The sequence below is a fragment of the Dyella silvae genome (genome assembly GCF_026421305.1).
In the GTDB taxonomy this organism is placed as follows: Bacteria; Pseudomonadota; Gammaproteobacteria; order Xanthomonadales; family Rhodanobacteraceae; genus Dyella; species Dyella silvae.
The window spans coordinates 1-56,328 of sequence record NZ_JAPJBQ010000001.1; the positions used below are offsets into that span (position 1 = coordinate 1).

Below are 56,328 nucleotides of genomic sequence, written 5' to 3' on the forward strand. Positions count from 1 at the left end.
GACTAGCTCATCATGGCCCGGCACCGCCTAAGCGGTGCAGCAACGAGAGGCCGGATATACGTGTGCAGTCGACACGGACGCCAGAGCTAGGGGATGCTTGGCAAAGGGGAGGAGTCCATATACGGACATGCAGAGATCAGGGAGATCTATGAATAGGAAGCTTCTTCTTGTCTACCTGGCGTGCTTCGCGGGCACGGCCTTGGCCGATGCTCCCTTGCCGCCGCCGACTAAAACCGTTGTGTGCTCACACTCGGGCGAGTTTTGCGCAGCGTCCGACCCTGGCACTCAGATGACGAGCATTACGCGCCGGGGTGTGCCCGGCCCGCTGTGGGCAATCCCAGGTTGGCAGCGATGGCTAATCGTCACAGACGATGGACAGCGCGTCGTGATTGGCTATGGCGGCCTAAATCTGGTTCCCAAAGAGGCGCCACTGAGCACGCCCGTTCCGCTGTTCTATGGACCGGCAGGCTTAATTAAATCCGTCACGCTGGGTGACCTTTATCGAAGTACAGCCGAGATGACGGAGACGGTCTCCCACTATCAGTGGGAGCAAGCAGTCTACTTGGATGCCGCAGGCCAGCTAGTCGTGGAGCGTGTTGACGGCAGCAGGGTGGCTTTCGATCCCAATAATGGGGCTCGCCTTTAACTTCGGCGGGAGCGAAAAGTCGTTACCGCGTCCGGCAAGTTTAGGTCCGCTTCCGACCCAATGCAGACTTTGCGGCTTAGGGCTAATCGTCGCTAGGAACACGAATGGATACACCATTGAAGATAGCCGGTTCCGTCCTTTCCATTGGCCTGGTGTTGTCGGTCTTCGCCTCACCGGTGGTGGCAGCGGGAAGCAATGTGATCTGTACGCCCGGTGAGTCGCAGGTTGCGATCAGCGCTCTTGGTCAGAGGCAGTTGAGCATTCAAGGGACGAGGCTTCTGTATGCGGAATTTGATCTGTCAAACAGGTCAGGTAAGGCTATCAAGGTGTTTGCAGACCATTACGCAACGAAGTTCTGGGTTGTTCATCCCCATTCTGTTGCGCTTGAACGGAAGGATGGCGGCACTTGGTCGAGGGACGTTCGTAGCTTGTCGGAATACGAGGGGCCAAACAGCAAGTACACCGTATCCCCCAATACGGCGTGGCATTTTTATTATTCTGTCCAGGATTTGATCATCAACGGAGCAAGCCGAACTCAGCAGTATCGGCTGGTCGTTACAGACGCTGATCGATGCCCTTATGCCTCGGAGGCGTTTACTCTGGAGTCGCTTGATAGGCTTGGGCACTGAGGTAGGCGACGTGTTTGTGGCGTAATGGCTAAGGTCCGCTTCCGACCCGAAGCGGGCCTAATGAAAAGTGAGATGTGAATGAAGAAATACACGTTGCCGGCTTTGGTTGTGCTGAATCTTGTTGCCCTGTCTGTCGTAGGAAGCCGCTTCTTCGTGACCTTTGCTGACGTGTCAGTTCAGGGCATTCCGGCATCGTGCTCCCATGCGTATCACCAGGGTATGGCGGACATGCAGAACTACTTGCTGCCATGCTTGCCTTGGTTCATTGGTGCCCTGGTTATAAATTTTGGCGTTGCGGTTGTTCTATCGGTCAGGCCGGGCAAGCCTGAATCGCAATAATGCTAAATGCCCGCTTCCGACCCAAAGCGGACACGATCAAAACTGGGGTAAGAGTGCACTTTTCGAATTCCGGATCGGCCTAAAAAGTGCGCGCTTCCCCCGGCCTACTGAAGAAGTAACCGCATCGACAACCCAACAACTGGCAAGGACGCCATGAAGATTAAAACCCTTCGTCTCGCCGCAGTGATCATTGCCGCGGCTCTCACTGGTTGTGGTACCGCTTGGGACTTGCCGCTCGCAGAGATTGACCGGCCAGAAAACGCCAAGCAGCTGATCAAATCGCTGGCGCCTGCGGATCGGCGAGCCTTGGCCGAATACGTGGCCATGCACTCGAAGTGCGGTGACCTCAACTACAAGATGACCGTTTGGCAAGCGCTCAAGGCCCAACAGAGAGAGGCTTCTAAGGGTGTCACAGCGAAGAACTCCGCCTGCGCGATCCAGTGACCAAACAAAACTGGGGAGTAGGGGACGGAGGTAGTTAAGTCCATCCTCGCGAATTAACTACCTCCGTCCCCTTTTTCGCTTTGATCTTCGGGCCTATCAAGCAGGCACTAACTTCTGTAGTCAGCCAGGATACGGGCTGGTAATGTTAAACGGATGGTGTAATCGGAGCATAAACGATCCACGAGCCGCGGACTGGCTGGCCCATTCGAGGGTGTAAGCATGCGGACAGATCGCTGGATCGTCGTGTTTGCCTTCACGATCCTTTGCCTATTTCTTCAGGCGTGCTCGACACTCCCGCCCAGTGCCGAGAAAGTGGAGACTCGCCACTTGCCGGCAGCCGCCGATACGGCATCGGCGAAGTACGACCATTCGGAGGTGGCCAAGCATCCGAACCAATCAGGCTTTCGGTTGCTGACATTGAGCACGAACGCACTGCTCAGCCGGATAGCGCTTGCCGATCATGCCGCGCACTCGATCGACTTGCAGTACTACATCTTCGCCAATGACATGACCGGGCATCTGATGATGCAGCATCTCCTTGCCGCGGCCGATCGCGGCGTACGTGTCCGGATGCTCATCGACGACAACAATTTTGATGACAAAGATCATCTGTTTGAGGCACTGGACTCGCACCCGAACATTGACGTTCGGCTATTCAATCCGTTCCAGACGCGAAATCCGACCCTGCTGTCCCGTGCCGCTCAGCTCATGCTGGAGTGGCGACGCCTCAATCGGCGCATGCATAACAAGTCATTCATCGTCGACAACAACGTGGCTGTCATCGGCGGTCGCAACATTGGCGACCCCTATTTCGATGCGAGCAGCGACACGCACTTCCGCGATCTCGACGTCGTCGCCATCGGCCCCGTGGTCCAACAGGCATCCGAAGCGTTCGATGCTTACTGGAACTGCGATGCGGCCTATCCACTCAACCAGCTGAAGAAGACGGATAGCTCTGGCCAGCGCCTCGCTGCAGCACGGTTGATTCTTCAGAAGGAGGTGCGGGCATTCGCACAATCGGACTATGCGCAGGCCGTCCTGGAAGAGTTACCCAACGGGCCGACCGCCGATAAGCGAGGCACCTGGTTCTGGGGCGATGCTGAGCTCGTGGCCGATCAGCCTGAAAAGGTCGAGACGACTGGCGATGTGCCGACATTGCGCATCGGCCCCCGGCTCAAGACCATGCTGGACGGCGCCCAACACGAGATACTGGCGACGACGCCCTATTTCATCCCTGGTGATGCCGGCACGAAGCATCTCGTATCGCGGGTACAGGGTGGTGTGTCCATCAAAATACTGACGAACTCACTCGCATCGACAGACGAGACGGCGGCGCACGCGGGCTATGTGCACTATCGCAAGGCGCTGGTCGAAGGCGGCGTGCAGCTGTACGAACTCAAACCCACGTCAGGCCAGAGTCAGCCATCCACATCCATCGGCAAATCGTCAGGTATCAGCCTTCATGCCAAGACCATTGTCGTAGACAACCGCCAAGTCTTCATCGGCTCGCTCAACATGGATCAGCGATCCAAATTGCTCAACACGGAAATGGGCGTCATCGTGGATTCGCCTGGATTGGCCCGCGCCATCAGCGACTTTTTCCATACGGCGACGCAGCCTTCCAATGCGTACAAGGTGACGATCGATCCGGCTTCTCACCACCTCATCTGGCAGGCAGCGGATGATGGCAGGCCGGTGACTTATGAGAGCGATCCCGGTGCAACTACCAAACGACGCGCGGAAGTGACGCTTCTTCGCCTGCTTCCCATCGATGGTTTGCTCTAGTCGTCGCGTTATCGAATAGGGGACGGAGGTAGTTAAGTCCATCGTCGCGAATTAACTACCTCCTTCCCCTTTGTTTCGCTCGTTCTCTGGCACGTCTTTCACCTGAGCCAGACGGGAAAGTCTGGAATTGTCGTTCGTGATCGTGCTCCCAGGGAATGGACCAGAAGGCAGTTGGCCTCAAGCGACCCAGGAGGAGCCGCGGATCACGCTGCAGAAGTTCCCGGCATGGAAGTGCACTTCCTTGTCTCTAAGCACGTCCGCTTTGACATTGCCAAAGGTGGTGTCGGGCTTGTGTTTGATGCCGTCATAGAACGTCTGGATGATCTCTTCCTTGAACTGATTTCCTCGCGGATGGGTGCGCACGACCGCGTCGCGCTCAGCATCGCCGTATTGGTCATAGGCGATTCCAAGCACGTCCATCTCCACGCCGGCAGTAACCAACGCAATCAGGGGATGCATGTGCTTTGGTATCCCAGGTGTGGTGTGGAGCGCGATGGCCGTCCACACGGTGTCAACGTCCTGTTGCTCAATGCCGTGGTTCCTCAGAAAGTCGCGAGCGGCGTTGGCGCCGTCCACCTCGAACCGCTCATTCGGGCTGCTGTGTCGATGAGAAAGCCCCATGTCGTGGAACATGCAGCCGCAATAGAGTAGTTCCGGATCGAATTTCAGACCGCGGCGCTTGCCGGCCAGTGCGGCGAAGTAATACACGCGGCTGGAATGGTGAAAGAGCAGCGGCGAGACGGTATCCCGGACTACATCGGTGATTTCACGGGAAAGCTGGCTGTCGGGAATAGCAATGCCATTGATATTGAGGGACATGGTTGATCTCCATTGGCTGGGCACACTCATTGTCAGAATGGCCAGCGATGGCCTCAATAGGCGCGATACGTCATATACTGCCATTTAGCGCGAAATGCGGACGCGTAGGAGGCTGTAGCCCAATGGCCAAAATTGTTGCCGTCGTCGCCATACCAGGGGTGCAGTTGCTTGATGTCTCCGGACCGCTAGACGTGTTTGCACAGGCGAATGTCGAAGCAGGCAGGGAGTTCTATGCGCTTAAGGTCATCGCATGTCAGCGGGGCCCCATCGTCACCTCGTCCGGCGCACGCCTGCTGCCGGATGAGGTCGCGGGCGAATGCGCTGAGCGCATCGATACCCTGTTGGTGGCCGGAGCCCCGAACGCCGGAAAAATGGCCCTGCCGGCCCATCTGCTGAAGTGGCTGCGAACGACCGCCAAGCGCAGTAGACGCTATGGCTCGATATGCACAGGCGCCTTTTTGCTTGCGGAGACGGGATTGCTGGATGGGCGTCGCGTCACTACCCACTGGGCAGTTGCGGCGGACCTGGCGCGTACTTATCCCACGCTGCAGATCGACGAAGATGCGCTATATGTCCGCGACGGGAAACTGCGCACTGCTGCGGGCGTTACTGCGGGCCTGGATCTGGCGTTGGCGCTCGTGGAGGAAGACCTGGGCCGCCCTATTGCAAAGCGAGTCGCCGGCCAGTTGGTCATGTACTTCAAGCGGCCAGGAGGGCAATTGCAGTTCAGTCGAAAGGGCGAAACGCGCCCCCTGGGGCGCGCGGCGCTACAGGAGGCGCAGCGCTGGGTGGCTGCGAGTCCGGATTTGGACCACAGCATTGCCAGCTTGGCGAAGCGTGCAGGTCTAAGTCCCCGCCACTTCGCGCGTCTCTTCCATGCCGAGGTGGGTATTACACCTGCGGCGTGGGTTGAGACCGCCCGTGTATCGGCAGCTCGCACGCTTCTCGAAAGTGGGCACGATACGCCCAAGCTCGTTGCTTCCAAGTGCGGCTTTGCTAATGCCGACATGCTGCGGCGGTCCTTCAAGAAGCACGTTGGCGTCACCCCGGCGGAGTACCGAAAGCAACATGTGCCGAATAGCGGACGGAGGTAGTTAAGTCCATCGTCGCGAATTAACTACCTCCGTCCCCTTTGTTTCGCGATGTCCATATCGATGCCGCGAAGATGCGATGTCGTATCAGTCGAAGCGGACGACGCCGAAGTGCGTAGGCAGGTTGATGGTGAAGCAGTTGTTCCTGCCGAGTGCGTTTTCGATGTTCGTGAAGTGCCGCTGCCTGAAGGCTTCGCGGCGATCCGGTGGGATGCGGTCGATAAAGCCCCGCAGGCCCGAGTTGTTGGCCAGTAGCCACCACTGTTCGAGGCTGGCCACGCGGTATGGCGGTGCCTCGCTGATGAGCGACGCGCGTCCGCCGAAGCTGCTGAGAAGGTCCATCAGCACGACAGGGTTGGCGAAACGGTGACGAAAATCCGCGATCTCGTCTGGCAACGTGGGGATCTCGGTGGCGAGGTCCTTCAGGAGGATTTCGCCCAGCGGCGGAAAGCCCCGTTCGGCCCAGAACGAAAACGCCCACCTTCCGCGCGGCGCCATCCACTGGCGGAATCTCCACAGGGCGTCTTCCATGTTCGGGAGGAAGAATAGCGAGAAGCCGCCAAGGATGGCGTCGAATCGGCGGTCCGGTATGAAGGTCGCTGCGTCGGCTTCGAGGTAGCGCAAGCCCGGAATACCTGCTTCGCGGGCACGCTGCTGTGCCGTCGTGACCATCGTCGGTGCCATGTCGATGCCCAACACTGACCCTTCGGGATACGCCGCGGCAGCCGCGGCCATCGCGACAGCGCCCGTGCCAGAGCCAACATCGAGCACATGCTGCCCGGGCGAAATATCCGCAAGCGTTACCAGACGTTTGCCGAGTAGCGACCAGAAGTCCAGCGGCGGCCGGTCGAACTGGTTGGCGATGCGACCGAAGAGGATTCGAGTCGTGTCGTTTGCTGATGAATCGATCGGGGATGTTGGATCGAGTGGATTACGTGGTCCGTTCACAGGTTGATACTCAAGGGCGTTCGCTCTTTCAAGATGGGCGCGTGTCGGCTCGTGATGAATCGAGGCGATGTCGCAATGACGCGCATGCATGGCGCGGCCGGTGATGCGGTACCAGCCATCCAGGCTGGCGCCGCTGGGATCGCAAAAAAAAGAGAGCACGTCAGTTGATGAGTCGGGCTCGCGCTATGAAGATCCGTATCTTTAAAGTAGAAAAAAGGGTTCCACACGACGCGAGAACCTGACGATGGCGAACTGCACCGGAAGTTCTACGGTCAAGAACGTATTCTTGCCAAACCATTCCTCAATGCGATGGAAGTGACGTCGCTTGAATCCTGCAAGCTGCTGGGGATCGATGTGTTCGATGAGGAGGCGCATGTCGCTGTGCATGACTAAGTTCCACCACAGGTCGGTGGTTCCGACGGGAAAATGGTGTAGCTCAGATACAACCGAAACGCGGCCACCAAAATCCGAGAACAAGCTCGCCAGCGTCGATTGGTCGGCCGCCCTGTGACGAAATGCCTCGACGTCGGCGGACAGGTGGGGAAACAAAGTGCCAAGATCCTCCAGCAACATATCTCCAAGAGGCGCAAAGGGCAGTCGCGACCAGAACGAGAACGACCAGCTACTGGTGGGCTTCATCCAGTCTTGAAATCGTTTGAGGGTCGCGCGCATGTCCTCGATGAAATACAGCGAAAAGCCCCCCAGAATGGCGTCCAACCGCCGGTGACTGGCAAACGTGTGGGCATCCGCATGATGGAAGCTCAAGCGAGGCGCGCCAGCCTCGCGGGCCCTGCGCCCGGCGACATCGACCATGCGTTGCGCAATGTCGATGCCAAGTACCGATCCGCCCGGATGGACAGCTTGCGCGGCTGGAATCGACACGGCTCCTGTGCCAGAACCGATGTCCAGTACCTGCTGTCCTGGTTTCAGCTCCGTCAATTCGACCAGGCGTTGACCCATGAGCGACCAGAAGCTGAGCGGGTGACGATCAAAGTGATCCGCCATCCGGCTGAAAAGCTCACCGGCACCCTCTGGAATCATGCAGGAAAGGTGGCTGGTGGGTTTGATATGCACGTTCAAGCGAGTGTGTCCTCCGGTGTCTCGCCGGTAACCGAGCATGCCTCGAGGGCTGATAGACGACATCCCCGGGCTGCCGCGGTCCAGCTTGGCTGCAGTGAGAATCTAGTGGTTCTCAACGCGCCGAAAAATCGGACTAAGATGGATTGACTGTGCCACTGCTGAGACAATGGCCATGCTCGATCTGAACGATCTCTACTACTTCTCAGTACTGGCCGAGAAGCGAAGCTTCTCCGCCGCTGCCGAAGCAACCGGCGTGCCGAAAGCTACCTTGAGCCGGCGTCTCCAGGTGCTGGAACAGGAGCTTGGGTTGCGACTGGCCAACCGGACCACGCGCAAGTTCTCGCTGACAGAAGCCGGCGAGGAGTTTCAAGCACACTGTGAACGCGTGATGCAGGAAGTGCGCGCAGCCAGACAAACGGCGCAATTGCGCGTGCGGGAGCCGGCCGGGAGGATTCGCATGACCTGCGCTGCTGGAGTTGTCCGCATGGTGATGGCGGACATCATGCCCATCTTTCTCAAAACGTATCCAAAGATCGATGTGGAGCTGGTGACGACCAGTCGCTATGTGGACATCATCGAGGAAGGCTTCGACATCGCGCTTCGAAGTCACACCGCGCCGTTGCAAAGTTCAACACTCGTCGCGCGTGCTGTCGCCGACACGAGGATGATCCTCGTCGCAAGCCCCAAACTCTTCCCCAAGGGGTTGCCCAATGAGCCGAAGGATATCGAGGGAATGAGCGGCCTGCAGCTGCAACGGCGGGACACTCTGGATGTATGGAAACTAAGCAGAGAGGACGGTCTCTTGGCGAGCGTTCCATTTCATCGTCGCGTTCGTTGTGATGATGCGATGCTTATTCACGCCGCCGTGCTCGCGGGAGTTGGCGTCGCCGCATTGCCTACACCGCTATGCCGCGCCGAGCTTGCGGCTGGACTACTCGTACATGTATTGCCTCGCTGGCATGTGCCGCAAGGCACGTTAAGCCTTGTGCGTCCCTCGAAATCCGGCACGTCACCAGCCGTGCGGGCTATGGTCGACTTCTTGGTGGAGGTGCTACCGAAATACCTCAACGTTTGAATGCTGCGCGTCCAGCACTTGTCCGACTTCCGACCCGAAGCGGACGCCGTAATAGACATGTGCGCCCTTGGCACGCCACCGGCGTAAGCTGTTCTTGCACGTCGGCCAGCCCAGGGGGCGGTGGCGTGGCGATAGCGTGTTGTCAGAGGAGGATCAGGCCATGCGTCCTTGGGTGGTAGGCGGTTTCCTTTGCTGCATGGTGTTGTCCGCGTATGCGGGGGAGCCCGCCTCGGGGTTACTGGATCCTCCCGTCATCAAGTTGTCTTTGGATGGCAAACCGGCGTATTCGCTGGATCGTGCGGCGTTGGCGGCGTTTCCACGAACGACGGTAAAGACCGCTGCCAATGGCGAGCCACAGAGCGCGTGGCAGGGCGTGGCGCTTGAAGATATCGTCGAGCGCGTGTGCGTGGCTTCGGGTGATTCGTTATATGGGCGCGCGCTTGCCAGGTTTGTGCGCGTCACCGCGGCCAATGGTGCTCAGGTCGTTTTCAGTGCAGCCGAACTTGCGCCTGACTATGGGAAAACCGAGGTGATCCTCGCCGATACCAAGGATGGCAAGCCGCTGGAGCAGGGCGCACCCTTCAGGCTGGTCGTGCCTGGGGATAAGCGCACCGATCGCTGGATAAGTCATGTCACGGCGATCGAGGTGGTGGACGCATCCACACCGTAATGACGTTCGCGTACTTTGGGCACGCGCCGGCCCATGCCGAATACGGCGGCTTTCCATAAGAGGGGGCGGCGCGCGCTTCCTGGCCATTCGGCTGCCACCGGGATTCGCGAAGATGGCGTGAAACCGTGGGAATCCGGCCGCCGCTCCCGGCAATTTGTGCTACCTTTTTGACCACGTGGCGGTGTCATTTCCGCCACGGCCACGGAGATTTTCGAGCCACGTCCGCCGCCTAACCACCGGGCGGTATGTCCAGCCAGATTTCCCGGGAGCACGTCGATGGCACTCACGCGCCGCGAGTTCATCAAACTCACCGGCCTGGGCTTGGCAGCATCAAGTCTGGGCATGCTCGGCTTTGGGGCTTCCGGGGTGGCGCAAGCCGCCGCCGTTCGGCCCTTCAAACTCTCCCGAGCCACAGAGACGCGCAACACCTGCACTTATTGCTCGGTCGCCTGCGGCATTCTGATCTACAGCATGGGTGACGGCGCCAAGAATGCGCGCTCCAACATCATTCATATCGAGGGCGACCCGGACCATCCGGTGAATCGCGGCACGCTGTGCCCCAAGGGCTCGGCGCTGCTCGATGTGGTGCATGCGCCCACGCGCCTTAAGGTGCCACGCTATCGGCCGCCGGGCGGAACGGAGTTCAAGGATGTTTCCTGGGACTTCGCGCTCGACCGCATCGCACGGCTGATGAAGGACGATCGCGACAAAAACTTCATCGCCAAGAACGCTGCCGGCACCACCGTCAACCGCTGGACCAGCGTGGGTATGTTGGCGGCGTCGGCATCGTCCAGCGAAACCTCGTACCTCACGTGGAAGGTGGTGCGCTCTCTCGGCATGGTGGTGTTCGACAACCAGGCGCGTGTCTGACACGGACCGACGGTGGCCAGTCTGGCCCCATCATTCGGTCGCGGTGCGATGACCAACACCTGGCAGGACATCAAGAACGCCAATGTCGTGATTGTGATGGGTGGCAACGCCGCCGAAGCACATCCGTGCGGTTTCAAATGGGTGATCGAGGCAAAGATCGAGAACGGCGCCAAGCTCGTCGTGGTCGATCCGCGCTTTACGCGCACGGCGTCGGTGGCCGATTACTACGCGCCCATCCGTCCGGGCACAGACATCGCGTTCCTTAGTGGCGTGATGCGCTACCTGCTGGAGAAGGATGCCATCCAGCACGAATACGTACGCGCATACACCAATGCGAGCCTGATCGTGAAGGATGGATTCACGTTCACGGACGGCCTTTTCAGCGGCTACAACGAGGACACACAAACCTACGACAGGTCGAGCTGGGACTATGAGCTGGACAAGGACGGCTTCGCCAAGGCCGACGACACCTGGCAGGACCCGCGCTGCGTCATCAACCTGCTCAAGCAGCACGTGTCCCGCTACACGCCGGAGATGGTGTCGCGTATCTGCGGCACGCCACAGGACAAGTTCCTGCACGTGTGCGAGCTGATCGCCAGCACGGCCGCGCCAGACAAGGCGATGACGAGCCTGTTTGCGCTGGGTTGGACGCAACACTCGGTGGGCGCGCAGAACATCCGCAGCATGGCGATGGTGCAGTTGCTGCTTGGCAACATCGGCGTCGCGGGCGGTGGCATGAACGCCTTGCGCGGGCACTCCAACATCCAGGGGTTGACCGACGTCGGTTTGCTGTCCAACCAGATGCCGGGCTACATGAACCTGCCCACCGACAAGGAAACCGACTTCGACGTTTACATGTCGACGCGGCAGTTCAAGCCGTTGCGCCCTGGTCAGATCAGCTACTACCAGAACACCCGCAAGCTGTTCGTGAGCTTCATGAAGGCGCTGTATGGCGACGCCGCCACGCAGGAGAGCAACTGGGCTTACGACTGGCTGCCGAAGCTCGACATACCGCTGTACGACATCATCAAGGCGTTCGAGATGATGAACAACGGGCAGATGACCGGTTACATCTGTCAGGGCTTCAATCCGCTGCAGGCGTTTCCTGATCGCGGCAAGATCCGCCGCGGCCTGAGCAAGCTGAAATTCCTGGTCACCATGGATCCGCTGGACACGGAGACTTCGCGCTTCTGGCAGGACTTCGGCCCGCAGAACCCGGCCAACTCCGCTGAAATTCAAACCGAAGTGTTCCAGTTGCCGGTGACGTGTTTTGCCGAGGAAAACGGCTCGCTGGTCAATTCCGCGCGCTGGCTGCAGTGGCACTGGAAGGCGGCCGATGGCCCGGGCAAGTCCATGTCGGACATCTGGATCATGAGCGGCATCTTCCATCGCCTGCGCGAGCTGTATCGCAAGGAAGGTGGTGCATTCCCCGATCCGCTGCTCAACCTGACATGGAAGTACACCGATCCCATCAGTCCCGATCCGGAAGAACTGGCCAAGGAAATGAATGGCCGCGCGCTGGCCGATCTCACCGACCCGGCCAGCGGTGCAGTGACCAAGGCTGGCACGTTGCTGGATGGCTTCGGGCAATTGCGTGACGACGGCACCACGTCGTCCGGCTGCTGGATCTTCTCCGGTTGCTTCACCGAGAAGGGCAACCAGATGGCCAGACGCGACGCCACCGATCCGCGCGAGCAGGGCATTGCGCCGAACTGGGCGTGGGCCTGGCCGGCCAACCGGCGCATTCTCTACAACCGCGCCAGCGCCGATCCGTCAGGTAAGCCGTGGAACCCGGCCAAGCCGGTCATTTCCTGGAACGGCACGCGCTGGGTGGGCATCGACGTGCCCGACTACACACCCACGCTGGATCCATCGAAGGGTGTCAGTCCGTTCATCATGAACGACGAAGGCCTGGGCCGCCTGTTTGCGCGCAAGCTGATGGCGGAAGGGCCGTTCCCCGAGCATTACGAGCCGCTGGAATCGCCGGTGGAAAACCTGCTGCATCCCAAGGTGAAGAACAACCCGGCGGCCCGTGTGTTCCCCGGCGACCGCGCGGCGTTTGGCAGTCCGGACAAGTTCCCGTATGTGGCCACCACCTATCGCCTCACCGAGCACTTCCACTACTGGACCAAGCATGGGCTGATGAACGCGATCCTCCAGCCGGAGGAGTTCATCGAGATCGGCGAGGTGCTGGCCAAGGAGAAGGGCATCGAGCAGGGCGGCTGGGTGAAGGTGACGTCCAAGCGTGGCGTGGTGGTGTGCAAGGCGTATGTGACCAAGCGCATCAAGCCGCTCTCGGTGGATGGCAAGCCCACGCACGTGATCGGCGTGCCGATCCACTGGGGCTTCACCGGACAGGCAAGAAAGGGATACGGCGCCAACACGCTGACGCCGTCGGTAGGTGACGCGAACACGCAGACGCCGGAGTTCAAGGCGTTCCTCGTCAACGTCGAAAAGACCAGCGCACCGGTCGCGGCCTGAGGACATAGCCATGTCAGATCTGCAATCGCAAGACTATGTCCGCCGCTCCGCATCGACGATGACGCCTCCGTCGGCGCGGAGTCACGAGGAGCAGGTGGCCAAGCTGATCGATGTCAGCCGCTGCATTGGCTGCAAGGCGTGCCAGACGGCGTGCATGGAGTGGAATGATCTGCGGCCGGAAATCGGTCACTTCGAAGGGACCTATCAAAACCCTGCGGATCTTGGGCCCAGCGTGTGGACCCTGATGAAGTTCGCCGAGTACGAGAACGAGCAGGGCAACCTTGAGTGGCTGATCCGCAAGGACGGTTGCATGCACTGCGAGGATCCAGGCTGCCTCAAAGCCTGCCCGGCACCCGGTGCCATCGTGCAGTACGCCAATGGCATCGTGGATTTCATCAGCGACAAATGCATCGGCTGCGGCTACTGCGTGAAAGGCTGCCCGTTCGATATTCCGCGCATCAGCAAGACCGACCACAAGTCGTACAAGTGCACCCTTTGCTCAGATCGCGTTACGGTCGGGCTGGAGCCGGCTTGCGTTAAAGCATGCCCCACCGGCGCCATCATGTTCGGCTCCAAGGCCGACATGACGCATCAGGCCGAGGAACGCATCATCGATCTGAAATCGCGCGGCTTTGAAAAAGCTGGCCTGTATGACCCGGCGGAAGTCGGCGGCACGCACGTCATGTACGTGCTGCATCACGCGGACAAACCATCGTTGTACTCAGGGCTGCCCGACAAACCGCAGATCAGCCCGATGGTGACGGTGTGGAAAGGCATCGTGAAGCCACTTGCTATGGTGGGTGTAGCGATGGCCGCGTTGGCGGGCTTGTTCCACTGGGTGGCCGAAGGCCCGAACGAGGTAACCGAAGCAGACGAGGCGGAAGGCGAGCGCGTTCTGCGCGAATCGGAAACGGAGAAGTCATCATGAGCGCGTCGAAGACCGTGATCACCCGGTACACCACGCTCAACCGGGTCAACCACTGGATCAATGCCATCTGCTTTGTGGTGATGGTGCTGTCGGGCTTGTCGATGTTCCATCCGATGTTGTTCTTCCTGTCCGGCCTGTTCGGCGGCGGGCAATGGACGCGGGCGATGCATCCGTGGGTGGGTATCGCGCTGTTGATCAGTTACTCCGGTCTGGTCGTGCAGTTCTGGCGTGAGAATATCTGGCGCAAAGAGGACTTCGCCTGGTTGAAAGCGGCGCAGTTTGTGATGGTCAATGAAGAAGAACATGCGCCGCCGGTCGGTTGTAACAATGCGGGTCAGAAGCTGGTGTTCTGGTCGATGACCTTGCTGATCCCGGTGCTGTTTCTCACCGGCCTGGTGATCTGGGAGGTGTATTTCGGCGAATCCACGCCGATTCCTGTGCAACGCGCCGCCGTGCTGATCCACAGCTTCGCGGCGATCGCGGCGATCATTGTGTGGATCGTCCATGTGTATGCGGCGATCTGGGTGCGCGATTCCATGCGTGCCATGACGCAGGGCTATGTGACGCCGGGATGGGCGTGGCGTCACCATCGCAAATGGCTGGAGGAGCTGGCGTCTGGTCAGCATGGCAAAAACATCATCAGGAAGCGTCCGTGAGGCAGGCCGAAGCTCCACCCGACAGCAAATGGACCGGGCCGTCGCACGCGGGCGTCAAATCACCCGATCCGATTCTTCTCGCCGATCCTGCCAAACGCTTTGCGGCGACCGCGCAACGGCTGGAACAACTGGCTGCCGGGCATCCGCTGGAACCCTGGTTGCGCTTTATGGCCACGTTGGCCTGGGCGCAGCATGCGACGGCCACTACGCTCGCTCCCGCCACGGCGCTCAGTGCAGAGGCGGTAGCGCAAGCCGTCGATGCGCGTTTGCCGCCGCTGGCGGCGGATGGTCATCGCCGCGACGCGTCGTGGCGCGAAGGACTCGCCTTGCTGCTCGAACGCATCGACAGCCACGCGCTACCCCTTGCTGCGCAGGAGGCCGTGGAGCAATTGCGGCGCAGCGATGCTGCGACGCTTGACCAGCTGGCCGATCAGTTTCTGCGTGGAAGCGTGGCGACGCTGGATGCGGGTGCGGCCGTCTTCGTGGCCGCGGCTCTGCAGGTCTATTTCACCTGCGCCGCGGCGCAGTTCAGGGCCGACGACTTGCGGTTGCTCGAAGAGCGCGGGCTCTGCCCTTGTTGTGGCTCGCCTTCTGTAACCGGCGTCATCACGGCCACTGGTGTCACCCCGGGTACCCGCTATCTGTATTGCTCGCTGTGCTCGACGGCGTGGAACCATGTGCGCGCCGTGTGCATCACCTGCGGCGGTACGCGCCAGCTGCTTCTGCAAGGCATCGAAGGCGATGCTGGCCTGATCAAGGCTGAGACCTGCGGCGACTGCCACACCTACGCCAAGCTGCTTTACCCGCTTCGCGACATGCAGGCCGATCCCTATGCGGACGATCTCGCCTCGCTGGGCCTCGACCTGCTGGTTGCCGAGGAGGGTTTCGCTCGCCACGCGCCGAATCCGCTGCTGCTGATGGGTGATAGCGAAGCCGTGGCGGAATAAGACCCGCCAAAACCGGCGCTTGCCTTGACCTTGCGCCGTACACCCAGCAGCATAAGGGCCATCAAGTTTCCATCGCCGAACTCCCAAATTGCCGTCTGGGCGTCCAGCGGTGTCAGTGGATGAGCGCCATGGCCGAACCCGAGGTCAACGTCCTTCGCCATCTGCCTGCGGTTGCTGCCGTGCTGGCGACCCGTGAGGGGGCGTTGCTGGTGGAGCGCTACGGCCACGTCATGGTCACCCACGCCATTCGCCAGGTCATAGACGATGCGCGTGATGTGTTGCGCACGGCGCCTTCTGCCGTACCTGACGTCACCGAGCTGGCGCAACAAGCCCAGCGCCTGCTCGATGCGCAGATGCCGGGCCTGCGTCCGCTGTTCAATCTCACCGGTGTGGTGCTGCATACTAATCTCGGCCGCGCCGTGCTGGCCGAAGCGGCGGTCGACGCCGCGGTGCAGGCGATGCGCCACGCCGTAGCGCTGGAATACGACCTTGCCAACGGCACGCGCGGTGAACGCGACGACCATCTGCGGGCGCTGCTCTGTGAATTGACCGGTGCCGAAGACGCCACCGTGGTCAACAACAACGCCGCGGCCGTGCTGCTCTGCCTCAACACCTTCGCGCTGGGCCGCGAGGCGGTGGTGTCGCGTGGCGAACTGATCGAGATCGGTGGCGCCTTTCGCATGCCGGACATCATGGCGCGGGCTGGCGCACGCATGGTCGAGGTAGGCACCACCAATCGCACGCATGCCGCCGACTACCGCAACGCCTTCAACGAGCACACGGGTCTCGTGCTCAAGGTGCATACGTCGAACTACCGCATCCAGGGATTCACGGCGGACGTCGCCGCGAGCGAGTTGGCGCACATGGCCAGAGCCGCTGGCGTGCCACTGTTGAACGATCTGGGCTCCGGCAGCCTCGTGGATCTCTCCCGCTACGGGCTTGCCAGGGAACCTACGGTGCGAGAGGCCGTGGCCGAAGGCGCGCAGCTGGTCACCTTTTCCGGCGACAAGTTGCTGGGCGGTCCGCAGACAGGATTCATCGTGGGCGATCACGCGTTGATCGAGCAGATCAACCGCAATCCACTGAAACGTGCGCTGCGCGTGGACAAGCTTCGGTTGGCCGCCGTGGAGGCAACGCTCAAACTCTATCGTGACCCTGACCGTCTTGCCGAACGCCTGCCCACGTTGCGTTTTCTGGCGCGCAGCAAGGCCGATATCGAAGCGCAGGCTCGCCGCCTGCAAGCGGGCGTGGCCGAAGCGCTTGGCAGTGCATTCGTGGTTGAGGTGGGGGATTGCCTCAGTCAGATCGGGTCCGGCTCACTGCCGACGGATACACTCGCCAGTACCGCGTTGCTCATCCATCCGCGTGGCAGCCAGCGCAGGCTGGAAGCGTTGGCTGCGTCGTTGCGCACGCTGCCACGACCCATCATCGGACGTATCGCCGATGGCGCCCTGCATCTGGATCTTCGCTGTCTGGCCGAAGCGGACGAGGCTCTCTTTTTGACCACATGGACGCAGCTCGACATCAGTGATCTGGCTGCGCGTCATCCATGATTGTCGGCACCGCGGGCCATATCGATCATGGCAAGACCGCGCTGGTCAAAGCGTTGACCGGCGTTGATGCCGATCGCCTGAAGGAAGAAAAGGCGCGTGGCATCACCATCGATCTGGGGTTCGCGTATCTGCCATTGGACGATGGCTCCGTGCTCGGCTTCGTCGATGTGCCCGGACATGAGCGATTTGTACACACCATGGTGGCCGGTGCCAGTGGCATCGATGTGGCCTTGCTGGTGGTGGCAGCGGACGACGGCGTCATGCCGCAAACGCTCGAACATGTGGCGATTCTGGATCTGTTGCGGATCAGGCGCGGCCTGATCGCGCTGACCAAGGCCGATCTGGCGACACCGTCACGATTGACCGAAGTAACAACGGAGATTCGTCAAGCAATAGCGGGCACCGTGCTCGAGGGCGCCGATATCCTGCCGGTGTCGTCAACCACGGGCTCCGGTATTGACGCATTGCGCGATCGGCTCGCCCGCGAAGCGCATGCATTGGGCGAGCGCGCTGCCGATGGCCGCTTTCGTCTTGCCGTGGATCGCGTGTTCACCCTGACCGGTATTGGCGTGGTGGTGACCGGCACCGTGCTATCCGGCGAAGTGCGCGTGAAGGATGCCGTGCGGCTGAGCCCGTCCGGGCTCACGGCGCGTGTGCGTTCGCTGCATGCACAGAACCGTCCGGTCGAGCGTGGACGGGCAGGGGACCGTTGCGCGCTCAACCTCACCGGCGAAGGCATAGCAAAAGATACGATTCGTCGCGGCGACATGGTGGTCGATGCGCTCCTGCATGCGCCCACTGACCGGATCGATGCTCGTCTGCGCCTTCTTCCGGGTGAATCCCGATCGGTGGGGCAATGGTTTCCGGCCCGGCTGCATCATGGCGCCGCCGAAACCGGTGCTCGTGTCGTCGTGCTCGATGGTGACAAGCTGCTACCGGGCCACACTGCAGATGTGCAACTGGTACTGGATCGGCCGATTGCCACCGCTGCGCTGGATCCTTTCGTATTGCGTGATGTCTCCGCGCGACGCACCATCGGTGGTGGTCAGTTCATCGATCTGCATCCGCCGGCGCGTCAACGCCGTACCGCCGAACGCAAGGCTCAACGTGCCGCACTGGCTATCGCTGATCCGCAAGAGGCGTTTGCCGCCTTACTCGACACGCCGCCATTCGCCTGGAATCTTTCTGCCTTCGCCCGGGATCGCGCGTTGTCCGCAACGAGTAGCGATGACCTGGTATCAGCCCTTGCACCGGTGACCTTCGATCTCGACGAAGGGCGCATGGCTGTCAGCCCAGTGCATTGGCGAAGCTTTGTTGCGGATGTACTTCAGCGCCTCCAGAACTTCCACGCCATCTGCCCCGACCTGCAGGGCATGGGGCGGGAACGATTGCGGCTTGCGTTGTCGCTCCGGCTTCCTTCCGTGGCCTTTGCGTTGGCGCTGCAGCATGCGGACCTTGCGGGCCAGGTGGTACGCGATGGTGCCTTTGTGCGGCTCGCCAGCCATTCGTTGCAACTGAGTCCGGAGCGCGAGGCGTTGTGGCAGACGGTCGCGCCGTTACTAGGTGACGATGTTCGATTCCGCCCGCCACGCGTGCGCGACATCGCCGGGACACTGGCGCGTTCGGAGCAGGACATCAGACAGTTGCTGAAATTCGCGGCTCGTCTGGGGCTGGTCGATGAAGTGGCACACGATCATTACTTTCTTCGCACAACCACGCATGAGATGGTGCTGATTGCTGCGGATATCGCAGTCCATGCCCCCGATGGCCGCTTTACCGCCGCGCAGTTTCGCGACCGTCTCGACAATGGCCGAAAAGTAGCCATCCAGATCCTTGAATTTTTTGATCGGCAGGGTGTTACGCTCAACCGCGGTACCTTGCGCAGCATTCAGGCGCGTTATCTCGATTTGTTCGGTGCTGCTTCCGCTGCATCTGCAGTACATGGAAGAGAATCGTCTCCGGTGGGGCGTCCGGACTTCAAATCCGGGTGAGGCAGATAAGACTGTCTCGGGTGGGTTCGACTCCCATTCTCTTCCGCCACTTTCGCTTGTCATTCCGGCGTAGGCCGGAAGCGCTTCACAACAGCGAAGCTGGTCATCCAGTGGCGGCCACGAGAGATTTTCGCGACGGGACGACACTCTTTAGGTGTGGCCGCGAAAACCAAGCGACACCGCTACTGGATGACCAGCTCCGCTGTTGTGAAGCACCTCCGGCCTACGCCGGAATGACGAGAAAACGGGGGCGCTCTGGTCACACCACTTCAATGCCCGGCGCACCTGTCACCGCTGCACCAATCACACGCGACTGCGGATAGCCCTCATCTTCGATCATCGAGCAGATCGCCTCAGCGCGATCCGCTTTGCACGCAATCAACAGGCCGCCCGAGGTCTGCGGATCGGTCAACAAGGCGCGTCGCCATTCCGGCAGGTCAGAGGGCAGGGCGACGTCATCGCCGTAGCTGAGCCAGTTGCGCCTGGACGCACCCGTCACATAGCCCGCTTCGGCCAACGCTTCGGCCTGAGCAAAAAAAGGAATGCGGGCTTGTTCGATCCTGAGCCGCACACCGCTGCCGCGGGCCATTTCCATGCCGTGACCGAGCAAGCCGAAACCCGTGACATCGGTGATCGCATGCACGTCTTCGCCCTTGGCGAGCGCATGGCCAACGCGGTTGAGCAGCGTGGTTGAAGCCAGCATCTCCGCATAGGCCTCGGCGGAAAGCGCCTGCTTCTTGAAGGCCGCCGAATAGATGCCGACGCCGATGCCCTTGGTCAGTATCAGGGCATCGCCTGCTCGCGCACCCGAGTTGCGGCGCACGTTGTCCGGCGCACATAAACCAATGGCGGCGAGACCGTAAATCGGTTCGGCCGAATCGATGGAGTGGCCCCCCGCAATCGGAATGCCCGCCTGTGCGCAGACGGCCTCGCCGCCGGCAAGAATGGCGCGGACTGTCTCTATCTCCAGTTTGCCCAACGGCATGCCAAGGATGGCTAACGCCATGATCGGCTTGCCGCCCATGGCATACACATCGGACAGCGCGTTGGCAGCAGCGATGCGGCCGAAATCAAAAGGATCATCGACCACCGGCATGAAGAAGTCGGTGGTAGCTATGACGCAAGTGTGCTCATCCACCTGCCATACGGCCGCATCGTCGCTGGATTCGGTACCCACCAGCAGCTGTGCAAACGGCATCGCCCCCGGTTTGTCGGCAAGCAACTGCTGAAGCACGGAAGGCGCGAGCTTGCAGCCGCAGCCGCCACCGTGAGCCAGATCGGTCAAGCGAACGGAGGTCATGGTGATCCTTCGAAAGTCCCGACAGCGTGGCGGCCAGTCTACCCTTGTCTTTGTCGATCGTGCCCGATCCCATGGGACGTCCATACGGCGTCGCAAAATCTTACTTGTGACGAAACTCCGTGACGTTCTTCTGTGCTCCGCAGGCTGAGTTGGCTGCAACGCACTACTCTGATTCCACGTATTGGCCGGGGGAGCAACCGACCGTCTTTCGGAAGTCGTTATTGAAATGCGCTTGATCGAAGTAGCCCATGTTCTGCGCGAGTGTTGCAGCCCCCACGAGCTCGCCCGCCGTGAGCTGAGTGAGTACGTCATACACGCGATAGCGCTTGATGACCCAGCGCGGGGGCGCGCCTACATACCGATGAAACAGCCGCTGGAGTTTGCGTTCTGACAGGCCAAAACGGGCAGTGAGATGCTCCACGCGTGTGATCGATCCATCATTCACTACGGCCTCAACGATACGGCTAGCGATCTCCACGTTTGGGTCACGCACGGGCAGGTGAGTGATCAAGAACTCGGCGGCAGCTGCCACCATGGCGTGATCATCGCCGCATGCCAGCACGCGCTGCTCAGCGGATTTGGCATCAGGGAAGACGTGTTCTGCGATGACGGACGAATTGGCGATCAGGCTGACCGGCTTGCCGAAAAAGGGATAGAACGCGCCCGGCCGGAATTTGATGCCAAGAATGCTGTCCTGATCGCTCAGCTCCCTCGAAAAGCGACGCAACTGAACGCCGTAAACCTTCGAGCGGCCGGGCGCGAACACGAGATGCACGCACGGATGCGGAAGCACGACCCGCGTCTGAGGCGAGCACCCCCGAAGATCCCACTTCTCCAGCCAGAAATGCTCGACCCATCCGGCCAGTTCTTCCGGTGGCGCATGGCGCGTGTGCTGGTAAGTGCCTGGCGTTGGCGAATGGTGCAGTACACCGCAGCCCTGGCCGAACGCCCCCCGATCAGGCGGGCTTTCCGGGGCGCCCTGCTGCGCATTCACATGTCGGGTTTTTCCAATCATCTTCGCGTGACCCGCGATGCAATTAGAGGGTGGAATGCCGAGGGAGGGCGAAAGCATGAGGTTGTTCAGCGAGGCACCCTTCCGTGGTGTTCATCCTACTACCACGCAAACCGAGAGCTCATGCTTATGAAAATAGTCACGAAGAACTTTCTCGCTTGCCTTGTATGCAGTGTCCTGGCGCCAACATGGTCCATGGCCGCAAGTCCGGTTGTGTCAGGCCCCGGCACATCACAGCTTGAGCCAGTAAAGACGGTTCAGTTGAAATTTGAGGCATTCAACCGGCATGACGCCGCCGCTATCGAAACGCTCTATGCCAGCGACGCCATCTTGCGTAGCCCAGACTACCCGGAACTTGTTGGCAACTCGAAAATCGCCGATACCTACCGATGGATTTTCGACGCGATACCTGACGCCAAAGACAGCATCGTTTCCATCGACAGTACGGAAAACCGCGTCTACGTTCAGTTTGTCCTGTCCGGTCATATGAAAGATCCGGGGCATAAACCCATCAGCGTTCGGATCATGTCGGTTTACACGATCAAGGATCACCGGGTAGTGAGTGACTCCACCTACTACGATCGAAAGGCGTCATAGCAATGGCGGCTCCCCACCCCAGCGCAAACAGAAGCGCTGGGGCTGCAGGGCCGAATAGGGAGCGGAGTTAGTTAGCGTGATAGCTTCAGCTATCCCGGCTGCCCGTTTGCCCTGACGGCGGCAGCACCACCGCGGGATCTCCTGCGCCTGTGCATCATTCAGCACCGCCTGACCCTCGCTTCCTGCAAACCGCGTCCTCGGGGTGTTTTGAATGACCCTGTGGGTAGCCTGGATCCCTGCACGGCGCCCTTGACGACCTTCCCCCACGATGAGGGCGTGCTGCCCGCACCGGAGATCGCCCCCTCCTGTAGACATGAGCCTCCAGCGCCGCAGGCGCGCCTTTCACATGGGTGTTGGTAAATGGACCCGGGCGTGACACCGCCTACCGTAAGGGGTGGCTATGGACAATCGTGAGGCGACGGGCAATGGTGGTCAAAAGCGTCTTTTGCAGATTCGTAACGCCATTCAACAGGCGGAGTGGTGTGCGGGCTGCCTCCCGGATACGTTGGAAGCCATCCTGGACCAGTCGACCGTTCGCGAGCTAAAGCGAGGCGAAACGCTTTCCCGCGTTGGCGAACATATCGATCAGCTGACTCTTGTCGTCCATGGTGTCCTTGAAGTCAGTTACACGGCTGGCTCAGGCAGGCGGCATATTGCGGGGTACGTAACGACGGGTGACTTGTACAATCTTGTACCCCTCATGGATAACGTGCCTGCCACGCACGACACGGTCGCTGTGTGCGACTCGTCGACCCTTCAGCTGAGCAAATCCCTTGTCACCACGTTGATCGGTCGCGATGCCGCCTTCAATTCGGCCGTCATCGTATTGCTTTCGCAACGTTCCCGGCGCGTCTACCTCAGCCTGGCAGACAGTCACTTGCTGCCGCTTCGCCAACGCCTGGCCCGCATCCTGCTCCATCTGGTGAATCAATTCGGTGTGCCACGCGATGATGGCATTCATCTGGCCATGAAAATGGCCCAGGACCAACTCGCGGACTATGTGGGGTGCTCACGTCCTGTCCTCAATCGCGAGTTGAAGCTACTGGAGCATGACCGGATCATTCTGATCCGCTACTCCCAGATCATTGTCATGGATGAGCCTTTGCTTACGTCCATTGCGATGGATGGCTAAGGGCACGCGATGGCTTGTGAGCACGATCCACAACGATGGCGCCTTTGACGTTGCGCCATACCGCCGATGTGCCGTAGCCAGGTCCCGGGACGAGACCTGGTTCCTTCTTATTCCATGGCCAGCGCTAGCAGCCGGGGGTGATCGAGAATGCGGATGCGCGAGTAGAAGATCTCGATGAGTCCTTCGCGCTCCAATTCCTTGATTTCCAGATTGAGCTTGGGTCTTGAGCATCCGACGACGTCAGCAAGCTCGCCCTGGGAAACTTTCAGCCCGATAAACTTTCCCTTGCCCGTATCCAGGCCAAACGTGTCGGCGAGGTACAGCAGGGTCATCATGCAGCGCTTTCTCAGTGAAAGCAGCGAATGATCTGGGAGCAGCTGGTAAACCTTTCTGGCCCTGTAGCAAAGCTTGTCGATCAAAAGACGCGTCAGGCCGGGGTCGGTCGCGCGCGCCGTCTCGGCGGTATTGCGCGTTACCGCAAGCAGCAGGCCATCTGTTCTTGCGATTGCGTCATAAGCAACCACGCCTCCGTCCAGATAGGGTACGAGGTTGATGAATTCGCCATGGCTGATGAAGCTGGCAATCTGCTTACGGGCTTCTGGCGAAACAATGCTGACTTCGATCGCTCCACTCAGGACGATCCAGAGGTAATCGAACTTGTCGCCTCGGCGCGTGATCACTTGATCGCGCTCGACAAATTGCAGCTTTCCTTCCCTCAGGAAGAGTTCGATAGTCGATGGGTCTAGGGCGTCAATCCATTCAAAGCGACGAAAGGCTGCTGCAGCCAATTCAAGTTGTTTGGCGCGGCTGGCATTCGGAATACACCTCGGGGTCTCGATCGCCATGCACTCCGACGCCACAGCGCATGATTCGCCACCCGCCAATTCGCATGGGGTCCTGGACTGATGCGTTGGCCTTGCAGTCGGGATCGTCAGGATCGAATTTTCAAAGTAGGTCATGATGGGATTCTTTGCCATGGAGGCACCGTGCCTACGGTGCGGTATCCGTCAAGGCTTCATCCAGGTCCGGTCAAAGACGTGACCGGACAGCGTGACGTAGGCATAGCGTAGGAAATCGCCCCGGCAAACACTGTCATGGTGATGACAGTTCCCTTGCCAAACATGACGTCATCGACGTAAGCGTGCTTGTGATTTGTCACGCAGGAAACAGAATGCCGACAACAGCCCTGCGGTTGGCAATCGCTTAAAGCGCAGATTTTCGATGCAGGAGGCACGTGACTCGATCGTTCGTTCGATGAGATCTTTCCATACGTCCGCGTTTTCACATGGGCTCATGGTGAATGAGCCCATGCTCTACGGCAGCACGCGAGGTGACACTTCGGAGTTATGCCAGTTCTCTATCCAGGTCCTGTCGATGGACACGCTGTGTCCCGTAGTGACGTCTGTGGTGATGCTCAATCGCCTCGCGATCCGGCCAATGCATCGGCCGTTCTGGCAGAAGGATCCTATGGCCCTGCAGCGCAGCGCCGACGAACGTGTCAGCTTGCACGTTGCCATCAGTACGTCCGGAAGGTGGCCGGAATACCACTTCGTGGCCGGTGGTAATGGTCATCCGGCCCTCGGTGAACAGCCGGTGGTGCGTGGCGCATAACAGCAGGCCATTGGCGGGGTTCAGACGCTGTGTCGGTGATGCCTCATCCCAGGGAATCACGTGGGTCGCGCAGCGTTCTTTCAGACGGGCGAGCTTCGCCTCACCGTGCTCGAGGGGCATGTTGGAGCCGTCACGCTCAATAACAGCTCCCGCGTGAATGATGATCGCCTGGCGCGCCTGGCTACGGAGGCACTTTGCCCGGACGGCGTGGGCGATGCATGCCCGCTGACCGCGAAGCATCTGGAACGTGCCCAGTTGTTGCTGCAGGACGAACCTGGCGTTTCGGTGGCGCCTACCGCCCTGAGTCCGGAGGGTGTTGCGGTGGGGCAGACGTCGGTGAATCTGACGACCACCTCCAGCATTCCGTTGGTGTCCGGCTATGCCGGTATCGACAACTACGGCATCCCTGCCAGTGGCATGAATCGCCTGGGTGCAGGCGTCGTACTCACTGACCTGTTGCACGCGGGTGCCACCGGCAATAATCAGATTCTTGTGCCCGTTTGGTCGTTAGCGTAGCTAGAGGCTATCAATTCTCGCGTGCAGATCTCTTGTTGAAAAATTTGGACCTGGCTTACGCCGCTTCAGCCGGGGTTTGTGGAGAGCTGAAGGGGTATCTTATTCGAGCAGACGATCTACGGGCAGCTGAGGGAGCGAGCGTAATTCACAAGCACCATTTGGAAGAGGCCATCTATGGAGCGAAAGAGCTCGATACTCTTCATCGCGATGCGGAAGCCTTTGATGCTTTAAGGGCCTCGGCAGCACCTTCAGCCATAAGGGAGGTGCTGGCCATTGGCGCCTGAATTCTCCTCTGGAATTGATCGAGCGCGCGAGCGATGGACGGTGTTGCCTCCTCTGAAGTTGCGTGGCATAGGCACACCTCTGGTCGAATCATTGCCTAGCTACGTCAGCCGGGTGTTGGCTACCACCGGAATGGGCACCACTCATTTGGCGAATGGCCTCGGTCTTCCATTGCCCGCACAGCTGAAGCGAATTGGATCATTCCTCACCGCAACGGACTTGCCTCAAGCGGAGAGTGCCATGGACCGGCTCGAGCGCCTAACCGGTAGTCGAAACCTTCGCTTGGGAACATTCTGGGCGCTGTCCGGAATCCTTACTTCTGACAATCAATGTGTTCACAAAAGATCTCACCGGAGATGGTGTCCCATGTGCTACGGAGAGTGGGAGAGGAATTCCTACGAGCCGCTTGCCTGGACCGTTGATTTGATGCGGACATGCTCGATTCACGGATGCGTGTTGAGCAGTGCCTGCCCCTCTTGCAGGAGACCTCAGCGATATCATCTAAGTGAAAGACGTCGACGCGTTTGCACTACTTGCGGAGCCGATCTGAGCGGGGCAGTCAAATGGATCAAACTCCACCCATTCCTTCAGTGGGTCGAAGGTCAGGTGCTCAATCTTATCGAGTTCTGCGCTACTCCTCGCGATCAGCCAGTGTCACATGAGGTGTTCAGGGAGTTTATCCATGGATTGCACCGCACCGCAGGTGGTCGTCGTGGGGACGTTTTAGCGAAGCAGATCAAGCAGTGCGCATTCAGTGCGAGGTTGAGGGGGCGTCGAGTGTCTATGCGCTCTCTCATCAACCTCTGTGCGGTTCAAGGCGTAGCAGTAAATGAATTCCTCGCAGCTCCTCGCGAAACCTCAGGTTCCTTTCTATTCGAACGCTGGGGCGGGCTGAACTACATGCCTCTCCCCACTCCCCGACAGGCACAGAAGATCTATGTGGCTCGCCAATGTTTGAAAGAGTTCTTGCGATTGCGGCCTACCTATCTGCCGCCAATATCCTTGTTTCTCCGTCCATTCAACGTTCAGCTGCTCGCAATTCGGGACGTTGATGATGAAGCCTATGATTTCTATGAGGCGGCTCACTTCATACAAGGTGATTCGATCATCCAGAAGAGGTTGCAAGCCGCCTTTCTAAGTGCCAAGAGCTTGATGTCGACAGAAGCATCGGGTTCATTGCCAGCCCTCGATTGGATTGCAGCGAGGGTGGCGGGTCGAGCAGAAGTTGCCTTGGCTCTGGCTGAGCACGCCACTAGGAGTGCAGCTCTCGTACGGCAGGCTCAGGCTGAAGAGATAGTCGAGCGATACGAGAAGGAGATGCCAGCCGACATGGCTGTCGATTGGTTTGTCCAGAACAGGAGGTGCTCCTGGAGTGGAACGAGCTAACTCTTGAACGCCCTGAATGCGCCTTATGCGGCGGTCATTGAGCGAGCAGTTCATTGCTGCGTCCGTGGTGGCCAGGGACACGTCCGCTTCCGGTACATGGCAGCCTTGTCTTGGGCCGCTAGAACGAGGCCAAGCCGGGGCCTTGGACCGGCGTTCGCCAATCAGTCCCTTATGTAGCCAGCTGTCGCCTGTCTCTTAGCTGGCTGAGCCCGGTGACACCAATGTTTGTACATGCCCTTTGGCACCAATGTTTGTACAACGTGCACAAACATTGGTGTCATGCCCAGGGGTGCCTTTTGGCACGGGTATGACTTCAGGCCCAGGTCACTACTACTAACTTCGCACTACGCTTCACTTCAAGGTATGTAGCAGTGCGGGTGGGATGTGGAAGACAACGCCGTCCATCTGAAGAAATTCCAGAAAGAGCTGTCAGCGGGCACGGTGTCACTGGTGCTGCTGGCGGTGCTGGGGCAGTCGCGGCAGCCGATGTACGGCTACCAGATTGCCAAGCGCCTGGAGGAAGTGGGAGAAGGCGTGCTCGCTGGCAAGCAGAGTGCGCTGTATCCCGTGCTGCGCAATCTCGAGGGGGCGGGGCTGTTGGCCAGCGAAGTGGAGCCTTCCATCAGCGGGCCACCGCGGCGCTACTACCGCATCACGAAGCCGGGGCGTGAGGTGTTGCGTGACTGGGTGCAAGCCTGGAGCGACACACGCGATTCCGTCGATGCCGTTTTGCAAGGAGGGGTGTAATGAACGCACCACGCACGATCGCCGAGTATCTGAAGCAGCTGCGAGCCGCGCTGAAGGGGGCCGACCCGGCGCTTGTTCAGGATGCGCTGTACGACGCGGAGGAACACCTGCGCGCCGAGCTCGCTGACAACCCGCAACGCAGCGAAGCGGAGATGCTGGCACATGTCGTCGGCACGTATGGCGCGCCGGAAGAAGTGGCGGACATCTATCGCGACCAGGAAATCAAGATTCAGCGCGCTCTGCGTCCGCCGCCGATGCCCAAGCGGCGCTCGCTGCTGGGCCGGTTCTTCGGCGTGGCGGCCGACTCGCATACATGGGGTGCGTTGTTCTACATGCTGCTGTCGCTGGCGACGGGCATCTTTTATTTCACCTGGGCGGTGACGGGCGTTTCGCTCTCCGTCGGGCTGTCGGTGCTGATCATCGGCATCCCGTTCACCATCTTGTTCCTGGGCACGGTGCGTGCGCTGTCGCTGCTGGAAGGGCGCATTGTGGAGTCCATGCTGGGTGTACGCATGCCGCGCCGCCCGCCGTATCCCTCCAATGCGGGGAAATCGCTAGGCCAGCGCATTGGCGCGATCTTTACCGACGGGCGTACCTGGACCACGTTGTTCTACATGGTGCTGATGCTGCCATTGGGCGTCGTTTACTTCACGGTGACGATCACATTGCTGGTCCTCTCGCTCGCTTTCATCGCCACGCCGCTACTGAAGGCGTTGAGTGTTGCCGACGTGATCTCTCTTCAGTGCGACACCCCACAGTGGCTATGCGATAACAACTACTGGCCGCTGGCCGTACTGACCTGCATCGGTGGCGTGATCCTGCTGTTCGCTACGCTGCACCTGGTGCGCGGCATGGGCAAGTTCCACGGCGCCATTGCAAAAGGCCTGCTGGTGCGCAGCGCCGGCGAGGGGCATTGAGCCGTGTCCGCCAACATGCTGGCCCGACTCGCGGGCGAATGGCAGGGCGAGGAAACCATTGCGACGACGCGATGGGGGCAGGGTGGTCCGGCAACCGGTCATGTCACGGCGTCATTGCAGCTCAATGGCCGGATTCTTGTGCAGGACTATCGCGAAGAACGTGACGGCAAGACATCGTTGCAAGCGCACGCGGTATTCGTCGCGGAGCCTGACCACGACCAGTACAGCCTGTACTGGTTCGACAGTTATGGCTTTGTGCCTGGCACCCCGGCACCCGGCGTATGGGATGGTGAACGTCTGACGTTCGTGCGTAGTTCGCCGCGCGGGCAGACGCGGCATGTCTATATGTTCGAGGGCGACGACGCGTTTGCCTTGAAGCTGGAAAGCTCTTTTGACGGTGGAGTAAGTTGGGAACCGGTGTTGAGCGGTTCTTATCGTCGTCTGGTTTGAGTGACGAAGTGCGTCGCGCACATGGTGCGCTCCCACGACAGGCCTGACGGTGGGAGCGCACCCAGTGCGCGACGGCTCGTTCAAACCAGCTGCAAATCCCGCGGGTGCGCCCCGGGAAACACCGACTGCAACTGGCTGCCCGACAGCCCCCACATGCGCCCCAGCAGCCCACCCAGCACGTCACGATAGTTGTTGAGCACGGGATAGTCGCGGTTCTGGAACAGGTTCTGCGCATTCACGGCCACCTGCTGGCCGGCCACCCGGCCACCATTGACCTTGCCACCGAGTACCCAATACACCGTGCCGTGTCCGTGGTCGGTGCCCTTGTTGCCGTTCTCGTGGAAGGTGCGGCCGAACTCGGAAACCACCACCACGACGGTGTTGTTCCACTCGTCCCCGAGCGCATCGGCATACGCGGCCAATCCCTTGCCAAGATTGGTGAGGTTGTTGGCCAGCTGACCGGTGGTGCTGCCCTGATTGACGTGCGTATCCCAGCCGCCCACATCCACGAAGCCCAGGCGGTACTGGTCGCGCATCATGGTGGCGATGCGCTGGGTTTCGTCGGCAAAATTCTTGGCGTTGGGAGCACCACGGTTGGCCTTCATCATTTCGTCTTGCAGCTCTTTGGAGACGGTCTGGCGTAGTTCCAGACCGTCCGCCGCCGCCGAGGCCAGCGAGGTGTCGCGATACATGCCGGCCAAAATGCCCGACTGCCGGTCATCGAACACCGGCTTGGGATTGCCGCGCAGCGAGATGTTGGGAATGTCGCGCTTACCGCCCTGGAAGCTGAGCGGCAGCGCATCCGTGAAGGCGATGGGCGGTACGTCGGCCATCTGTCCCGAGAGGCGCGCCATGAAGCCGGAGCGGAAATCGCTGCGGGTGCTGCTCGGTTCGCCCGACTCGATGTTGTCCTGCGTTTCGAAGTGGCTGCGGGTCAGATCGTCGGTACCGGCGAATGGCACGAATGCGATCTGCCGCTTCTGCCAAAGCGGATAGATGGAATCGCGCAGTACCGGATTGAGTGCCCATTCGCCATCGAGTCCGATGGCGCTGTTGGTGTTGTACGGGTCGGGCCTGGCAATGGAAAGTGTAGGGCGCGATTCGTAATAGAAGTCGCTGCTATAGGGCACCAGCAGGTTGTTGCAGTCGTAGCCGCCGCGCAAGAACACCAGCAGGAAGCGCGGACTGGTGGCCGGGGCGGCAAACAATTTGCCGGAGAAGGAGAGGGCAGGTGCGGCGACAGCAGCGGTAGCGGCGGCGAGCAAGAATTCGCGGCGGTTCATGGCAGTCTGCCTCAGCGGTAGTTGAAGTCGGGCGAGGAGAGCAGGAAGGTGTTCCATTCCTGCTGCGAAGTGGCCTTGGCCAGTGCGTCGCGCGTGGGCGCGCTCAGCTTGGTATCGAAGGTGTCGTAGTACAGGCGGGTGGTGAGCATGGGGAAATCGCCGCCCGTTTTCGGCTGTCCTTCCGGCGTAAGCAGGCGGTTGTTGCCGGTGCCGATGGCGCCCGCGATCTCGAAGCGTTTGGCCATCTGTCCGGAGCTGGACCAGCCGCTGCTATCCAGCGGCCAGCCGTCGGGCGTAAGACGGCCAAACACCGGTTCGCCCAGCTGGTTGAGCCAGTTGAGCAGCGGCTTGGCGTTGGCGATGGGTTTGCCGTCGTAGGCCATGCGAACCGAGGAGACCACAAACTGCATGGGATCCTTGAACTTCTTGCCGTAGCTGGCGGCCAGCTCCTTCGAATCGAACATGGTGCGAAGCACTTCGGCGATGTCGCCGTCGGTACGCTGGAAGGTGTGGGCCATCTTTGCCACCAGTTCGGGCGGCGGGTTATCGGAGACGAAGTACTCGGCGAGTTTCTTCGAGATGAACTGGGCGCAAGCCGGCTGTTTGGTAATCAGGTCGACGGCTTCAGTGATTTCGTCAAAGCCGCTGCCCTTGATCTTGTGGCCAAGCAATACCTTGTCGCTGTAATCGTGGCGCGCCGGGTTGAACTCGAACATGCCGTTGCGCACGAACATGGCGGCGAAGCGCGGATGCTGTTGCAGGCCTGGGCGGTCACGCAACGGTGCCACGCCGGCACCGGTGAGGATGAGTGCAAGCTGCTGCACGTCCTGCTGCGTGTAGCCGGAACCCACACCCAGCGTATGCAGCTCCATCAGCTCGCGGGCGTAGTTCTCGTTGACGTGATCCTTGGCGTTTTGTGCGTTGTCCAGGAACTCCATCATCGCCGGACTTTCCAGCGTCGCCATCACCAGATCGCGAAACTTGCCCAATGCGTGGGGGCGAATGGCGTTCTGCGCATAGTCGGCGGCCACCCAGCGCACGCGGCCCTTGGCGCCGTACACACTGAAATGATTGAGCCAGAACCACACCATCTGTTCTTTGAGCTGGTTGGGCCCATAGATGGCGTGCAGCATTTCGATCTGTTGCGCCTGCTGCAGCAGATCATTGGCATGTTGTTGCTGCGCTTTTTTGGCGGCGTTTTTGTCGTCGCCGTCGGGCATGTTCTTGATCTTCTCCTGCTCGTCGCGCAGGTTGGTCAGCAACTGCTCGGTGGGCGTATTGGCTACTTCGTACGACTGGATGAGGGCGGTGATCGGTGCCGGCAGGTCGTCGTTGATGCGTCCGTCCAGCTGCCGGTCGAACAGGCGCGAGCGGCCGATGTCGCGGTACATGGCGACGGTGGAGCTGTCGAGTTCGAAGCTGTCCCGGCGCAGCCAGTCCACATCGTCCTGCGAAAGTGCACGGGCGTCGCGTGCCGCTGCCGTGCCGGTGCCGAGCACGAGCAGCATGCCCAAGACGGTCAGCCAGGGGCGGACGTAGCATGAGGGGTGTTTCCGGGTATCGCGCATGCGTCGGGGTTCCAGTCGGCAAGGTTGAACGACGGCGTTGGCTAGGCAGTGTCAACGCGGCAGTTGACGTCCGGCTTACCGGATGGCGGGCGGGATGTGCAAATTTGTTCGGCGCGGATTCATACGATGGCGCCTTGCCGCTCGCCCGGCCGGGCGGAGCGCTAAAACTCGTCGACGAACTCCACCACCGCCCCCAGCAGCGAGGCCTCGACCTCTGTCACCGCACGCACGGCGTCGGCGTGCAGGGTGTCCGAGGCCTGTACTTCGATCAGGAATAGCTCGCCGCCGTTGTCGTCCACCAGGTCAGTGGAGCTGGAGTCGTCGCGCAGATGGCCCGTCTCGTCATCGAGCTCTTCGACGTGCTCGATGCCATCGATGCCGTGCAGGATGCTCAGCATCGTGTCCGCGTCGTCGCGGCTTCCGGTCATGCGGATGTGGATCGTGGGCATGTTGGGCGGCTCCCAGATTCCAGCATCGCTATGCTGAGACAACCCATGTTCAAAACAGGTGATTGCCGCCAGTAGGCTAGACTTATGGCGTCACTGGAGAGTCTTTGTGTCCAAGATTTACGACCGCGCCTATTTCGACAAGTGGTACCGCCACCCCGATCACTCTGTCGCTTCCACGGCAGAGCTGAAGCGCAAAGTGGCCATGGTGGTGGCACAAGCCGAGTACTACCTGGGCCGGCCCATACGCAACGTGCTCGATGTGGGGTGTGGCGAAGCCGTATGGCGGGCGCCGCTGCGCGCGCTGCGGCCCGGCATTCACTACCAGGGACTGGATGCCAGTGAATATGCCGTCGCGCGCTACGGCCGCAGCCGCAACATCGGACTGGCACGATTCGGACAGCTGGAATATCTGCGCTTCGATCACCTGTTCGATCTGATCGTCTGCACGGACGTGCTGCATTACCTCAAGCCTGCGGAAATCCGCGCGGGTCTTGCGGGCATCAGCGACATGCTCGAAGGCGTGGCGTTCCTCGAAGTGTTCACCAGCAAGGATGGTGTGGACGGCGACATGGAAGGCTTTCATTCGCGCGCGCCGTCCTGGTACCTGAAGACGTTCAACGATGCCGGCCTGATGCCGTGCGGTTCGCATTGCTACCTTGGGCCGAGGCTCGAGCGCCGGGTAGCTGCGTTGGAGCGTGCTCAGAGCATCTGATGTTTTTATGCAGGAGCGCACTTGTGCGCGACTGTAGCGTCGTCGCGCATGCAGGGTGATCTCAGAACTCCACGTGTGCCCGCAGGCCCACGAAGCGCGCCGGGCCGCGGTCGCGGTTGTAGCCCGGGTTGTGGATCAGCTGCAGATCCGGGCTCAGCGTGAGGTGGGCGATCGGCGTGAAGCTGTAGTACGCCTCGAGAATCTGCTCGTGCCCGTAGTTGAGCGCGCCATCACCCAGCACGAAGCCGTCGCCACCCAGCGCGAGGTAGTTGCGATGGTCGCGTGACAGGCCGTTGATATCCAAGGCGACGGCGAAATGATCCGTGGGGCGGCCCCAATGCACGCCGGAAAGCTGAAAGCCTCCGCTTAGTGTGCGATCGACCTCGGTGAATACGAACGATTCGGTACGGCCGTTGTTCCATCCCGCACGCATGAACAGACCGGTGTCGCCCTGATCGGCAAGAGGGAGTTCGCCATTGATGGCGAAACCGTATTTGAGCCTGCCCGGCTGGTCATTGGCGCGGATGTCGGGGCGCTGGCCCGTGGCAAGCGCGATCGCGATGGCATCGCTGTAGATGCCCATGCGCGCCGTATTGCGGAAGGCCAGAAAGCGTAACGCCCAGCCATCGGGTGAAGGTTGTACGGTGAGTTCGATCTGCTGACCTTGCGAGTCGCTGAGCGAACTGACCAGCCGCTGGCCGTTGGCCTCATAAGGCATGCGATAGATGCCGTAGCGCAGGCTCCAGCCGTTATCGAGCCACGCCATCATCAGGCCTTCGGTGTAGCCGCGTGTGTCGGCCGCGAAATCCCACGCGGTGTTGTTGAACAGCGACCAGTTCATGAACTGCGTGCGTGTGCTGCCGGCGTAGCGGTTCTTGTCGAAGTCATCGTTGACGGCCATCTTGCCGAGCTTCACTTCGAAGCGCCGCGTGGATTCTTCTCCGGGCAGTTGATCCTGCGCGCGTTCCAGCGTGGTGGTGTCGCCGCCCAATGGCCAGGTCCAGCGCAGATAAGCGCGCGCAAGATAGGGCGTCTTGCCAAGCGATACCGTGCCCGAACGGATCACGTCGCCGTTGGTGAGGCCGCCGAGGCCGGTGGCCCCGGACACCCCTTCGCCTTTGAACATTTCCACGTCGGCATAAAGTTGCAGACGAGCAGGTAATGCCACGCCGAAATACAGGCCAAAGGTATGCGAGCGCGCCGTGTCGCCATCGGGATGCAGGCTCATGTCGCCTGCATAAGGCGAGTGCAGCCAATCCTGATGCTGATCGACAAAGGTGTACTGCGCGCCCAGCCATTGCGGTATGAACAACGGCGCCTCATCCGCGTGCAGGGCGCACACAGTGAGCAAGAGCGACAACGCAACGGGTACGGTCTTCGGTCGCATCAGACGGGGCTGGGTGGCGGAAGAGGGTGGGTGAATTACCTTATCGCAGGTGGACGGCATCACCCATGCAAAAGGGCCACCTTGCGGTGGCCCTTCTGTGACGCATCGAATGGATCAGGCCACGCCGCGAGAGGCTTTCTTGCGGTCGTTTTCCGTCAGGTGCTTCTTGCGCATGCGGATTTCCTTCGGGGTGACTTCGACCAGCTCGTCGTCGTCGATGAAGTCCAGCGCCTGCTCCAGCGAGAACTTGGTCGCCGGGGTGAGCTGGATCGCATCATCCTTGCCGGAGGCGCGCATGTTGGTCAGCGGCTTGGGCTTGATGGCGTTGACGGTGAGGTCGTTGTCCTTGGCGTGGATGCCGATGAGCTGGCCTTCGTACACCGAGTCGCCTTCCGCAGCGAACAGCTTGCCGCGATCCTGCAGCGGGCCAAGCGAGTAGGCCGGGGTGGTGCCGCCGGCGTTGGCGATCATCACGCCGTTGAGGCGCTTGGCGATGGCCACCGGCGTGTACGGACCGTAGTGGTCGAACACGTGGAACAGCAGGCCCGAACCCTGGGTGAGGGTCTTGAACTGGTTCTGGAAGCCGATCAGGCCACGGGCCGGGATCAGGTACTCAAGGCGCACGCGGCCCTTGCCGTCCGACACCATGTTCTTCAGGTCACCCTTGCGGATGCCCAGGCGCTCCATCACGCCGCCCTGGTGCTGCTCTTCGATGTCGACCACCAGCTGCTCGATCGGCTCCATCTTCTGGCCGTCGATTTCCTTGATGATCACTTCCGGACGCGACACGGCCAGCTCGTAGCCTTCGCGGCGCATGTTTTCGATCAGCACCGAGAGGTGCAGTTCGCCACGGCCCGAGACCAGGAACTTGTCGGCGTCGGAACCATCTTCCACGCGCAGTGCCACGTTGTGCACCTTCTCGCGGTCGAGGCGCTCACGCAGCTGACGGCTGGTGAGGAACTTGCCGCCCGACAGGTCCTTGTTGCCGACGAACGGCGAGTTGTTGACCTGGAAGGTCATGCTGATCATCGGCTCGTCGACGCTCAGCGCCGGCAGCGCTTCGGGATTGTCGATCGAGGTGACGGTGTCGGAAATGGTCAGCTCGGGGATGCCCGAGATGGCGACGATGTCGCCGGCCTCGGCCGTATCCTGCTCGATGCGCTCGAGACCGAGGAAGCCGAGCACCTGGCCGATCTTGCCCTGGCGCTTCTTGCCTTCGCGGTCGATCACGGCGACCGGCATGCCCTTCTTCAGGGTGCCGCGCTGGATGCGGCCGATGCCGATGACGCCGACGAAGTTGTTGTAGTCCAGCTGGCTGATGCGCATCTGGAAGGCGCCTTCCGGATCCACGTCCGGCTTCGGCGCGTGCTGCATGATCGCTTCGTACAGCGGGGTCATGTCGCCTTCGCGGGCGTTTTCGTCCAGCGAGGCGTAACCGTTCAGCGCCGAGGCGTAAACGATCGGGAATTCCATCTGCTCGTCGGTGGCGCCGAGCTTCTCGAAGAGATCCCACACCTGCTCGACCACCCACTCCGGACGGGCGCCCGGGCGGTCAACCTTGTTGACCACGACGATGGGCTTGAAGCCCATGGCGAACGCCTTCTGGGTCACGAAGCGCGTCTGCGGCATCGGGCCGTCCATCGCGTCGACCAGGATAAGCACGGTGTCCACCATCGACAGCACGCGCTCCACCTCGCCGCCGAAGTCGGCATGGCCTGGGGTGTCGACGATGTTGATGCGGTTCTTGGCGCCGGTCTTCTTGTTTTCCCAGGTGATGGCCGTGTTCTTGGCCAGGATCGTGATGCCACGCTCCTTTTCCTGGTCATTGCTGTCCATCACGCGCTCGGCGAGCACGGTGCGCTCGTTGAGGGTGCCGGACTGCTTGAGCAGCTGGTCGACGAGCGTGGTCTTGCCATGGTCAACGTGGGCGACGATGGCGATATTGCGCAGATTTTCGATGGACATGAGGTCGGCTCGGGCGGCTCGGGGCCGTCACGTGAGGTTTCAGTAGGGATAACCCGACGATTATACGTACTTATGTGACAGCTTGCCTGAAGGCCGTGCGCGACCCCCTTTTGGGGCCGTCCGGTCACCGGCCGTGCGGTGCCGGGGGAGGGGTCATCACCGCATGGCGACCGTACCTGTGCTGGACTTTGGCGCAGTTGTGGGCGCGCTGACGCGCGCAAGGGTGGACGGCATGGCCAATCGCCTTCCCCAATGGATATGGTTGCTTGCCCCGGTACTGGCGTCGTGCGCCGCGGGGCCTGCACCCATGACCAAGGAGACCGGCATGCAAGCCCCTGCGTTTGTGCACGGTGAGGTACGTCTCACCGAGCACCGGGAAGGTGACGACTTATTGAGCGCGGGCCTGGGGTTGGAGGGGCTGGCGGGCCCACCGGTGTCGTTCGCGCATCCTTCGCATCCGACCCCGGCGGAGTTGCGCCGCCGTGCCGTTCAGTCGAGCTGGAAGGGCATTGCCGATCTGGGGCCCCTGGGCGGTTATGGCCGGGTGTATGGCGCGGTGCCCAATGTGCCGGGGCGCGAGTACCAGGCTTTTGCATGGATTCCCGGTGCCCACGCGCCGCATCGCGTGCTGGTGCAGGTGCCGGACCAGTTCGATCGATCGCGCCGCTGCCTGGTGGTGACTGCGTCATCGGGCTCGCGCGGCATTTACGGTGGCATCGCATTGGCGGGTGCCTGGGGTCTTCCTCGCGGTTGTGCCGTGGCCTATACCGATAAGGGTGCAGGCACGGGCTATTTCGATCTGGCCGACGATAGTGGTGTGGTGCTGGATGGCACGCGCGCCCGGCGCGGCACGACGACGCTGGAGTTTGAGCCCGAAGAAACGGGCGGGCGCACGGGTATCGCCTTCAAGCATGCGCATTCCGGGGACAACCCCGAAGCCGACTGGGGCCGGCACGTGTTGCAGGCAGCTCGCTTCGGGCTGTCCATGCTTGATCGCGCGTTCCCCGACCAGGCCCCCTTCACCGAGCAGAACACACGCATCATTGCGACGGGTCTCTCCAATGGCGGTGGCGCGGTGCTGCAGGCGGCTGGTCTGGATGACGACTATCTGCTTTCCGGTGTCGTTGCGCTGGAGCCGAATGTGCATGTGCCTGATCAGGGGCGGGCGCTGTTCGACTACGCGAGCGAGGCTTCTATCTGGCTTCCGTGCGCCTTGGCCGGCACCCGCTTCGATGCGGCGCCCATGGCGCGTACGCCGAAGGGTGAAGTGCCACCGGCGTGGGCACAGCGCTGCCATCTGCTGCATCAACATGGCCTGGTAAGCGGCACGCGCGTGAACGCGCAGGCATCGCAGGCGTATGAGCATTTGCGTGCCAGCGGATGGTCCGATGAAACGATGATCACGGCGGCATCCACCACGGCTTTTGATATGTGGCGTGCCGTTACGGCGGCTTACGCGTCCGCGTATATGCGTCGTGGCCCGCACGATATGCCGTGCGGGTTCCGTTACCAGGCAGCGGGTGCACACGGCGTAGCTGATGCGGCGGTTCGCGCCGGCTGGTGGGCCGATGCATCAGGCATTCCTCCGGGTAATGGCGTGGATTTGTTGGGAGGCACGGATCATTCGGCGGACCCCACGCTGCCGGGCGCGCTTTGTTTGCGCGCCGTATGGGAGGACACCGATGCCAGCACTCAGCCATTGCGGGACGGCGTCGCGGCAACCGCCGTCAAGTTGCCGCGTGGCAGCCTGGCGGTGTGGGTGGTGCATGGCGCGTCCGACGGATTGCTGCCTCCGTCCTTCACCTCCGAACCCTATGTGGCGTGGGTCCATGCCAAGGGTGGGCATTTGTTGTACTGGAAGGTGCCGTACGCCCAGCACTTCGACGCCTTCCTGGCGCTGCCGGGGTTCGGCGAACAGCATGTGCCGCTGCTGCCGTATGGCTACGCGGCGTTGGATCGCCTGTGGGCACATCTTTATGAAGGGGCGCCCTGGCCTGCGGTGGTGCCGACACCCGCGCCGCGGCCGCGTGGTACCGGCGAACTGACCAGAGAAGCCCTCGACCTGCCGGCCGCCTGGACCCAGGGTCCGAAGTAAGGGCGATCCTTGGACGTGACAACAAACGCCTGCCAATGACGCCAGCTGGAGTATCCTTGCCGGCCCGCAGGGCGCCTGTGGTTGCGCCCTGTTTTTGAAAACAAGGATTTCCGATGACCATCAACGTCACCATGAACACCAACCGCGGCCCGATCCACTTGCGTCTGCACGACGACAAGACCCCGGTGACCGTGGCCAGCTTCGTCAACCTGGCTCGTCGTGGCTACTACGATGGCCTGTCGTTCCACCGCGTGATTGCCGACTTCATGGTGCAGGGCGGCTGCCCGGAAGGCAGTGGCCGCGGTGGTCCGGGCTACCGTTTCGAGGACGAGTTCAATCCGTCGCTGCGCCACGACAAGCCGGGCGTGTTGTCGATGGCCAATGCCGGTCCGCGCACCAACGGCAGCCAGTTCTTCATCACCCACGGTGCTACCCCGTGGCTGGACGGCAAGCACAGCGTGTTCGGCGAAGTGCTGAGTGCGGAAGATCAGGCGGTGGTCGACGCCATCCGCCAGGGTGACGTGATCGAGAAGGTCATCGTGGAAGGCGACGTCGATGCGCTGCTGGCCGCCCAGGCTGACCGCGTGAAGGAATGGAACACGGTGCTCGACGAGCGCGGCTGAGCGCAAACGTGCAGCTGATGTGAAGAAGCCGCCGATTCTCTGGAATCGGCGGCTTTTTTTGTGCATTGCTGTCATGGCGGCAGAGGCATCGGCGGCCTAGAATCGATGGGCTCCACACGACACACGATGTGCGCCATCCCATTCCCAAGGAGATGTAGTCATGTCATTTCTCAATGATTTGCTCGGTGCAGTTCAGGGCAATCAGGCCGGCGGTTCCACGCTGGTTTCGGTGGCAGGTCAGTTGATTGAAAAAGCCGGCGGCGTGCAGGGCCTGGTGGCCATGCTGCAGCAACATGGGTTGGGCGACGCCGCGCAATCCTGGGTGGGCACCGGTGCCAACCAGGCGGTTTCAGGCGAGCAACTGGGTCAGGCGCTGCAGAACGGCGGCCTGGGTTCGCTGGTGCAGGAAGCGGCAGGCAAGCTGGGTGTCGATCAGAACCAGTTGCTGGGTCAGCTTTCGCAAGTGCTGCCGCACGCTGTCGATCACCTTACGCCCGATGGTCAGGTGCCGGCACAGGGTGGGCTGGATCTGGGGTCGCTTGCCTCATTGGCGGGCAAGTTGTTTGGCGGCGGCAATAACGCTGCCTGATGCAAGTTGGACATGACCCCGACGATGCGCCATGCATCGTCGGGGATGTCTGCGTCAGGAGCTAGCGCCGCGACGGAACAGCGCGTGATAGATCACGAGCAACACGACCGCGCCGATGATCGATCCGACGAAGTGCATGAAACCGGCTTCCGGCCACCATCCCAGCTTCTCGCCGACGTAGGTGGAAATGAACGAACCGGCAATGCCGAGGAGGGCGGTGATAATCCACCCCATGGCCTCTTTGCCCGGGGTTACCGCCTTGGCGATGATGCCTACGACCAGACCGACAATGATTACCCATAACCAATGCATACTCGTATGTCCTTGGTGAGTGTTGGAAAGGTCTCCTGTTCGAAACGGCTGGCCCGCATCCCGCGGGCCCCTGCCATGCGCCCAGTCCCTTCCGGGTGGGACGGTTCTGGCGCGCCCATGATGCCCTCAGCGCGGCGCTCGCGCACGCCCCTCATGCGGGGTTCGACCATCCGATGACGCCGGGGGCGGCAGATGACGCGCCGCCGCATGCTAAAATTGCCGGGTTTGATGTCTTTCCCCCGCACAAGAGGAAGTCATGCCCCAGCTCGCCCAGCGTGTCGGTCGCGCCAAACCCAGCGCGATCATGGTCATCGCCGAAAAGGCCAAGCAGCTCAAGGCTGCCGGTCGCGACATCATCAGCTTCTCCATCGGTGTCCCCAATTTCCTTCCTGGCGAGCATGTGTATGCCGCCGCACGCGAAGCGCTCCAGCACGACACCGGTCAGTACGGTAGCAACCGCGGTGCGGATGCGTTGCTCGACGCGTTTCTGGTGCACATCGAAAAGCTTGGCTTCAAGGGCTACGGCCGCAACAACCTGTCGATCGGCATCGGTGCCAAGCAGGTGCTGTACAACCTCGGCGAAGCGCTGCTGAACGAGGGCGATGAAATCGCCTTTGCCGCGCCGTTCTGGACCACCTATCGCGATATCGCGGACATCCTGGGCGCCAAGGCCAACATCCTGCATTGCGGCCCGGAGCAGAACTACAAGCTCACGCCTGCGCAGCTCGATGCTGCCCTCGTGCGCAAGCCCAAGGTGTTCCTGTTCAACAATCCGTCCAACCCGACGGGCATGGTCTATACGCGCGATGAAATCGCCGCGTTGGCCGAGGTGCTGGCGAAGTATCCGGACACCTGGATCATCACTGACGACATCTACAACTCGATGGTGTTCGACGGCATCGGCTATCACAACTTCGTGCACGTGAAGCCGGAGCTGAAGGATCGCCTGATCTTCGTCGATTCCGTGTCCAAGACCTATGGCATGCCGGGTTGGCGTGTGGGCCTCATCGCCGGCCCCGAGAACGTGGCCAAGGCCATCACCACGCTCAATTCCAATCACATCACCAGCGTGCCTGAGGTCGTCACGGCGGCTGCCGTCGCCGCATTCAGCGGCCCGCAGGATGTGCCCGAGGCCAAGTGCAAGGAATTCGCCGGCAAGCGTGACGTTGTCGTCAATGCGCTGCGCGCGATTCCCGGCGTCGTGTGCCCCTATCCGCAGGGCGCGTTCTACGCGTTCCCCGATATTTCGGTGGCGTTCGGCAAGAGCCACAACGGCGTGCGCATCAACAACGACGTTGAGTTCTGCGCTGCGCTGCTCGAAGCCAAGGGCGTGGCCTGCGTGCCGGGCTCGGCCTTCGGTGAAGAGCGCGCCATGCGCATTTCCTACACCTGTCCCACGGCACAATTGCAGCCTGGGCTGGAACGTATCCAGGCGTTCTTTGCTGAACTGACCTGATGATCTTGGGGCCCATGCCGCGTGGCATGGGCCTTGTCTTTTGTAAGCACTAGCCAAGTTGAAGGAGTTTCTCCGATGAAAGCCCCCGTTCGTGTTGCCGTTACCGGCGCTGCCGGCCAGATCGGTTACGCCCTGCTGTTCCGCATTGCCGCGGGCGACATGCTGGGTCCGGACCAGCCGGTGATCCTGCATCTGCTGGAAATCACCCCGGCGCTGCCCGCCCTGCAGGGCGTGGTGATGGAACTCAACGACTGCGCGTTCCCGACGCTGGCCGGTGTCGTGGCCACCGACGACCTCAACGTCGCGTTCAAGGATGTGGATTACGCGCTGCTGGTCGGTGCGCGTCCGCGCGGCCCGGGCATGGAGCGCAAGGATCTGCTCGAAGCCAATGGCGCCATCTTCGGCCCGCAGGGCAAGGCCCTGAACGATCACGCCAAGCGCGACGTGCGCGTGCTGGTGGTCGGTAACCCGGCCAACACCAACGCGCTGATCGCTCAGCAGAACGCTCCGGATCTGGATCCGAAGTGCTTCACCGCGATGGTGCGCCTGGACCACAACCGTGCGCTGTCGCAGCTGGCCGAGAAGACTGGCAAGCACAACACCGACATCAAGAAGATGACCATCTGGGGCAACCACAGCTCCACCCAGTACCCGGACCTGCACCACGCCACCGTGGGCGGCAAGCCGGCGCTGTCGTTGGTCGATCAGGCCTGGTACGAAAGCGACTTCATCCCGACCGTGCAGCAGCGCGGCGCGGCCATCATCAAGGCGCGTGGCGCATCGTCGGCCGCATCGGCCGCGTCGGCCGCGGTCGACCACATGCGTACCTGGGCACTGGGCACCGCAGAAGGTGACTGGGCTTCGATGGGTATCCCGTCCGACGGTTCGTACGGCATCGCGCCGGGCGTGATCTACGGCTACCCGGTGACCGTGAAGAACGGCAAGTACGAGATCGTGCAGGGTCTGGACATCAATGCCTTCTCGCGCGCCCGCATGGACGCCACCGACAAGGAACTGCGCGAAGAGCGCGCTGGCGTCGAGCACCTGTTCGCCAAGAAGTAAGCGAACAGTTGTTGATGCTGAGACAAGGGCGGCCATGTGCCGCCCTTGTTGTTTCGGAACCCCTTAGTGGGTGCGCGGCGCGGCTTGTAGCGTGGCAAGGATGCTCCTCACGTAACCGATCAGCGCCTCGTCTGCCCACGAACTCTCGGTGAGGTCCGGCTCTTTTGCGTGGGCTTCGCGGATGCGTTCGTGCGTGCCCGGATCGGTGCCCGCGTAACTGCAGAACAGCGTCATCCAGTGTTTGCCGAGTGCGCGGGCTTCGGTGTCATGTGGCTGCACGCCATGGGTCATCGCCTTGCGCAATGCGACCAGCAACGGCGGCCATTCGTTGAACGTCGCGCCGTAGTGTTCGCGCATGAAGGCGAACTCCGCGGGCTTCAGATAGCGCTGGTAGATCGCCAGCCGGCCCTCCACGAACGCTTGCTCCACGAAGCGCCGCATGGCTGTCGTGACCCCCATGGCATCCCATGAACCCGGTTCGTTGTCGTGCATGGTGTTGAGGCGCACCAGAAAATCCGGATTGCCACCGGTGTCCCGATACAGCGTGCGCATCCAGCGCATAGCGAGGACCTGTGCTTCGGGCGCCTCCGGCGAAACGCCACGATTCAACGCTGCCTGCACCGCGCTGACCATGGCGCTCCATTCGGCGCGGGTGTCTGCGTCGTGAAGCAGTGGCAGTTGCTTGATTTCCTCGGCGGAAAAATAGTTCTCGTACATCGTCATCAGCTCCAGGGTGTCCAGCCATTCGGCCAGATCAGGGGGCTGTCCGGAGGTCAGCTGCGCACGCAACTGAATGAGCCTGCCGCGTAACCGTGCGGCACGTGCCAACTCGCGATCAATCTGTGCCAGCTGACGGTCGATCAGTTCGGCCAGCGGCAGCTCAGGCCCGGACAGGGCTTTTCCGATGTCAGCCAACGACAGGCCCAGCTGGCGCAAGGCCTGGATACGATGCAGGCGTTCGATATTCGCCCGGTCGTAGAGTCGATAGCCGGCAGCGGAGCGCAGCGAGGGCACCAGCAGGCCGATGGCGTCGTAATGGTGCAGCGTGCGGACGGTGAGTCCGCTGCGCCGCGCAAGTTCGCCTACTGTCAGTTCCATGGGGTGTCCTCGTTGCGTGCCGGGCACTCTGGGGGCTCACGTTACGTGAGGGTCAAGCCTCTCCGTGTGACACCGCATCTATGGTTAAATCAGCGAATCGTCGACTGGAATATGGATATGAAGCAACTTATTGCGATCACCACCTGCTGTGTGCTCCTGGCTGCCTGCGGCGGCGTTCATGGCGTGCGCGACACCACGCCCAAGATGAGCAGCCGCACTCACAAGGATATTCCGACCTATCTGGAGTGCGTGCAGACGAAGTGGTCCGCGACGGCTCAGGTCAGCACCTCCTCCAAGAAGGAAGAGGGCACCTTGTCGGCGACCGACAAATCCGGCGCCAAGGAGCTGATCAGCGTGACGCCGGATGGCACGGGCGCGCAGGTGATGATGTACGAGACGCAGGATACGAAGAAGGAATACAACCCCGCCTATCGCGACGCGGCGGTATCCTGCCTCTGATGGCTCGGCATGGGTGATGGCCGTCGCCGCCATCACCCATGACAATGCTCGACCAAGGTCGCAAGGCCCGTTTCCCGCTGCTGATCTAGGCTAGATCGATAGCATGAGGCGAAGGTGTCAGCGATGCGTTATGAGGCGTTTTATCAGCGTTCGGTGGAGCAGCCGGAGGCGTTCTGGGCCGAGCAGGCGCAGCGCATCTATTGGCATGTACCACCCCGGCAGATTCTCGACGTGTCCAACCCGCCATTCCGGCGCTGGTTTGTCGGTGGCACCACCAATCTTTGCTACAACGCTGTCGATCGTCACCTAGAAGAACGTGGCGGTCAGCTGGCGCTGGTGGCCATCTCTACCGAGACCGGACTGACGCGCGAGCTCACCTATCGCGAGCTTTATCGCGAGGTGAATACCTTTGCCGCGGTGCTGGCATCGCTGGGCGTGGGCAAGGGCGACCGCGTCGTCATCTATATGCCCAATATCGCCGAAGCGGTATTCGCGATGTTGGCGTGCGCGCGCATCGGCGCGATCCATTCCGTCGTGTTCGGGGGTTTTGCGGCCCACAACCTCGCACTGCGCATCGATGACGCACAACCCAAACTATTGATTGCGGCCGATGCCGGCATGCGCGGCGGCAAGGTCATTCCCTACAAGCCATTGGTAGATGCCGCGCTGGAAGAGGCCCGGCACCAGCCGCCAAACGTGTTGATCGTCGATCGCGGTCTTGATCCGCAGATGACGCGTGTCGCCGGGCGCGATCTCGACTACGCGAGCTTGCGTGCCTCCTACGAGGGCGCGGAGGTGCCGGTGACGTGGCTCGAATCCAACGAGCCGAGCTATTTGCTTTACACCTCGGGTACCACGGGCAAACCCAAAGGCATTCAGCGCGATGTGGGCGGCTACGCGGTAGCGATGGCGTTGTCGATCACTACGGTGTTCGATATTTCGCCGGGGCAGGTGATGTTCTCCACGTCCGACGTGGGCTGGGCCGTGGGGCATTCGTATAACGTCTATGCGCCGTTGATTGGTGGCGCAACATCGTTGTTGTACGAAGGGTTGCCGACGAATCCCGATCCGGGTATCTGGTGGCAGTTGTGCGAGCGCTATGGCGTACGCACGATGTTTTCCTCGCCCACCGGCATTCGCGTGCTGAAGAAACAGGATGCCAGTTGGCTGAAAAAGTACGACCTGTCACGGCTGAAATGGCTGTTCCTCGCCGGTGAGCCGCTGGATGAACCTACCGCGCACTGGATTACCGACGGCCTGGGCGTGCCGGTGATCGACAACTACTGGCAAACCGAAACGGGGTGGCCTGCGATCACGCTGATGCCGGGGCTCGACCTCAAGCCTGTGAAGTTCGGATCGCCGGGTTTGCCCAGCCCTGGTTATCGCATGAAGGTGATCGACGAAAATACCGGCGAAGAACTGCCACCTCACCAGAAAGGCGTGCTGGTATTCGTGCCGCCCTTGCCGCCTGGCTGCCTCACCACGGTGTGGGGTGACGATCAGCGCTACATCAACAGCTACTTCAGTCACTTTAAAGAGCTGTTGTACAGCTCGCTGGACTGGGCCATCCGCGACGAGAACGGCTACACCACCATCCTCGGCCGCACCGATGACGTCATCAATGTGGCGGGCCATCGCCTGGGGACGCGCGAGATCGAGGAGTCGGTATCCACGCACCCCGCTTGTGCGGAAGCGGCAGTGGTTGGCGTGCACGATGAGCTGAAAGGCCAGGTGCCGGTGGTGTTCGCCACGCTCAGACAAGGCGTGACCGAGATGCCGGCGGAGGTGGCCAAGGGCATGCAGCAACGCGTGGTGGAGCAGCTGGGCGGTGTCGCCAAACCGGCACGCATCTATGTGGTCAATGCGCTGCCAAAAACTCGCTCCGGCAAACTGTTGCGTCGCTCGCTACAGGCGCTGGTGCAGCACACCGATCCGGGCGATCTGTCCACGCTCGATGATCCGAATGCGCTGGAGGAAGTGCGGCGTGCGCTGGAGCGCGGGCCGGAGCAGGGCACCTGATATTGCGCATGGGTTTTTCGCTCTCCCCTTTGAAAGAGGGGGCCGCGGCACGCTTGCCTCGCCATTCCATAAAAGGCGTCGCCCCGGCGTAGGCGGGGGCCGGTGGCTCCGGTCTTTGGGTTTGGCGCTGCCTGGGATGTGGTGCGATGACGGGCGGGTAGTCCCCATGGGACGGACGTGCCTCGCCGCAAGCATGGCGCCTCATCCTGGCCCTTTCCCCTCCGGAGAGAGGGGGGCCGTCGTCCGTGATGCCGTGGGACGATCGCGGCCCTCCACTTTCATCACACGCAGCGTTCGAAACCATGCATGTTGCCGCGCAACAGCCCTTGAACACGCCCTGCGCTAAAATCGCCCCTTTATGAGCGGAGGTTTCATGGCCCAGATTGCATCCCCCGGCGCAAGGTTCCGCGCCGCCGTCGCCGCCGAAAGTCCCCTTCAGGTGATGGGTGCCATCACCGCCTACGCCGGCCTGATGGCCAAGCGTGTGGGTTACAAGGCGCTTTACCTCTCTGGTGGCGGTGTTGCCGCCAACTCGCTGGGCATCCCTGACCTCGGCATTTCGACCATGGAAGACGTGCTCACCGACGCACGCCGCATCGTCGACGCCACGCAGATGCCGCTGCTGGTTGATATCGATACGGGCTGGGGCGGCGCGTTCAACATTGCGCGCACCATCCGTTCGTTCATCAACGTCGGCGTCGCTGCCGTGCATATCGAAGACCAGGTGGGCCAGAAGCGCTGCGGCCATCGTCCGGGCAAGGAAGTAGTGCCCAAGGAAGAAATGGTCGATCGTGTGAAGGCCGCGGTGGACGCGCGCACCGATGACGGCTTCGTCATCATGGCACGCACCGATGCCGCCGCCGCGGAAGGGATCGACGCCGCCATCGACCGCGCCTGCGCCTATGTCGAGGCCGGCGCGGACATGATCTTCCCCGAGGCCATGAAGACGCTGGACGACTACCGCCGCTTCAAGGCCGCGGTGAAGGTGCCGATCCTGGCCAACCTCACCGAGTTTGGTTCCACGCCGTTCTTCACCACCGACGAACTGCGCGATGCCAACGTGGATATTGCGTTGTACTGCTGCGGCGCCTATCGCGCCATGAACAAGGCTGCGCTGAACTTCTACGAGACGGTGCGCCGCGAAGGCACGCAGAAGAACATCATCGACACCTTGCAGACCCGCGCGGACCTGTACGACTTCCTCGGCTACAACGCCTACGAGGACAAGCTCGACGCGCTGTTCGCCAGCCAGAAGAAGGCCTGACCGGCCGCCCCATTCGTCGGCCGTGGTGCGCCACGGCTGGCAAAGTCGCATGTTGAGGAGACGTATCCGATGAGCGAACAAACCCTTCCCAAGCCCAAGAAATCCGTCGCGCTGTCAGGCGTGGCTGCAGGCAACACCGCGCTGTGCACGGTGGGCCGTAGCGGCAATGACCTGCATTACCGTGGCTATGACATCCACGATCTGGCGGCCAAGGGCTGCTTCGAGGAAGTGGCTTACCTGCTGGTGCACGGCGTGTTGCCGAACTGGGCGGAGCTGAATGCCTACCGCGCCAAGCTCAAGCGCCTGCGCGGCCTGCCTGCGCCGGTGAAGAGCGCGCTGGAATTGCTGCCGGCCGCTACCCACCCGATGGACGTCATGCGCACGGGTTGCTCGGTGCTCGGCACCGTGCTGCCGGAGAAGGATGACCACAACGTCACCGGCGCGCGCGACATCGCCGACCGCCTGATGGCCAGCTTCGGTTCGATGCTGCTGTACTGGTTCCACTACAGCCACAACGGCAAGCGCATCGAAACGGAGACCGACGACGAGTCCATCGCCGGGCATTTCCTGCACCTGCTGCACGGCAAAAAGCCGAGCGAGCTGCATGCGCACTCGCTGGACAAGTCGCTGATCCTTTACGCCGAGCACGAGTTCAACGCGTCCACGTTTACCGCGCGCGTTATCGCCGGTACGGGGTCGGACATGTACTCGGCGATCACCGGCGCCATCGGCGCGCTGCGCGGTCCCAAGCACGGCGGTGCGAACGAAGTGGCGATGGAAATCATTGCCCGCTACCGCAATGCGGCTGAGGCGGAAGCCGATATTCGTGCCCGCGTGGAGCGCAAGGAGATCATCATCGGTTTCGGTCACCCGGTGTACACCGTGTCCGATCCGCGCAACGAGATCATCAAAGAGGTCTCGCGCAAGCTCTGCACGGAGGGTGGCAATGAAACCCTGTTCGACGTGTCGGAGAAGATCGAGAAGCTCATGTGGGAACAGAAGAAGATGTTCCCCAACCTCGACTGGTTCTCGGCCAGCGCGTACCACATGATGGGCGTGCCGACCGCCATGTTCACCCCGCTGTTCGTGATTGCCCGTACCTCGGGCTGGAGCGCGCACGTGATCGAGCAGCGTGAAGACGGCAAGATCATCCGCCCGAGCGCGAACTACACCGGCCCGGAAGACCAGACTTACGTGCCGATTGAGAAGCGCTGAGCCGAATTACAGCGTGGCGTAAGAAAAAAGGGGGCTTTAGCCCCCTTTTTTGCGCGCATCTTTCGTTACGGTTCAGGACCCTGTACGACATTGCTATCCTTTCGTATGCACCGGTGTAACGCATCCGATACAGCCGTTCCACAGCGGAATTCAAGCTGCGAAATGCGCCGTAACGCATTGATCCATCGTCTTATGACTCCGCGTTTATGTCCGGGGCGCCGCACTCGCGGATAGATGGGGTGTAACAGGCATGAATCACCCAGGGCCTTTATGTGACTGACTGAAGCCAGACTCACCGGCCATGATTCCGTTCAAACACCTGATTTCATGGCTGTCGCACTGGAGCTTGCGCCGATTCGCGACGTGGCATGCATGTTGCGACTAATCCGTGCTGGACTTGCAAGACCAGCAACACAGGGGGTCACCGCATCGTTCCAGGAGTAATGACTATGCGTAAGACTCTAATAGCGACTGCGATTGTTCTGGGATTGGGGCTGGCACTCCCGGCATTCGCGGACAATACGGATAACTCAGGCAACTCAGGTGCCATCACTAGTAGCAGTACCAACTCGAGCACCCACAGCAACTCGAGCACGCACACTAAGACCTTCACGGATGCTTTCAATTCAGGCGATGCGGCCGCTTCTGGCGAGGGCACCGCCGCAGCTAATAACGGCGGAACGGCAAACGCTTCGTTCACCGATTCGTTCAACACCAATATTGCGGTAGCCAACAGCGATCTGTCGGGCTCCGTCAGTAATGTTGGCGTGAGCGGCATTGGCAACTGGGCGCAGAACAACGGCGACGCCAGTGGCGGCGACGGCGGCCGTGGCGGTAAAGGCATCGGCGGCAAGGCCATCGGCGGTAACGGTGGTGACGGCGGCGATGGCGGCAACGCTCATTCGCGTAGCGGTCATGCCGGCGGCAGCGGCGCATCCAGTGGTGATTCGGGTGCATTCGCAAGTGCCTTTGGCGGCGATAGCGAAGGCGACAACTACGCCAATGCTCATTCGCGTAACCATGGCAGCGGCAGCAGCGGCAATGCGACCGGTGGCAACGGCAGTTGGACAGGTGGCGCAGCAACCGGAGGTACTTCGACCTCAGCTAGCGGCGCTGCTTCCTCCACTGGCGGTACCAGCGGTTCATCGACCGCTTCGGCGGGTAGCGGCGGTGCCGGCGGTGCTGGCTCTGGCGGTACCGGTGGTGCTGGTTCGGGCGGTTCGGGCGGTGCTGGCGGCGCAGGCGGAACGGCCTATGCCGATGCTGGCACTTTCGACATGTCCAACCAGATGAACAACGCGGCAGCAGCGGCTGCGGGCGTCACGATCATTGCTCAGAACAGCGGTGCGGCATCGCTGCTCCAGCAGAGCGTGAATGTCCAGGCCAACCTGAACTTCAGTCACTAACAGGTAATAGCCCGGCACGGTGGAGCGTTCGCGCTCCACCGTGTTCGGTCACGTCATCAAACGCCTGAGCTCGAGCGGTCGGGGCGTCGTTGCCCGAACGCCCACGTCATGAAGTCGGGGAGGTTTGCCGTGCGATCCTTCAAGTGGATGCTAGGTTTTACCGTCGCCTGCGTAGCTATAGCGCCAGCGGCGCTTTACGCGGAAGACGCGCAGATTCCCGCGGCCTATCTCGCGACTGGATCCGATTCGCCGGTTGCCGTGTACACGGCAGCGGTTCGTGTGACTGGCGACACCACGCCCGGCGCGCTGGGCGAGAGCGTGGACAACACTGCGCTTGCCGGCATGAGCGGCGGCACCATGGTGATCCAGGACACCACGATTACGGGCAGCGTCACCAGCGATACGGCGGATCACGTCATTTCCGGAGACAACCTGATCAGCGGCGGCTCTTTTGCCGGCGCCGCGGGTGTTCCCGTGGTGATCCAGAATTCCGGCAGCAATGTATTGATCCAGAACGCAACTGTGCTCAACGTACAGTTCAAACCATGAATAAGCGGGCGGCGCTGCTGATCATCATCGCGGCGCTGCCGCTGGGAAGCCATGCCTCAACGCCCGTGGGAGTGGTCAGCGGGCAGGGCGGCAACTATACGGTGCATCTGACGAGCCTCAAGGAAGCCCGCTACAAGAGCACCCTCCATCAGAAATACGACTTCAGCTGCGGCTCCGCTGCGGTAGCGACCTTGCTGACCTATCAGTACGGCTACCCGATGAATGAGCAGGTGGCTTTCGAGCAGATGTACATGCATGGCGATCAGGCAAAGATCTCCAAGGAAGGTTTCTCACTGCTCGATATCAAGCGTTTCCTGGGGGCGAACGGATTTGACGCGGATGGCTTTCGCGTGCCGCTGGATAAGCTCCAGCAGGAGAATTTGCCTGCCATCGTCTTGATCGACGAAAAGGGCTATCACCATTTCGTGGTGATCAAAGGCATGCAGAATGATCGTGTGCTTGTGGGCGACCCCGCACGCGGTACGCGCGTCATCTCACGCACCAAGTTCATGACGCTGTGGCAGAACGGGATCGTCTTCGTCATCCACAACCGTCGCAACCTCGCGGTATTCAACAGCCCGACCGACTGGAAAGTGGCGCCACCGTCGCCGCTCAGTGAGGGCATTGACCACAATGGTCTGTTCAACACCGTCATGCCCAAAAAAGGGCCGGGTGACCTCTGAGGACATGACGATGAGATCGACGATACGCTTGATCTGCCTCGGTGCCATCTTCCTTGCGTGCGGCTATGGCGCAAAGGCGCAAGATGCCATCACGCCGCCTGCGTCTTCTGCAGTTGTTGCGGCGGGTGATACAGCCGTGCTCGCAGGGGGGGACGACGTAACCCAGTGGGTGCCGGTGAGCCAGGACACCCTGGACGATATGCGTGGCGGTTACGACATGGGCAATGGCCTGGTCGCATCGTTTGGCATCGACCGCGCCGTTTACGTCAACGGTGAGCTCGTCACCTCCACCAGTTTCTACGTGCCAGACATCGCGCACATGACAGCCGCGCAGGCGACGACCATGGCTACGGCGCTCAACTCGGTGTCGTTGACGCAAGTGGGCCCCAACAACACCTTCAATCCGTCGGCGCTGGGTGGCATGTCCGCTGGCACGGTGATCCAGAACACGCTGAACAACCAGAGAATCCAGAGCATCACCACGCTCAATACCACGGTTAACACGCTCAACGCGTTCCGCGAAGCGAATTTCCAAGAGGGATTACAGCAAGCGCAACTGCAGTCGCTGGGACATTGATCGCTATGGAACGCCCGCAGACAGGAGTCGTTGCCCACCATCAATACGCAGCGGTTCATCGCTGCAGCGTGTTGGTTGACGCCGGACATAGAACCGTGAGCCATGAGGAAGCATGATGCGATACGCAACGAGGAGAACTCTCTGGTCAGCGGTGTGTGCAGGGCTGGTGACGCTCGGCGTGCCGGTGGCCGCGCAACAGACCCAGGCGCCTGCGTCTGCATCGACGAATTGGACCAGACCGGCCGCCGCCTTGATTCCCGCAGCCGCCAGCACGGTTGCCGCTCGTCCAGATGCATCCACGCCAGCAACGCCGCCGGCGGATATTCGTAAGCAGGTAACAGAGCAGGGCGAACGCATCGATGCGATGCGGAGCCAGATCAGTGCGCAGATGGAACAACTCGATGCCATGAAGCGCGCACTGGCGGAGCAGGAGGCGGACTACAAGGCGTTGCGTCACGCCGTGGGTATGGACGAGCTGGATAAACAGCGCGCTGGCAGTATTTCGGCCGGTGGGCCTGGCGCGTCGGCGCTACCCATGCCTGCAGCGCAAGCAGTGGCAGCCAACGCGCCCTCGGGTCCACAGACGGTGGGTGAGGCGCCTAAGCCGGACACGCGACCTCCGGAAGTCGCGCCTATTTTCCAGCAGCCCGGCGTGCTCACGCCCAAGGGCAGGATCATCATCGAACCCGCCTATCAGTTCGGGTACTCGTCGCTCGACCGCGTGGCGCTGGTGGGCTATACGGTGATTCCCGCCATTCTCATTGGCCTGATCGATGCGCGACAGGTCAAGACGACGACGCAAATTGGTTGGCTGACGGGCCGTTACGGCATCACCAATCGGCTCGAAGTCGAAATTCGTGTGCCCTATGTCTACGCGCATACCGATACGGTCAGCCGCGAAATTTTCACCGGCACCGCGACGAATGTCGCGTTTGGTTCCAGTGGTCACGGTCTGGGTGACATTGAAGGAACCGTGCGCTATCAGCTCAATGTGGGCGGACCAGATAAGGCGTTTTATGTCGGGTGGCTGCGCGTGAAGTCGAACACGGGCAAGGATCCATTCCAGGTCGTTACCGACTGTATCAACCGCTGTGTCGAAAGCGTGATCAACGAAGTGGACCTGCAGGCAACCGGTACGGGGTTGCCGCTGCAGCAACCGACCGGTTCGGGTTTCTGGTCGATACAGCCGGGCGTCACCTGGTTGTATCCCACCGACCCGGTCGTGTTCTTCGGCAATGTGAGTTATCTCTACAACGTGCCGCGCTATGGCGTTAGCCGCAAGATTCTTCTAGGTGGTACGGAGGAGCTGGGCAAGGTGAAGGTCGGTGACGTTACCGACCTCAGCATAGGCCTGGGTTTGTCGCTCAATGAACGAGCGTCCATCAGTATTGGCTACGACCAGAGCTTCGTAGGTATCACCAAGCAGAACAATCACACCGTGCCAGGCTCGGTCAAAACCGTGCTTGGCACGCTGCTGCTGGGTGGCTCGTGGCGAATGAACGACAAGCGCACGCTCAACTTCACCCTTGGTGTAGGTGTGACGCGCGATACACCAGACGCCACGGTCACCGTGCGCGTGCCGATGATGTACTAGCGTTTTGAGCGTGCGTGCCTCCGGGCGGAAGCCTTGCCGCTCAGAGCCCTTCTTGCTGCATGGCCGCCTTGACGCCGGCATCTTCCAGCATGCGCTGATGGAAGCGGGCGAGGTTGTCGAGCCCGCTCAGATCCACGCCCTTGGCCATGGCCCAGCGCACCACCACGAACAGATAAGGGTCGGCGATGGAGCGCGTGCCGGCCAGCCAGTTGCGGCCCTGCAGCTGAGAATCGAGGCGCTCGTAATAGCGGCGCAACCGCTCGAGGGCTTTGCGGCGCACCGCATCCTGAGCCGCCTCGTCGTCGATGAAGCGCTCCGGACGAAACACCGGGCGGAAGGCGGGGTGCAGGTCTGAGTTGATGTAGGCGAGCCAGCGGTTCACTTCCGCGCGGCTACGCAGACTGCCATCGCCACCAAGGCCGGCTTGCGGATATTTGTCCACGAGATAGTTGAGGATCGCGCCGTTCTCGGTGAGGACCCAGCCATCCGCTTCCTGCAAAGCGGGCACCACTCCAGCCGGATTGACCTGCAGGTACTCGGGCGTTCCCAGCTCATGGCGTTCCACGCGGTGCGCCTCGTAGGGCTGGCCGATCCATTCGAGCACGATGTGATCGGCCAGCGAGCAGGCCCCCGGCAGGTAGTACAGCTTCATGCATGTGTTCCTTGTTCGATGAAAGCTTTGCAGTGTCGCCTGCCCGGTGCGCGTGCCTCAAGCCTCTGCCTGAGGGCGCAGGCGGCGACGCTGCATGACCCAGCCTCCCGCACACACGCCCACCACCAGCAGCGCGTCGAGGGCATACGCCGCCCATGCGTTGGCTTCAAACCAGGGGGCGAGCCAGATGTCGTGGGCGATCATGCGCCCGGCAGTCCACGCGATAGCTGCGGCACCGAGGGTAACGATGATCGGGAAGCGTTCGAGCAAGCGAAGAATCAGCGACGAACCCCACACCACCAGCGGCACGCTGATCGCCAGGCCAATAATCACCAGCAGCATATGTCCCTTGGCAGCGCCGGCGATGGCCAGCACGTTGTCCAGGCCCATCAGCGCGTCGGCTACCACAATGGTGCGTATGGCAGCCCAGAAGCTGCCCGCTGCGCTGGCCTCATGGGCTGGCTTGGCGTCGGATCGGAGTAATTTCCAGGCAATCGGCAGCAGCAACAGGCCGCCCACCAGCATCAGGCCCGGCAGGTTCAGCAGGTAGACCACCACGCAGGTGAGTACCAGGCGCACGGCGATGGCGCCGACCGTACCCCACAGCACGGCCTTCTTCTGCAGCTGGCGGGGGAGGTTGCGTGCGGCAAGTGCAATCACGATGGCGTTGTCGCCCGCGAGCACCAGATCGAGCAGCACGATGGCCAGCAGGCCGGAGAGGAATTCGGTAGCGGCAATATCCATGAGCGTACCTCTGCGCGTAAGACAAATGCAGCCATGACGGACACGCGCGGCCCGCCATGACTGCAAAAGTCTCGTTCACGGCAGAGCCGCTGCAGTGACCGGAGCGTGGTTTCGCTCGTGATGACGGCCATTGCAAGAACGCCTGATGAAACGGCGCCCGGAACTACTCCCTTTTGGGATCAGTATCCGCTCATTGTCGATGCCGCCGTGCATACCAGTCAAGCCAAACCCCTTAAGGAAAAGGCTTTCTACCGCTAAAATGGCCGGACCACGTCAGCCCGGCGTTTTTCTCCAGGGTTCCCGATATTTATGAATACCGTCTACCGCCAATCCCTTCCCGGCACTTCGCTGGATTATTTCGATGCGCGTGCCGCCGTGGACGCGATCCAGCCGGGCGCCTATGACACGCTGCCCTACACCTCGCGTGTGCTCGCCGAGAATCTGGTGCGCCGTTGCGATCCGGCGATTCTCACCGAGTCGCTCAAGCAAATCATCGAGCGCAAGCGTGAGCGCGATTTCCCGTGGTTCCCGGCGCGCGTGGTATGCCATGACATTCTCGGGCAGACCGCTCTGGTCGATCTGGCTGGCCTGCGCGATGCGATTGCCGAACGCGGTGGTGATCCTGCCAAGGTGAACCCGGTGGTGCCGGTGCAGTTGATCGTCGATCACTCGCTGGCAGTGGAGTGCGGTGGCTTTGATCCGAACGCGTTCGCGAAGAACCGCGCCATCGAAGATCGCCGCAACGAAGACCGCTTCCACTTCATCAACTGGACCAAGAAGGCGTTTGAGAACGTCGACGTGATCCCGCCGGGCAACGGCATCATGCACCAGATCAATCTGGAGAAGATGTCGCCGGTGATCCAGGTGCAGGACGGTGTGGCCTATCCCGACACCTGCGTAGGTACCGACAGCCACACGCCGCACGTCGATGCGCTGGGCGTTATCGCCATCGGCGTCGGTGGCCTGGAAGCAGAGAACGTGATGCTCGGCCGTGCCTCGTGGATGCGCCTGCCCGACATCGTGGGCGTGGAGCTCACTGGCAAGCGTCAGCCCGGTATCACCGCCACCGACATTGTGCTGGCACTCACCGAGTTCCTGCGCAAGGAAAAAGTAGTCGGTGCGTACCTGGAATTCCGTGGTGAAGGTGCAGCCAGCCTCACGCTGGGTGATCGCGCGACCATCTCCAACATGGCGCCCGAATACGGTGCCACCGCTGCGATGTTCTTCATCGACGGTCAGACCATCGACTACCTGCGCCTCACCGGCCGCAGCGACGAGCAGGTCAAGCTGGTGGAAACCTATGCCAAGGCCGCGGGACTGTGGGCCGACACGCTGGCGCACGCGCAGTACGAGCGCACGCTGACGTTCGACCTGTCTTCGGTCGTGCGCAACATGGCTGGCCCGTCCAACCCGCACAAGCGTCTGCCGACGTCTGATCTTGCCGCGCGTGGCATTGCGGGCGAGTGGACGGAGCAGCCGGGCCAGATGCCCGATGGCGCGGTGATCATCGCCGCCATCACCAGCTGCACCAACACCAGCAACCCGCGCAACGTGATCGCAGCCGCACTGCTCGCGCGCAACGCGAACGCATGTGGCCTCACACGCAAGCCGTGGGTGAAGAGTTCGCTCGCGCCTGGTTCCAAGGCGGTGGAGCTGTACCTGAAG

Annotated in this window: 53 protein-coding genes, 1 tRNA gene and 3 pseudogenes (1 of these 57 only partly in view); 41 read left to right on the plus strand and 16 right to left on the minus strand. The window is 61.3% G+C overall.

The genetic code is table 11. The annotated features are described in order from the left end of the window. Positions 1-148: 148 nt before the first annotated feature. The 5 genes from OQE56_RS00005 (at position 149) to OQE56_RS00025 (ending at position 3,843) form a co-directional block, all read left to right on the plus strand. Positions 149-646 carry a hypothetical protein gene (locus OQE56_RS00005; protein ID WP_267220326.1) on the plus strand — a complete coding sequence of 166 codons (498 nt, stop codon included), beginning with the start codon at positions 149-151 and terminating at the stop codon, positions 644-646. A 104-nt stretch (positions 647-750) separates the two neighbouring features. Beyond that, positions 751-1,275, plus strand: a complete 525-nt coding sequence (locus OQE56_RS00010) for a hypothetical protein (RefSeq protein ID WP_267220328.1) — start codon at positions 751-753, stop codon at positions 1,273-1,275. A 78-nt stretch (positions 1,276-1,353) separates the two neighbouring features. Next, positions 1,354-1,614, plus strand: a complete 261-nt coding sequence (locus tag OQE56_RS00015; RefSeq protein ID WP_267220330.1) for a hypothetical protein — start codon at positions 1,354-1,356, stop codon at positions 1,612-1,614. A gap of 153 nt (positions 1,615-1,767) precedes the next feature. Continuing rightward, complete coding sequence (locus tag OQE56_RS00020; protein ID WP_267220332.1) at positions 1,768-2,058, plus strand: hypothetical protein; 291 nt, start codon at positions 1,768-1,770, stop codon at positions 2,056-2,058. Between the two features lie 219 nt (positions 2,059-2,277). Continuing rightward, positions 2,278-3,843: a phospholipase D family protein gene (locus OQE56_RS00025; protein WP_267220335.1), complete on the plus strand. Its 1,566-nt coding sequence runs from the start codon at positions 2,278-2,280 to the stop codon at positions 3,841-3,843. Positions 3,844-4,020: 177 nt separating this feature from the next. Here the strand turns inward: OQE56_RS00025 and OQE56_RS00030 are convergent, their stop codons facing one another. Next, positions 4,021-4,662, minus strand: a complete 642-nt coding sequence (locus tag OQE56_RS00030; RefSeq protein ID WP_267220337.1) for an HD domain-containing protein — start codon at positions 4,660-4,662, stop codon at positions 4,021-4,023. A gap of 122 nt (positions 4,663-4,784) precedes the next feature. Here OQE56_RS00030 and OQE56_RS00035 point away from each other — a divergent pair, with 122 nt between their 5' ends. Further along, positions 4,785-5,756 carry a GlxA family transcriptional regulator gene (locus OQE56_RS00035; protein WP_267220338.1) on the plus strand — a complete coding sequence of 324 codons (972 nt, stop codon included), beginning with the start codon at positions 4,785-4,787 and terminating at the stop codon, positions 5,754-5,756. Positions 5,757-5,840: 84 nt separating this feature from the next. Here the strand turns inward: OQE56_RS00035 and OQE56_RS00040 are convergent, their stop codons facing one another. Beyond that, positions 5,841-6,791 carry a class I SAM-dependent methyltransferase gene (locus OQE56_RS00040; protein WP_267220339.1) on the minus strand — a complete coding sequence of 317 codons (951 nt, stop codon included), beginning with the start codon at positions 6,789-6,791 and terminating at the stop codon, positions 5,841-5,843. Between the two features lie 111 nt (positions 6,792-6,902). After that, positions 6,903-7,775: a class I SAM-dependent methyltransferase gene (locus OQE56_RS00045; protein WP_267221823.1), complete on the minus strand. Its 873-nt coding sequence runs from the start codon at positions 7,773-7,775 to the stop codon at positions 6,903-6,905. A 178-nt stretch (positions 7,776-7,953) separates the two neighbouring features. Between OQE56_RS00045 and OQE56_RS00050 the strand changes: the two genes are divergently transcribed. The 10 genes from OQE56_RS00050 (at position 7,954) to OQE56_RS00090 (ending at position 19,001) form a co-directional block, all read left to right on the plus strand. After that, positions 7,954-8,856: a LysR substrate-binding domain-containing protein gene (locus tag OQE56_RS00050; RefSeq protein ID WP_267220341.1), complete on the plus strand. Its 903-nt coding sequence runs from the start codon at positions 7,954-7,956 to the stop codon at positions 8,854-8,856. Between the two features lie 160 nt (positions 8,857-9,016). After that, positions 9,017-9,526, plus strand: coding sequence for a molybdopterin-dependent oxidoreductase (locus OQE56_RS00055; RefSeq protein WP_267220343.1), 510 nt, complete (start codon positions 9,017-9,019; stop codon positions 9,524-9,526). A 276-nt stretch (positions 9,527-9,802) separates the two neighbouring features. Next, positions 9,803-10,396, plus strand: coding sequence for a hypothetical protein (locus tag OQE56_RS20155; protein ID WP_486599060.1), 594 nt, complete (start codon positions 9,803-9,805; stop codon positions 10,394-10,396). 12 nt (positions 10,397-10,408) lie between these two features. Continuing rightward, entirely contained in the window at positions 10,409-12,877 is a 2,469-nt protein-coding gene (gene fdnG, locus OQE56_RS00060; RefSeq protein ID WP_486599061.1) for a formate dehydrogenase-N subunit alpha, read from the plus strand. Positions 12,878-12,887: 10 nt separating this feature from the next. Further along, the gene (fdxH, locus tag OQE56_RS00065) at positions 12,888-13,805 is read left to right on the plus strand and encodes a formate dehydrogenase subunit beta (RefSeq protein WP_267220348.1); all 918 of its coding nucleotides are present in this window, start codon (positions 12,888-12,890) and stop codon (positions 13,803-13,805) included. Then, positions 13,802-14,461, plus strand: a complete 660-nt coding sequence (locus tag OQE56_RS00070; RefSeq protein WP_267220350.1) for a formate dehydrogenase subunit gamma — start codon at positions 13,802-13,804, stop codon at positions 14,459-14,461. The genes fdxH and OQE56_RS00070 overlap by 4 nt, the downstream gene beginning before the upstream one ends. After that, positions 14,458-15,408 (plus strand): formate dehydrogenase accessory protein FdhE, encoded by a 951-nt coding sequence (gene fdhE / locus OQE56_RS00075; RefSeq protein WP_267220352.1) that lies wholly within the window; start codon positions 14,458-14,460, stop codon positions 15,406-15,408. Before OQE56_RS00070 ends, fdhE begins: the two co-directional genes overlap by 4 nt. Positions 15,409-15,527: 119 nt before the next feature. Beyond that, positions 15,528-16,961, plus strand: coding sequence for an L-seryl-tRNA(Sec) selenium transferase (selA, locus tag OQE56_RS00080; protein ID WP_267220354.1), 1,434 nt, complete (start codon positions 15,528-15,530; stop codon positions 16,959-16,961). Next, positions 16,958-18,952: a selenocysteine-specific translation elongation factor gene (selB, locus tag OQE56_RS00085; protein WP_267220357.1), complete on the plus strand. Its 1,995-nt coding sequence runs from the start codon at positions 16,958-16,960 to the stop codon at positions 18,950-18,952. Before selA ends, selB begins: the two co-directional genes overlap by 4 nt. Beyond that, positions 18,905-19,001: transfer RNA gene (locus OQE56_RS00090), tRNA-Sec, on the plus strand. The genes selB and OQE56_RS00090 overlap by 48 nt, the downstream gene beginning before the upstream one ends. Positions 19,002-19,211: 210 nt before the next feature. Here OQE56_RS00090 and selD read toward each other — a convergent pair. Together selD and OQE56_RS00100 are read right to left on the minus strand one after the other, a co-directional pair. Next, positions 19,212-20,252 carry a selenide, water dikinase SelD gene (selD, locus tag OQE56_RS00095; RefSeq protein ID WP_267220359.1) on the minus strand — a complete coding sequence of 347 codons (1,041 nt, stop codon included), beginning with the start codon at positions 20,250-20,252 and terminating at the stop codon, positions 19,212-19,214. A gap of 163 nt (positions 20,253-20,415) precedes the next feature. Next, on the minus strand, positions 20,416-21,246 hold the full coding sequence (locus OQE56_RS00100; RefSeq protein ID WP_267220361.1) for an AraC family transcriptional regulator: 831 nt from the start codon (positions 21,244-21,246) through the stop codon (positions 20,416-20,418). Between the two features lie 213 nt (positions 21,247-21,459). On the opposite strand from OQE56_RS00100, the gene OQE56_RS00105 reads away from it, so the two are divergent. After that, positions 21,460-21,861 carry a nuclear transport factor 2 family protein gene (locus OQE56_RS00105; RefSeq protein WP_267220363.1) on the plus strand — a complete coding sequence of 134 codons (402 nt, stop codon included), beginning with the start codon at positions 21,460-21,462 and terminating at the stop codon, positions 21,859-21,861. Between the two features lie 400 nt (positions 21,862-22,261). After that, a complete protein-coding gene (locus OQE56_RS00110) occupies positions 22,262-22,993 on the plus strand; it encodes a Crp/Fnr family transcriptional regulator (protein ID WP_267220365.1) in 732 nt (243 codons plus the stop codon). 107 nt (positions 22,994-23,100) lie between these two features. Here the strand turns inward: OQE56_RS00110 and OQE56_RS00115 are convergent, their stop codons facing one another. Further along, on the minus strand, positions 23,101-23,952 hold the full coding sequence (locus OQE56_RS00115; protein WP_267220367.1) for a Crp/Fnr family transcriptional regulator: 852 nt from the start codon (positions 23,950-23,952) through the stop codon (positions 23,101-23,103). 349 nt (positions 23,953-24,301) lie between these two features. Here OQE56_RS00115 and OQE56_RS00120 point away from each other — a divergent pair, with 349 nt between their 5' ends. Next, complete coding sequence (locus tag OQE56_RS00120; RefSeq protein WP_267220369.1) at positions 24,302-24,604, plus strand: hypothetical protein; 303 nt, start codon at positions 24,302-24,304, stop codon at positions 24,602-24,604. A gap of 9 nt (positions 24,605-24,613) precedes the next feature. On the opposite strand, the pseudogene OQE56_RS20100 reads toward OQE56_RS00120, so the two are convergent. Beyond that, positions 24,614-24,664: pseudogene (locus tag OQE56_RS20100) on the minus strand (hypothetical protein); the annotation flags it as partial. Between OQE56_RS20100 and OQE56_RS00125 the strand changes: the two are divergent. From OQE56_RS00125 to OQE56_RS00145, 6 genes and pseudogenes are all read left to right on the plus strand, one after another. Continuing rightward, a complete protein-coding gene (locus tag OQE56_RS00125) occupies positions 24,665-25,120 on the plus strand; it encodes a ShlB/FhaC/HecB family protein (protein WP_267220370.1) in 456 nt (151 codons plus the stop codon). Between the two features lie 324 nt (positions 25,121-25,444). Then, positions 25,445-25,849: pseudogene (locus tag OQE56_RS20105) on the plus strand (TniQ family protein); the annotation flags it as partial. Positions 25,850-26,185: 336 nt separating this feature from the next. Next, entirely contained in the window at positions 26,186-26,788 is a 603-nt protein-coding gene (locus OQE56_RS00130; RefSeq protein WP_267220372.1) for a hypothetical protein, read from the plus strand. 384 nt (positions 26,789-27,172) lie between these two features. Then, complete coding sequence (locus tag OQE56_RS00135; protein WP_267220374.1) at positions 27,173-27,535, plus strand: PadR family transcriptional regulator; 363 nt, start codon at positions 27,173-27,175, stop codon at positions 27,533-27,535. After that, on the plus strand, positions 27,535-28,452 hold the full coding sequence (locus tag OQE56_RS00140; protein WP_267220376.1) for a sensor domain-containing protein: 918 nt from the start codon (positions 27,535-27,537) through the stop codon (positions 28,450-28,452). Before OQE56_RS00135 ends, OQE56_RS00140 begins: the two co-directional genes overlap by 1 nt. 3 nt (positions 28,453-28,455) lie before the next feature. Further along, complete coding sequence (locus OQE56_RS00145; protein ID WP_267220378.1) at positions 28,456-28,902, plus strand: DUF1579 family protein; 447 nt, start codon at positions 28,456-28,458, stop codon at positions 28,900-28,902. Between the two features lie 80 nt (positions 28,903-28,982). Here the strand turns inward: OQE56_RS00145 and OQE56_RS00150 are convergent, their stop codons facing one another. From OQE56_RS00150 to OQE56_RS00160, 3 genes are all read right to left on the minus strand, one after another. After that, the gene (locus OQE56_RS00150; RefSeq protein WP_267220380.1) at positions 28,983-30,185 is read right to left on the minus strand and encodes a DUF1501 domain-containing protein; all 1,203 of its coding nucleotides are present in this window, start codon (positions 30,183-30,185) and stop codon (positions 28,983-28,985) included. 11 nt (positions 30,186-30,196) lie between these two features. Beyond that, a complete protein-coding gene (locus OQE56_RS00155; protein ID WP_267220382.1) occupies positions 30,197-31,753 on the minus strand; it encodes a DUF1800 domain-containing protein in 1,557 nt (518 codons plus the stop codon). Positions 31,754-31,914: 161 nt separating this feature from the next. Beyond that, the gene (locus OQE56_RS00160; protein ID WP_267220384.1) at positions 31,915-32,202 is read right to left on the minus strand and encodes a hypothetical protein; all 288 of its coding nucleotides are present in this window, start codon (positions 32,200-32,202) and stop codon (positions 31,915-31,917) included. A 106-nt stretch (positions 32,203-32,308) separates the two neighbouring features. On the opposite strand from OQE56_RS00160, the gene OQE56_RS00165 reads away from it, so the two are divergent. Beyond that, the gene (locus tag OQE56_RS00165; RefSeq protein WP_267220386.1) at positions 32,309-32,914 is read left to right on the plus strand and encodes a class I SAM-dependent DNA methyltransferase; all 606 of its coding nucleotides are present in this window, start codon (positions 32,309-32,311) and stop codon (positions 32,912-32,914) included. A 61-nt stretch (positions 32,915-32,975) separates the two neighbouring features. Here OQE56_RS00165 and OQE56_RS00170 read toward each other — a convergent pair whose 3' ends face one another. Then, the gene (locus tag OQE56_RS00170; RefSeq protein ID WP_267220387.1) at positions 32,976-34,301 is read right to left on the minus strand and encodes a carbohydrate porin; all 1,326 of its coding nucleotides are present in this window, start codon (positions 34,299-34,301) and stop codon (positions 32,976-32,978) included. Positions 34,302-34,415: 114 nt separating this feature from the next. Then, a complete protein-coding gene (typA, locus tag OQE56_RS00175; protein ID WP_267220390.1) occupies positions 34,416-36,266 on the minus strand; it encodes a translational GTPase TypA in 1,851 nt (616 codons plus the stop codon). Between the two features lie 163 nt (positions 36,267-36,429). On the opposite strand from typA, the gene OQE56_RS00180 reads away from it, so the two are divergent. From OQE56_RS00180 to OQE56_RS00190, 3 genes and pseudogenes are all read left to right on the plus strand, one after another. Next, entirely contained in the window at positions 36,430-38,361 is a 1,932-nt protein-coding gene (locus OQE56_RS00180; RefSeq protein WP_267220392.1) for a 3-hydroxybutyrate oligomer hydrolase family protein, read from the plus strand. A gap of 113 nt (positions 38,362-38,474) precedes the next feature. Next, entirely contained in the window at positions 38,475-38,984 is a 510-nt protein-coding gene (locus OQE56_RS00185) for a peptidylprolyl isomerase (protein WP_267220394.1), read from the plus strand. Positions 38,985-39,138: 154 nt separating this feature from the next. Then, a pseudogene (locus tag OQE56_RS00190) lies at positions 39,139-39,573 on the plus strand (YidB family protein); the annotation flags it as partial. A 54-nt stretch (positions 39,574-39,627) separates the two neighbouring features. Here the strand turns inward: OQE56_RS00190 and OQE56_RS00195 are convergent. Continuing rightward, entirely contained in the window at positions 39,628-39,885 is a 258-nt protein-coding gene (locus OQE56_RS00195) for a GlsB/YeaQ/YmgE family stress response membrane protein (protein WP_267220398.1), read from the minus strand. A 256-nt stretch (positions 39,886-40,141) separates the two neighbouring features. Between OQE56_RS00195 and OQE56_RS00200 the strand changes: the two genes are divergently transcribed. Together OQE56_RS00200 and OQE56_RS00205 are read left to right on the plus strand one after the other, a co-directional pair. Then, the gene (locus OQE56_RS00200; protein WP_267220400.1) at positions 40,142-41,341 is read left to right on the plus strand and encodes a pyridoxal phosphate-dependent aminotransferase; all 1,200 of its coding nucleotides are present in this window, start codon (positions 40,142-40,144) and stop codon (positions 41,339-41,341) included. 75 nt (positions 41,342-41,416) lie between these two features. Next, positions 41,417-42,403, plus strand: a complete 987-nt coding sequence (locus OQE56_RS00205; protein ID WP_267220402.1) for a malate dehydrogenase — start codon at positions 41,417-41,419, stop codon at positions 42,401-42,403. A gap of 63 nt (positions 42,404-42,466) precedes the next feature. On the opposite strand, the gene OQE56_RS00210 is transcribed toward OQE56_RS00205, so the two are convergent. Then, a complete protein-coding gene (locus OQE56_RS00210; RefSeq protein ID WP_267220404.1) occupies positions 42,467-43,501 on the minus strand; it encodes a MerR family transcriptional regulator in 1,035 nt (344 codons plus the stop codon). Between the two features lie 117 nt (positions 43,502-43,618). Between OQE56_RS00210 and OQE56_RS00215 the strand changes: the two genes are divergently transcribed. The 9 genes from OQE56_RS00215 to OQE56_RS00255 all read left to right on the plus strand — a co-directional run bounded on the left by OQE56_RS00215 (position 43,619) and on the right by OQE56_RS00255 (position 53,267). Continuing rightward, positions 43,619-43,960 carry a hypothetical protein gene (locus OQE56_RS00215; RefSeq protein ID WP_267220406.1) on the plus strand — a complete coding sequence of 114 codons (342 nt, stop codon included), beginning with the start codon at positions 43,619-43,621 and terminating at the stop codon, positions 43,958-43,960. 114 nt (positions 43,961-44,074) lie between these two features. Beyond that, positions 44,075-45,979, plus strand: coding sequence for a propionate--CoA ligase (gene prpE, locus OQE56_RS00220; protein ID WP_267220408.1), 1,905 nt, complete (start codon positions 44,075-44,077; stop codon positions 45,977-45,979). Between the two features lie 373 nt (positions 45,980-46,352). Then, positions 46,353-47,243, plus strand: a complete 891-nt coding sequence (gene prpB, locus OQE56_RS00225) for a methylisocitrate lyase (RefSeq protein ID WP_267220411.1) — start codon at positions 46,353-46,355, stop codon at positions 47,241-47,243. Positions 47,244-47,312: 69 nt separating this feature from the next. Then, complete coding sequence (gene prpC / locus OQE56_RS00230; protein ID WP_267220413.1) at positions 47,313-48,458, plus strand: bifunctional 2-methylcitrate synthase/citrate synthase; 1,146 nt, start codon at positions 47,313-47,315, stop codon at positions 48,456-48,458. Between the two features lie 449 nt (positions 48,459-48,907). Further along, on the plus strand, positions 48,908-49,864 hold the full coding sequence (locus OQE56_RS00235) for a hypothetical protein (protein WP_267220415.1): 957 nt from the start codon (positions 48,908-48,910) through the stop codon (positions 49,862-49,864). A 129-nt stretch (positions 49,865-49,993) separates the two neighbouring features. After that, on the plus strand, positions 49,994-50,413 hold the full coding sequence (locus OQE56_RS00240) for a hypothetical protein (protein ID WP_267220417.1): 420 nt from the start codon (positions 49,994-49,996) through the stop codon (positions 50,411-50,413). After that, positions 50,410-51,096, plus strand: a complete 687-nt coding sequence (locus OQE56_RS00245) for a C39 family peptidase (RefSeq protein WP_267220419.1) — start codon at positions 50,410-50,412, stop codon at positions 51,094-51,096. The genes OQE56_RS00240 and OQE56_RS00245 overlap by 4 nt, the downstream gene beginning before the upstream one ends. A 10-nt stretch (positions 51,097-51,106) precedes the next feature. Next, positions 51,107-51,673, plus strand: coding sequence for a hypothetical protein (locus OQE56_RS00250; protein WP_267220421.1), 567 nt, complete (start codon positions 51,107-51,109; stop codon positions 51,671-51,673). Positions 51,674-51,785: 112 nt separating this feature from the next. After that, on the plus strand, positions 51,786-53,267 hold the full coding sequence (locus OQE56_RS00255) for an acetate kinase (RefSeq protein WP_267220423.1): 1,482 nt from the start codon (positions 51,786-51,788) through the stop codon (positions 53,265-53,267). 40 nt (positions 53,268-53,307) lie between these two features. On the opposite strand, the gene OQE56_RS00260 is transcribed toward OQE56_RS00255, so the two are convergent. Then, positions 53,308-53,919, minus strand: a complete 612-nt coding sequence (locus OQE56_RS00260) for a glutathione S-transferase family protein (protein ID WP_267220425.1) — start codon at positions 53,917-53,919, stop codon at positions 53,308-53,310. Positions 53,920-53,976: 57 nt separating this feature from the next. Further along, positions 53,977-54,663, minus strand: a complete 687-nt coding sequence (locus tag OQE56_RS00265) for a TerC family protein (protein WP_267220427.1) — start codon at positions 54,661-54,663, stop codon at positions 53,977-53,979. 309 nt (positions 54,664-54,972) lie between these two features. On the opposite strand from OQE56_RS00265, the gene acnD reads away from it, so the two are divergent. After that, positions 54,973-56,328 carry the 5' portion of a Fe/S-dependent 2-methylisocitrate dehydratase AcnD gene (gene acnD, locus OQE56_RS00270; RefSeq protein WP_267220429.1) on the plus strand. Its footprint extends 1,239 nt past the window's final position, so the window shows 1,356 of its 2,595 coding nt (coding positions 1-1,356); the start codon lies at positions 54,973-54,975; its stop codon lies beyond the right edge, outside the window.

What these genes read in the sequence shown, in the direction of transcription:
- OQE56_RS00005 (WP_267220326.1), top strand. Translation starts at nt 149, where the DNA reads ATGAATAGGAAGCTTCTTCTTGTCTACCTGGCGTGCTTCGCGGGCACG.
- OQE56_RS00010 (WP_267220328.1), top strand. Translation starts at nt 751, where the DNA reads ATGGATACACCATTGAAGATAGCCGGTTCCGTCCTTTCCATTGGCCTG.
- OQE56_RS00015 (WP_267220330.1), top strand. Translation starts at nt 1,354, where the DNA reads ATGAAGAAATACACGTTGCCGGCTTTGGTTGTGCTGAATCTTGTTGCC.
- OQE56_RS00020 (WP_267220332.1), top strand. Translation starts at nt 1,768, where the DNA reads ATGAAGATTAAAACCCTTCGTCTCGCCGCAGTGATCATTGCCGCGGCT.
- OQE56_RS00025 (WP_267220335.1), top strand. Translation starts at nt 2,278, where the DNA reads ATGCGGACAGATCGCTGGATCGTCGTGTTTGCCTTCACGATCCTTTGC.
- OQE56_RS00030 (WP_267220337.1), bottom strand. Translation starts at nt 4,662, where the DNA reads ATGTCCCTCAATATCAATGGCATTGCTATTCCCGACAGCCAGCTTTCC.
- OQE56_RS00035 (WP_267220338.1), top strand. Translation starts at nt 4,785, where the DNA reads ATGGCCAAAATTGTTGCCGTCGTCGCCATACCAGGGGTGCAGTTGCTT.
- OQE56_RS00040 (WP_267220339.1), bottom strand. Translation starts at nt 6,791, where the DNA reads ATGCATGCGCGTCATTGCGACATCGCCTCGATTCATCACGAGCCGACA.
- OQE56_RS00050 (WP_267220341.1), top strand. Translation starts at nt 7,954, where the DNA reads ATGCTCGATCTGAACGATCTCTACTACTTCTCAGTACTGGCCGAGAAG.
- OQE56_RS00055 (WP_267220343.1), top strand. Translation starts at nt 9,017, where the DNA reads ATGCGTCCTTGGGTGGTAGGCGGTTTCCTTTGCTGCATGGTGTTGTCC.
- OQE56_RS20155 (WP_486599060.1), top strand. Translation starts at nt 9,803, where the DNA reads ATGGCACTCACGCGCCGCGAGTTCATCAAACTCACCGGCCTGGGCTTG.
- fdxH (WP_267220348.1), top strand. Translation starts at nt 12,888, where the DNA reads ATGTCAGATCTGCAATCGCAAGACTATGTCCGCCGCTCCGCATCGACG.
- OQE56_RS00070 (WP_267220350.1), top strand. Translation starts at nt 13,802, where the DNA reads ATGAGCGCGTCGAAGACCGTGATCACCCGGTACACCACGCTCAACCGG.
- selA (WP_267220354.1), top strand. Translation starts at nt 15,528, where the DNA reads ATGAGCGCCATGGCCGAACCCGAGGTCAACGTCCTTCGCCATCTGCCT.
- selB (WP_267220357.1), top strand. Translation starts at nt 16,958, where the DNA reads ATGATTGTCGGCACCGCGGGCCATATCGATCATGGCAAGACCGCGCTG.
- selD (WP_267220359.1), bottom strand. Translation starts at nt 20,252, where the DNA reads ATGACCTCCGTTCGCTTGACCGATCTGGCTCACGGTGGCGGCTGCGGC.
- OQE56_RS00105 (WP_267220363.1), top strand. Translation starts at nt 21,460, where the DNA reads ATGGCCGCAAGTCCGGTTGTGTCAGGCCCCGGCACATCACAGCTTGAG.
- OQE56_RS00110 (WP_267220365.1), top strand. Translation starts at nt 22,262, where the DNA reads ATGGACAATCGTGAGGCGACGGGCAATGGTGGTCAAAAGCGTCTTTTG.
- OQE56_RS00115 (WP_267220367.1), bottom strand. Translation starts at nt 23,952, where the DNA reads ATGACCTACTTTGAAAATTCGATCCTGACGATCCCGACTGCAAGGCCA.
- OQE56_RS00120 (WP_267220369.1), top strand. Translation starts at nt 24,302, where the DNA reads ATGCTCTACGGCAGCACGCGAGGTGACACTTCGGAGTTATGCCAGTTC.
- OQE56_RS00130 (WP_267220372.1), top strand. Translation starts at nt 26,186, where the DNA reads ATGCGCTCTCTCATCAACCTCTGTGCGGTTCAAGGCGTAGCAGTAAAT.
- OQE56_RS00140 (WP_267220376.1), top strand. Translation starts at nt 27,535, where the DNA reads ATGAACGCACCACGCACGATCGCCGAGTATCTGAAGCAGCTGCGAGCC.
- OQE56_RS00150 (WP_267220380.1), bottom strand. Translation starts at nt 30,185, where the DNA reads ATGAACCGCCGCGAATTCTTGCTCGCCGCCGCTACCGCTGCTGTCGCC.
- OQE56_RS00155 (WP_267220382.1), bottom strand. Translation starts at nt 31,753, where the DNA reads ATGCGCGATACCCGGAAACACCCCTCATGCTACGTCCGCCCCTGGCTG.
- OQE56_RS00160 (WP_267220384.1), bottom strand. Translation starts at nt 32,202, where the DNA reads ATGCCCACGATCCACATCCGCATGACCGGAAGCCGCGACGACGCGGAC.
- OQE56_RS00170 (WP_267220387.1), bottom strand. Translation starts at nt 34,301, where the DNA reads ATGCGACCGAAGACCGTACCCGTTGCGTTGTCGCTCTTGCTCACTGTG.
- typA (WP_267220390.1), bottom strand. Translation starts at nt 36,266, where the DNA reads ATGTCCATCGAAAATCTGCGCAATATCGCCATCGTCGCCCACGTTGAC.
- OQE56_RS00180 (WP_267220392.1), top strand. Translation starts at nt 36,430, where the DNA reads ATGGCGACCGTACCTGTGCTGGACTTTGGCGCAGTTGTGGGCGCGCTG.
- OQE56_RS00185 (WP_267220394.1), top strand. Translation starts at nt 38,475, where the DNA reads ATGACCATCAACGTCACCATGAACACCAACCGCGGCCCGATCCACTTG.
- OQE56_RS00195 (WP_267220398.1), bottom strand. Translation starts at nt 39,885, where the DNA reads ATGCATTGGTTATGGGTAATCATTGTCGGTCTGGTCGTAGGCATCATC.
- OQE56_RS00200 (WP_267220400.1), top strand. Translation starts at nt 40,142, where the DNA reads ATGCCCCAGCTCGCCCAGCGTGTCGGTCGCGCCAAACCCAGCGCGATC.
- OQE56_RS00205 (WP_267220402.1), top strand. Translation starts at nt 41,417, where the DNA reads ATGAAAGCCCCCGTTCGTGTTGCCGTTACCGGCGCTGCCGGCCAGATC.
- OQE56_RS00210 (WP_267220404.1), bottom strand. Translation starts at nt 43,501, where the DNA reads ATGGAACTGACAGTAGGCGAACTTGCGCGGCGCAGCGGACTCACCGTC.
- OQE56_RS00215 (WP_267220406.1), top strand. Translation starts at nt 43,619, where the DNA reads ATGAAGCAACTTATTGCGATCACCACCTGCTGTGTGCTCCTGGCTGCC.
- prpB (WP_267220411.1), top strand. Translation starts at nt 46,353, where the DNA reads ATGGCCCAGATTGCATCCCCCGGCGCAAGGTTCCGCGCCGCCGTCGCC.
- prpC (WP_267220413.1), top strand. Translation starts at nt 47,313, where the DNA reads ATGAGCGAACAAACCCTTCCCAAGCCCAAGAAATCCGTCGCGCTGTCA.
- OQE56_RS00235 (WP_267220415.1), top strand. Translation starts at nt 48,908, where the DNA reads ATGCGTAAGACTCTAATAGCGACTGCGATTGTTCTGGGATTGGGGCTG.
- OQE56_RS00245 (WP_267220419.1), top strand. Translation starts at nt 50,410, where the DNA reads ATGAATAAGCGGGCGGCGCTGCTGATCATCATCGCGGCGCTGCCGCTG.
- OQE56_RS00250 (WP_267220421.1), top strand. Translation starts at nt 51,107, where the DNA reads ATGAGATCGACGATACGCTTGATCTGCCTCGGTGCCATCTTCCTTGCG.
- OQE56_RS00255 (WP_267220423.1), top strand. Translation starts at nt 51,786, where the DNA reads ATGATGCGATACGCAACGAGGAGAACTCTCTGGTCAGCGGTGTGTGCA.
- OQE56_RS00260 (WP_267220425.1), bottom strand. Translation starts at nt 53,919, where the DNA reads ATGAAGCTGTACTACCTGCCGGGGGCCTGCTCGCTGGCCGATCACATC.
- OQE56_RS00265 (WP_267220427.1), bottom strand. Translation starts at nt 54,663, where the DNA reads ATGGATATTGCCGCTACCGAATTCCTCTCCGGCCTGCTGGCCATCGTG.